General features: G+C 56.8%; 53 protein-coding genes, 4 tRNA genes and 1 pseudogene (2 of these 58 running past the window's edge). 32 read left to right on the forward strand and 26 right to left on the reverse strand.

The window, feature by feature from the left end:
- Positions 1 to 1703 carry the 3' portion of a type II secretion system secretin GspD gene (gspD, locus tag F6Y09_RS08310; RefSeq protein WP_152206434.1) on the forward strand. The gene continues 259 nt to the left of window position 1, outside the view, so the window shows 1703 of its 1962 coding nt (coding positions 260–1962); the start codon falls outside the window, past its left edge; its stop codon occupies positions 1701 to 1703.
- Positions 1704 to 1710: 7 nt separating this feature from the next.
- Here the strand turns inward: gspD and F6Y09_RS08315 are convergent, their stop codons facing one another.
- The 6 genes from F6Y09_RS08315 to purE form a co-directional block, all read right to left on the reverse strand.
- Positions 1711 to 3621: a M48 family metallopeptidase gene (locus tag F6Y09_RS08315; protein ID WP_152206435.1), complete on the reverse strand. Its 1911-nt coding sequence runs from the start codon at positions 3619 to 3621 to the stop codon at positions 1711 to 1713.
- 2 nt (positions 3622 to 3623) lie between these two features.
- Positions 3624 to 4211, reverse strand: a complete 588-nt coding sequence (locus tag F6Y09_RS08320; RefSeq protein ID WP_152206436.1) for a LemA family protein — start codon at positions 4209 to 4211, stop codon at positions 3624 to 3626.
- 41 nt (positions 4212 to 4252) lie between these two features.
- Positions 4253 to 6313, reverse strand: coding sequence for a putative bifunctional diguanylate cyclase/phosphodiesterase (locus F6Y09_RS08325; protein WP_152206437.1), 2061 nt, complete (start codon positions 6311 to 6313; stop codon positions 4253 to 4255).
- A 286-nt stretch (positions 6314 to 6599) separates the two neighbouring features.
- Positions 6600 to 7178 (reverse strand): superoxide dismutase [Fe], encoded by a 579-nt coding sequence (sodB, locus tag F6Y09_RS08330; protein WP_152206438.1) that lies wholly within the window; start codon positions 7176 to 7178, stop codon positions 6600 to 6602.
- A 158-nt stretch (positions 7179 to 7336) separates the two neighbouring features.
- Positions 7337 to 8488 (reverse strand): 5-(carboxyamino)imidazole ribonucleotide synthase, encoded by a 1152-nt coding sequence (locus F6Y09_RS08335; protein WP_152206439.1) that lies wholly within the window; start codon positions 8486 to 8488, stop codon positions 7337 to 7339.
- Positions 8489 to 8511: 23 nt separating this feature from the next.
- Entirely contained in the window at positions 8512 to 9003 is a 492-nt protein-coding gene (gene purE, locus F6Y09_RS08340; RefSeq protein WP_152206440.1) for a 5-(carboxyamino)imidazole ribonucleotide mutase, read from the reverse strand.
- Positions 9004 to 9200: 197 nt separating this feature from the next.
- Between purE and F6Y09_RS08345 the strand changes: the two genes are divergently transcribed.
- The 5 genes from F6Y09_RS08345 (at position 9201) to F6Y09_RS08365 (ending at position 10915) form a co-directional block, all read left to right on the forward strand.
- Positions 9201 to 10169 (forward strand): hypothetical protein, encoded by a 969-nt coding sequence (locus F6Y09_RS08345; RefSeq protein ID WP_152206441.1) that lies wholly within the window; start codon positions 9201 to 9203, stop codon positions 10167 to 10169.
- Positions 10170 to 10243: 74 nt separating this feature from the next.
- Entirely contained in the window at positions 10244 to 10450 is a 207-nt protein-coding gene (locus F6Y09_RS08350; RefSeq protein WP_152206442.1) for a hypothetical protein, read from the forward strand.
- Positions 10451 to 10602: 152 nt separating this feature from the next.
- Positions 10603 to 10678: transfer RNA gene (locus tag F6Y09_RS08355), tRNA-Val, on the forward strand.
- 69 nt (positions 10679 to 10747) lie between these two features.
- Positions 10748 to 10824, forward strand: a tRNA-Asp gene (locus tag F6Y09_RS08360).
- Positions 10825 to 10839: 15 nt separating this feature from the next.
- Positions 10840 to 10915, forward strand: a tRNA-Val gene (locus tag F6Y09_RS08365).
- Between the two features lie 130 nt (positions 10916 to 11045).
- On the opposite strand, the gene F6Y09_RS08370 is transcribed toward F6Y09_RS08365, so the two are convergent.
- Positions 11046 to 12455 carry a 3-oxoacyl-ACP reductase gene (locus tag F6Y09_RS08370; RefSeq protein WP_152206443.1) on the reverse strand — a complete coding sequence of 470 codons (1410 nt, stop codon included), beginning with the start codon at positions 12453 to 12455 and terminating at the stop codon, positions 11046 to 11048.
- Between the two features lie 433 nt (positions 12456 to 12888).
- On the opposite strand from F6Y09_RS08370, the gene F6Y09_RS08375 reads away from it, so the two are divergent.
- A tRNA-Met gene (locus F6Y09_RS08375) sits at positions 12889 to 12965 on the forward strand.
- Positions 12966 to 13143: 178 nt separating this feature from the next.
- Here F6Y09_RS08375 and F6Y09_RS20700 read toward each other — a convergent pair.
- Positions 13144 to 13251: pseudogene (locus tag F6Y09_RS20700) on the reverse strand (hypothetical protein); the annotation flags it as partial.
- Positions 13252 to 13411: 160 nt separating this feature from the next.
- On the opposite strand from F6Y09_RS20700, the gene F6Y09_RS08385 reads away from it, so the two are divergent.
- From F6Y09_RS08385 to F6Y09_RS08450, 14 genes are all read left to right on the forward strand, one after another.
- On the forward strand, positions 13412 to 13954 hold the full coding sequence (locus tag F6Y09_RS08385) for a porin family protein (RefSeq protein WP_152206444.1): 543 nt from the start codon (positions 13412 to 13414) through the stop codon (positions 13952 to 13954).
- A gap of 503 nt (positions 13955 to 14457) precedes the next feature.
- Positions 14458 to 14664 carry a Flp family type IVb pilin gene (locus tag F6Y09_RS08390; RefSeq protein ID WP_152206445.1) on the forward strand — a complete coding sequence of 69 codons (207 nt, stop codon included), beginning with the start codon at positions 14458 to 14460 and terminating at the stop codon, positions 14662 to 14664.
- A gap of 87 nt (positions 14665 to 14751) precedes the next feature.
- The gene (locus tag F6Y09_RS08395) at positions 14752 to 15309 is read left to right on the forward strand and encodes an A24 family peptidase (protein WP_152206446.1); all 558 of its coding nucleotides are present in this window, start codon (positions 14752 to 14754) and stop codon (positions 15307 to 15309) included.
- Positions 15310 to 15335: 26 nt separating this feature from the next.
- Positions 15336 to 16718, forward strand: a complete 1383-nt coding sequence (locus tag F6Y09_RS08400; RefSeq protein WP_152206447.1) for an ATP-binding protein — start codon at positions 15336 to 15338, stop codon at positions 16716 to 16718.
- The gene (gene cpaB / locus F6Y09_RS08405; RefSeq protein ID WP_152206448.1) at positions 16715 to 17545 is read left to right on the forward strand and encodes a Flp pilus assembly protein CpaB; all 831 of its coding nucleotides are present in this window, start codon (positions 16715 to 16717) and stop codon (positions 17543 to 17545) included. The genes F6Y09_RS08400 and cpaB overlap by 4 nt, the downstream gene beginning before the upstream one ends.
- A gap of 41 nt (positions 17546 to 17586) precedes the next feature.
- Complete coding sequence (locus F6Y09_RS08410) at positions 17587 to 19152, forward strand: type II and III secretion system protein family protein (protein WP_152206449.1); 1566 nt, start codon at positions 17587 to 17589, stop codon at positions 19150 to 19152.
- A gap of 66 nt (positions 19153 to 19218) precedes the next feature.
- Entirely contained in the window at positions 19219 to 19464 is a 246-nt protein-coding gene (locus F6Y09_RS08415) for a hypothetical protein (RefSeq protein ID WP_152206450.1), read from the forward strand.
- Positions 19465 to 19475: 11 nt separating this feature from the next.
- A complete protein-coding gene (locus F6Y09_RS08420; RefSeq protein WP_218944125.1) occupies positions 19476 to 20660 on the forward strand; it encodes a CpaE/TadZ family protein in 1185 nt (394 codons plus the stop codon).
- Between the two features lie 58 nt (positions 20661 to 20718).
- Positions 20719 to 22059 carry a TadA family conjugal transfer-associated ATPase gene (locus F6Y09_RS08425; protein ID WP_218944135.1) on the forward strand — a complete coding sequence of 447 codons (1341 nt, stop codon included), beginning with the start codon at positions 20719 to 20721 and terminating at the stop codon, positions 22057 to 22059.
- Positions 22056 to 23039: a type II secretion system F family protein gene (locus F6Y09_RS08430; RefSeq protein ID WP_152206452.1), complete on the forward strand. Its 984-nt coding sequence runs from the start codon at positions 22056 to 22058 to the stop codon at positions 23037 to 23039. The genes F6Y09_RS08425 and F6Y09_RS08430 overlap by 4 nt, the downstream gene beginning before the upstream one ends.
- A 12-nt stretch (positions 23040 to 23051) precedes the next feature.
- Entirely contained in the window at positions 23052 to 24047 is a 996-nt protein-coding gene (locus F6Y09_RS08435; RefSeq protein ID WP_152206453.1) for a type II secretion system F family protein, read from the forward strand.
- Positions 24048 to 24076: 29 nt separating this feature from the next.
- Positions 24077 to 25027 (forward strand): tetratricopeptide repeat protein, encoded by a 951-nt coding sequence (locus tag F6Y09_RS08440; protein ID WP_152206454.1) that lies wholly within the window; start codon positions 24077 to 24079, stop codon positions 25025 to 25027.
- Positions 25028 to 25036: 9 nt separating this feature from the next.
- Positions 25037 to 25486, forward strand: coding sequence for a TadE/TadG family type IV pilus assembly protein (locus F6Y09_RS08445; protein WP_152206455.1), 450 nt, complete (start codon positions 25037 to 25039; stop codon positions 25484 to 25486).
- Positions 25487 to 25566: 80 nt separating this feature from the next.
- Positions 25567 to 26766 carry a TadG family pilus assembly protein gene (locus F6Y09_RS08450; protein ID WP_218944126.1) on the forward strand — a complete coding sequence of 400 codons (1200 nt, stop codon included), beginning with the start codon at positions 25567 to 25569 and terminating at the stop codon, positions 26764 to 26766.
- Positions 26767 to 26870: 104 nt separating this feature from the next.
- Here F6Y09_RS08450 and F6Y09_RS08455 read toward each other — a convergent pair whose 3' ends face one another.
- Complete coding sequence (locus F6Y09_RS08455; protein WP_152206457.1) at positions 26871 to 27749, reverse strand: helix-turn-helix transcriptional regulator; 879 nt, start codon at positions 27747 to 27749, stop codon at positions 26871 to 26873.
- 905 nt (positions 27750 to 28654) lie between these two features.
- Here F6Y09_RS08455 and F6Y09_RS08460 point away from each other — a divergent pair.
- A complete protein-coding gene (locus F6Y09_RS08460) occupies positions 28655 to 29287 on the forward strand; it encodes a metallophosphatase domain-containing protein (protein WP_152206458.1) in 633 nt (210 codons plus the stop codon).
- 107 nt (positions 29288 to 29394) lie between these two features.
- On the opposite strand, the gene F6Y09_RS08465 is transcribed toward F6Y09_RS08460, so the two are convergent.
- The 4 genes from F6Y09_RS08465 to F6Y09_RS08480 all read right to left on the reverse strand — a co-directional run bounded on the left by F6Y09_RS08465 (position 29395) and on the right by F6Y09_RS08480 (position 36733).
- Positions 29395 to 31977, reverse strand: a complete 2583-nt coding sequence (locus F6Y09_RS08465) for a CHASE2 domain-containing protein (protein WP_152206459.1) — start codon at positions 31975 to 31977, stop codon at positions 29395 to 29397.
- Between the two features lie 31 nt (positions 31978 to 32008).
- A complete protein-coding gene (locus tag F6Y09_RS08470) occupies positions 32009 to 33673 on the reverse strand; it encodes a FecR family protein (RefSeq protein WP_152206460.1) in 1665 nt (554 codons plus the stop codon).
- Between the two features lie 4 nt (positions 33674 to 33677).
- Complete coding sequence (locus tag F6Y09_RS08475; protein WP_152206461.1) at positions 33678 to 34400, reverse strand: response regulator transcription factor; 723 nt, start codon at positions 34398 to 34400, stop codon at positions 33678 to 33680.
- A gap of 188 nt (positions 34401 to 34588) precedes the next feature.
- On the reverse strand, positions 34589 to 36733 hold the full coding sequence (locus tag F6Y09_RS08480; RefSeq protein ID WP_152206462.1) for a DNA topoisomerase III: 2145 nt from the start codon (positions 36731 to 36733) through the stop codon (positions 34589 to 34591).
- A gap of 187 nt (positions 36734 to 36920) precedes the next feature.
- Between F6Y09_RS08480 and F6Y09_RS08485 the strand changes: the two genes are divergently transcribed.
- Together F6Y09_RS08485 and F6Y09_RS08490 are read left to right on the forward strand one after the other, a co-directional pair.
- Positions 36921 to 37253 (forward strand): BolA family protein, encoded by a 333-nt coding sequence (locus F6Y09_RS08485; protein ID WP_152206463.1) that lies wholly within the window; start codon positions 36921 to 36923, stop codon positions 37251 to 37253.
- 21 nt (positions 37254 to 37274) lie between these two features.
- A complete protein-coding gene (locus F6Y09_RS08490) occupies positions 37275 to 37901 on the forward strand; it encodes an L-threonylcarbamoyladenylate synthase (protein ID WP_152206464.1) in 627 nt (208 codons plus the stop codon).
- 8 nt (positions 37902 to 37909) lie between these two features.
- Here F6Y09_RS08490 and F6Y09_RS08495 read toward each other — a convergent pair whose 3' ends face one another.
- From F6Y09_RS08495 to F6Y09_RS08540, 10 genes are all read right to left on the reverse strand, one after another.
- Positions 37910 to 38551 (reverse strand): hypothetical protein, encoded by a 642-nt coding sequence (locus tag F6Y09_RS08495; RefSeq protein WP_152206465.1) that lies wholly within the window; start codon positions 38549 to 38551, stop codon positions 37910 to 37912.
- A gap of 118 nt (positions 38552 to 38669) precedes the next feature.
- Complete coding sequence (locus tag F6Y09_RS08500) at positions 38670 to 39785, reverse strand: lipocalin-like domain-containing protein (protein ID WP_152206466.1); 1116 nt, start codon at positions 39783 to 39785, stop codon at positions 38670 to 38672.
- Positions 39782 to 41992, reverse strand: a complete 2211-nt coding sequence (locus tag F6Y09_RS08505) for an ABC transporter permease (RefSeq protein ID WP_152206467.1) — start codon at positions 41990 to 41992, stop codon at positions 39782 to 39784. Before F6Y09_RS08505 ends, F6Y09_RS08500 begins: the two co-directional genes overlap by 4 nt.
- Complete coding sequence (locus tag F6Y09_RS08510; RefSeq protein ID WP_152206468.1) at positions 41989 to 42651, reverse strand: ABC transporter ATP-binding protein; 663 nt, start codon at positions 42649 to 42651, stop codon at positions 41989 to 41991. Before F6Y09_RS08510 ends, F6Y09_RS08505 begins: the two co-directional genes overlap by 4 nt.
- A gap of 42 nt (positions 42652 to 42693) precedes the next feature.
- Positions 42694 to 43182, reverse strand: coding sequence for a DUF6231 family protein (locus F6Y09_RS08515; protein ID WP_152206469.1), 489 nt, complete (start codon positions 43180 to 43182; stop codon positions 42694 to 42696).
- Complete coding sequence (locus F6Y09_RS08520; protein ID WP_152206470.1) at positions 43179 to 43598, reverse strand: YkvA family protein; 420 nt, start codon at positions 43596 to 43598, stop codon at positions 43179 to 43181. Before F6Y09_RS08520 ends, F6Y09_RS08515 begins: the two co-directional genes overlap by 4 nt.
- Before the next feature lie 106 nt (positions 43599 to 43704).
- Entirely contained in the window at positions 43705 to 43983 is a 279-nt protein-coding gene (locus tag F6Y09_RS08525) for a YebG family protein (RefSeq protein WP_152206471.1), read from the reverse strand.
- A gap of 159 nt (positions 43984 to 44142) precedes the next feature.
- The gene (locus F6Y09_RS08530; RefSeq protein WP_152206472.1) at positions 44143 to 44760 is read right to left on the reverse strand and encodes a TPM domain-containing protein; all 618 of its coding nucleotides are present in this window, start codon (positions 44758 to 44760) and stop codon (positions 44143 to 44145) included.
- A 108-nt stretch (positions 44761 to 44868) separates the two neighbouring features.
- Positions 44869 to 45591 carry a TPM domain-containing protein gene (locus F6Y09_RS08535; RefSeq protein ID WP_246180434.1) on the reverse strand — a complete coding sequence of 241 codons (723 nt, stop codon included), beginning with the start codon at positions 45589 to 45591 and terminating at the stop codon, positions 44869 to 44871.
- Positions 45592 to 45638: 47 nt separating this feature from the next.
- Positions 45639 to 46244, reverse strand: coding sequence for a LemA family protein (locus tag F6Y09_RS08540; RefSeq protein WP_152206559.1), 606 nt, complete (start codon positions 46242 to 46244; stop codon positions 45639 to 45641).
- Positions 46245 to 46419: 175 nt separating this feature from the next.
- Here F6Y09_RS08540 and F6Y09_RS08545 point away from each other — a divergent pair, with 175 nt between their 5' ends.
- Both F6Y09_RS08545 and F6Y09_RS08550 read left to right on the forward strand, forming a co-directional pair.
- A complete protein-coding gene (locus tag F6Y09_RS08545; protein WP_246180412.1) occupies positions 46420 to 47223 on the forward strand; it encodes a flagellar motor protein MotA in 804 nt (267 codons plus the stop codon).
- 30 nt (positions 47224 to 47253) lie between these two features.
- Entirely contained in the window at positions 47254 to 48321 is a 1068-nt protein-coding gene (locus F6Y09_RS08550; RefSeq protein WP_152206474.1) for a peptidoglycan -binding protein, read from the forward strand.
- A gap of 36 nt (positions 48322 to 48357) precedes the next feature.
- Here the strand turns inward: F6Y09_RS08550 and F6Y09_RS08555 are convergent, their stop codons facing one another.
- On the reverse strand, positions 48358 to 48978 hold the full coding sequence (locus tag F6Y09_RS08555; protein WP_152206475.1) for a flavin reductase family protein: 621 nt from the start codon (positions 48976 to 48978) through the stop codon (positions 48358 to 48360).
- A gap of 158 nt (positions 48979 to 49136) precedes the next feature.
- On the opposite strand from F6Y09_RS08555, the gene F6Y09_RS08560 reads away from it, so the two are divergent.
- Together F6Y09_RS08560 and F6Y09_RS08565 are read left to right on the forward strand one after the other, a co-directional pair.
- Entirely contained in the window at positions 49137 to 49541 is a 405-nt protein-coding gene (locus tag F6Y09_RS08560) for an antitoxin Xre-like helix-turn-helix domain-containing protein (RefSeq protein ID WP_152206476.1), read from the forward strand.
- Positions 49541 to 50230: an RES family NAD+ phosphorylase gene (locus F6Y09_RS08565; protein ID WP_152206477.1), complete on the forward strand. Its 690-nt coding sequence runs from the start codon at positions 49541 to 49543 to the stop codon at positions 50228 to 50230. The genes F6Y09_RS08560 and F6Y09_RS08565 overlap by 1 nt, the downstream gene beginning before the upstream one ends.
- 33 nt (positions 50231 to 50263) lie before the next feature.
- Here F6Y09_RS08565 and F6Y09_RS08570 read toward each other — a convergent pair whose 3' ends face one another.
- Positions 50264 to 51598, reverse strand: a complete 1335-nt coding sequence (locus F6Y09_RS08570; RefSeq protein WP_152206478.1) for an ATP-binding protein — start codon at positions 51596 to 51598, stop codon at positions 50264 to 50266.
- Positions 51585 to 52250, reverse strand: coding sequence for a response regulator (locus F6Y09_RS08575; RefSeq protein ID WP_152206479.1), 666 nt, complete (start codon positions 52248 to 52250; stop codon positions 51585 to 51587). Before F6Y09_RS08575 ends, F6Y09_RS08570 begins: the two co-directional genes overlap by 14 nt.
- A 198-nt stretch (positions 52251 to 52448) precedes the next feature.
- Between F6Y09_RS08575 and F6Y09_RS08580 the strand changes: the two genes are divergently transcribed.
- The 4 genes from F6Y09_RS08580 to F6Y09_RS08595 form a co-directional block, all read left to right on the forward strand.
- Positions 52449 to 52976 carry a cupredoxin domain-containing protein gene (locus F6Y09_RS08580; protein WP_152206480.1) on the forward strand — a complete coding sequence of 176 codons (528 nt, stop codon included), beginning with the start codon at positions 52449 to 52451 and terminating at the stop codon, positions 52974 to 52976.
- A gap of 37 nt (positions 52977 to 53013) precedes the next feature.
- A complete protein-coding gene (locus tag F6Y09_RS08585) occupies positions 53014 to 54714 on the forward strand; it encodes a copper resistance system multicopper oxidase (protein ID WP_152206481.1) in 1701 nt (566 codons plus the stop codon).
- A complete protein-coding gene (locus tag F6Y09_RS08590; RefSeq protein ID WP_152206482.1) occupies positions 54711 to 55460 on the forward strand; it encodes a copper resistance protein B in 750 nt (249 codons plus the stop codon). The genes F6Y09_RS08585 and F6Y09_RS08590 overlap by 4 nt, the downstream gene beginning before the upstream one ends.
- 171 nt (positions 55461 to 55631) lie before the next feature.
- Positions 55632 to 56435, forward strand: the 5' portion of a protein-coding gene (locus F6Y09_RS08595) for an APC family permease (RefSeq protein ID WP_152206483.1). It continues 552 nt past the right edge of the window; only the first 804 of its 1356 coding nucleotides appear in the window; it begins with the start codon at positions 55632 to 55634; its stop codon lies off the right edge, out of view.

The raw sequence follows: 56435 nt of genomic DNA on the forward strand, positions 1-56435 counted from the left end.
AGGTGCATGGTTTCACCGCCATACCGGGAAAAGAGGTCATCAAGATAGTGCAGCAGGTCGATGCCAAGCAGTCGGCGGAATCCCTCGACCGGTTTGCCGAGACGCCTTCAGAACAGCTCATAACCCGCGTTATCCAGGTCGACAATGCCAACGCATTGGAACTGGTACCGATTTTACGCCCTCTGGTGGCAAAATACGGCCATTTGGCCGGGGTTGCCGCAGCCAACGCACTGATCGTCAGTGATCATTCCGCCAATATAGACCGCATCGAAGGAATTGTTCGCGAGTTGGATAGCCCCTCCAAGTACGAAGTTGAAGTGATTCAGCTTGACGAAGCCTGGGTCGGTGATTTGGTGCCGTTGCTACAGGAGCTGGCGCCGGATGAGCTGGGCGAAGGCGGTGCAGGGGGCGCTGCGCGCAAGTACAGTGTCACCGCTGACGAGCGCAGCAATCGTTTAATCCTGCGGGGCGATGAAACCTTTCGCAATAAAATGCGTAGCCTGATCGCGCAACTGGACCAGCCATCCGCAACCGGAGGCACAACCAAGGTGATTCGCCTGGGTCACGCGGACGCAAAGAATCTGACGGAAATCCTGACAGGGGTGATGGGTGAGCTCGCCAAGGAGACTGCGGGCGGTGGCGGAACCTCGGCTGGGGGATCTCGGGACACCGGTTTTTCGGTATTTGCAGATGAAGGCCTGAATGCACTGGTGGTGCGTGGTGAGCCCTCGATGATGCAGGAAGTCGACATGATTGTGTCGCAGCTGGATATCCGGCGAGCTCAAGTGTTGATCGAGGCGGCTATTGTCGAGATCAGCGATGACCTGGGTCAGGACCTTGGTGTTCAGATAGCGCTCGGTGATGAGTCCGGGTCGTCGACTCCGGTGGTTGGCTCCAACTTTAATAATGTTGGCCGCAGCCTGGGGGATGTTATTGGAGCGATTCTTTCCGACAGTGTCATTACCCCGGCGACCGGTGGTTTGACACTGGGTGCTGGCGAGCGTGACCGAGACGGCATTACCTGGGGTGTGCTGCTGCAGGCGCTTTCCACGTCCACCGCTGCCAACCTGCTGTCCACTCCCAGTATCATTACCCTCGACAATCAGGAATCTGAAATCATTGTCGGCCAGAACGTGCCTTTCCGTACCGGCGAGACCACCAACACCAGCGCGGGTCTGACTAATCCGTTCACCACCATCGAGCGTCGGGATATCGGCCTGACGCTCAAGGTTACGCCCACGATCAGTGATGATGGCCTGGTACGGCTGATCGTTGAACAAACCACTGAAGATGTCGCAGACAGTATCGAAGACGCCTCGGACATCGTCACGAACAAACGGGAGATCAAGACCACAGTGCTGGCCGATGATGGTGAAACGATAGTGCTGGGTGGTCTGATCCGTGAGGATTACCGGGTCAACAAGAGCAAGGTCCCGTTACTGGGGGATATTCCCTATCTCGGGCGTTTGTTCTCCTCCGAATCCCGAACCATGATCAAGCGTAATCTGCTGGTCTTTTTACGACCCACCATTCTGTTCAACAAAGGCGACAGCGTAGCGGCAACCGACGAGAAATACCGGGGGCTGTGGGAAGTGAACCTGGGCATTCGTGAAAAACTGGGTCTGCCGACGGATATCGGTGAACAGCCGGGCATTGATACGCTGTTCCGGCCTGACTCAGGCGCTGCCCGCGGTATCGAGTAATCCCTGTTCAGGTTTGGGTTAGCGGCGGCATGGGGCAATCCAGCTGATCCGCTACCAACCGGAGAATATCGTATTCCCGGGGCGTAATCTGCCGGTCGCTGAGAACGCACTGCCCACAGGCGTCTATGATGGCAGGCTTCAACAGCGGTGACAGCTGGTTGAGCTGAGCAAACGCATGCCGAAGGTCCCGCACACTCACCTTACCCGGTTCAGGTAACTCCTCCGTTTTACTGTCGATAAATCCAGCCATCGCTTCGCGGTAAAGCTGTCGTGCATGCTCCGGGGTGGTTGAGGATGCCCGAGCTGTGAGACTGAACAGCAGGTGCAAGCTGTCGCTCACCCCCCTGTAGGAGCGATAGCGAACCGGCGTTACCCTAGCTGCGCCAGTGCTCAAATGCCGTTGCAGAAAGCTGGCCAGGCCGAACTCGAACAGGCTGAGACGGCCGTCCTCCCGAATCAACTGATAAACCTGCTGTATCAGCTTCTGAGCCTCTTCCGGGTCGAGTTTCTTGAGGGCGGGTGTGGCCAGTTCAAGCGCGGGAAAATTCATTGCACCTTCAAAGGCCGAGAGTGTGGGCAATAGCTTGTGGAGCAGATCCGCTTCCGGACTGAAAGGTGACACCGCCTCGATCTTGTTCAACCGGGCCGAGCGCTCCTCCGGGCTGAGATGGTACGTCAGCAAAGCGTAGCAGAGCTGGATTGCGCCCGAGCGAGTGTATAACAGGTTCCGGAAGGTTGCCGGTAACTGCTCCAGTAGCCCCTGGGCGTATTGCTCCCCGTCATCGGAGACCGTGCCAGCCAGTTGTGAATATGGCTTCGATCCGGCGCGAGCAAACCCGGTGACCGTAACCGGTGGCGCATGGTCGTCGAGGTGGACACTTTTCGCGGTGGTTGTATCCCTGAGTCGACTTCTGAGCCGTGCCAGCAAACCCGGCTGGATGGCATCGATACGCTCCGCAACCGGCGGATGAGACGCCAGAAGACGGCTGAACTGCATGCGTGCGCTTTCGCCAAAACACATGTGGTTGACATCACTGGCGTGGCTGGTGGTGTCCAGATAGCTGTTCTTCAGCCCTATCTTGTATAGCGCGCCTCCGATCCCTTCTGGATTACGGGTGAACTGGACGGACGATGCATCCGCCAGCATTTCCCGTTGCCTCGACACTGCGGCCTGGATCAAGCGCCCGAAGAAAACTCCGATGTAACCGATCACAGCCAGTGCCAGGCCCAGCGCTACCGCTAGACCCCGTTCCTTGCCGCGACGTGAGGCGCCGAAGGAACGCCTGTGGGAGCCCCTGAGCAGGAAGAGGCCTATCTGGCCAATCATCAGGATACCGGCCAGCAATGCGATCAGGCGGACATTCAGACGCATATCGCCGTTCAGGATGTGGCTGAACTCATGACCGATTACCCCCTGGAGTTCGTCGCGATTGAGATGGGTGAGGGCGCCATGGGTCACCACCATCACGGCTTCGGTCGGGCTGTAACCTGCCACAAAGGCGTTAATACCGGTTTCGTGATCCATAACGTAGAGTTGGGGAACCGGAACGCCACTGGCGATGGCCATTTCTTCGACAATGTTCCTGAGTTGACGTTCATCACTGTCGCTGGTGGAAGGGTCAATCAGTCGGGCGTTCACCATGTTAGCGACGCTTTCGCCACCACCGGCCAGGTCGCGCCAGCGGACCAGCGAGCCAGCGCCGATCAGCACGACCACTGCGAATGCTGTAATCAGGCCATGTCGGCTGAGCAGCCATTGCGGGAACGACAGCGCAGTGCTTTCGCTTTTGGTGGTGGTATACCCCACCACGCAAACCGCCAGGGTAATCAGCGTCACCGCCAAGATGAATAACACTACCAGCCAACCGGTGTTGCGGCGGGCGCGGGCCTGCCGGTCAAAGAATCCGGAGCCTGTCATGTTCAGAAAGCGACTTCAGGTGCCTGACGGGCGGCGGGTGTTTCCAGCTCCAGCTGGGATGTCGGTTTGAAGGCGAACAGTCCGGAGATGACGTTGTTGGGGAACTGCTCCCGATAGGTATTGTAGGTCATGACACCATCGTTATAGGCCTGACGGGCAAACGCCACACGGTTCTCCGTACTGGATAGTTCTTCCATCATTTGCTGGATGGTCTCATTGGCTTTTAACTCCGGATAGTTTTCGGCGACGGCATAAAAGTTCGCCAGCGCTTTGGTCAGCAGGTTTTCTGCGGCGCCCAGTTTCTGGATTTTTGCGCCATCGGCAGGGTCTTTCGCGGCATCCTGCTGGGCACTGACCGCCCCGTTCCGTGCCTCCACCACCTGGGTGAGGGTGTTGCGCTCGTGGTTGAGATAGGCCTTGGCCGCTTCAACCAGGTTCGGGATCAGGTCGTGTCTGCGCTGGAGTTGCACATCGATCTGGGCAAAACCGTTCTTGAACTGGTTGCGTAAGGCAACCAGCCGGTTGTAGATCATCACGATGTAGATCACAGCAGCACCAATGACCGCAAGGCCTATGAGTGTTGTTTGCATGCAGCCTCCTTTTTTGCAGGGCAGACGTTAAATGGAATAGCTTAGGTGTTATGGGCAATAATTTTACGATGGAAACTCACAACAAATTTCTCGAAATCTTCAGGCAGTAATGGTTTGCTGAAATAATACCCCTGGGCCAGCTCACAGCCCCGCTGTCGAAGATAGAACTCCTGCTCTGCTGTCTCCACCCCTTCGGCGATGACCGACAGGTTAAGGCTCTTGCCCAGATCAATGATCGTGTTGGCTATGCGGGTGTCGTCCTCGTTGACAAGCAGGTCACGTATGAACTGCTTGTCGATCTTGAGATGCTGTACCGGCATTCGTTTCAGGTAGGTTAATGAAGAATAGCCGGTACCAAAATCATCGACCGCAATGGTAATGCCTGCACTTCTGAGACGTTTGAGCTTGGCAACGGCATCGTCGAGGTTTTCCATGAAGCTGGTCTCGGTTACTTCCAGCTCCAGGCGCCCGGGTGGGATGGCGTGGCGCTTCAGGGTTTCCAGCACTTTTTCGACAATGGTGTCCTGCCTTAACTGTATGGCAGACAGGTTCACCGCAATGCGAATGGGGTTGCCATTGGCGGCCCACAAAGCCGCTCTCCAGCAGGCCTGTTCCAATACCCATTGACCGATTTCGACAATAGTGCCGTTAAGTTCTGCCAGCGGAATGAACTCGTCAGGCGGCACCAGGCCCCGCTCGGGATGATTCCACCTTAGCAATGCTTCGGCGCCAATGATCCGCTGACTTTCAAGATGGATCTGGGGCTGGTAAACGAGGTGAAACTGGCCGCCCGGTAGTGCCAGAGCCAGGTCCTGTTCAAGCTTTTTACGCTCCCGAATCTGCAGATCGACACTGGCCACGTAAAACTGGAACTGATTGCCGCCGGTCCTTTTGGCCAGCGTCATGGTTTGTTCTGCCCGCTGCAGGAGTTTGTCGGCTCCACTGCCATCGGGCGGGAACAAGGCAATGCCGATGGTTCCTGTAATAAACACCTGGCGGTCATCAATACGAATGGGTCGGCTGAAGACTTGCAATAACCATTCAGCAGTCGCGGCTGCTTGATAGTCATCCCTGAGATGCTTCTCAATCACGACAAATTGATCGCCGCCGAGCCGTCCCGCAATCAAATGACTGCCGTCACGTTGTTCCGACAATCGATCCGCCACCGTCCGGAGAATCTTATCACCAGTCTGGTACCCATACTGATCGTTAGCGCTCCTGAAATCATCGATGCCACAACAGAACACAGACAGGATCTGTTTATTTCGGCGATCGTCCTCTATGGCGCTATTGAGAAAGCCCAGTAGCGTTTCCCGGCTTGGCAGTCCGGTGAGGTTGTCGTAGCGGGATAGTCGCGTGACTTTTTCTTCTGCTTCACGGTGTTTTTGCTGGTTTTCTGCAATCGCGACCAGCAGATTATTGGTGGCGTTTACCCACAAGCCAAGTTCATCTCGCTCATGGGTTCGCGGCAATGCCAATAGCTTGTCATCGGGATGATCGGGATTTACCTTGGTAAGCGAATGAATGATTCTTAGCAGTGGCCGGGTAAGAAGCAGGTGATAGACGAGGCAGAGCGCAAGGCCCAGAATAACGGCCTGGGCTATTCCTGAGATAAAGGTTAAGCATGCCCGTTCAAGCCAACTTGCAGCCACGTTTGCCGTGTCATAGGTAAGCTCAAGGTCGCCGAAGACGATTTCAGGGTCAGCGCTGCGTATCAATGGCGAATGGTAACTGCGCTCAGCGTCAAAAATAAGATCGGTGGCCGGTCGATAGTAGGGCTCTTTCAATGCCCGCGTTTTGGTGGCGAGTGCTTCGCCGTTCGGGTGAGTTATACTCGCAAAACGCATCCCATTCTGCTCGAACAGCCCCTCAACCACCTGTCGGGCCAGTTCATTATCAATACTGAATACAGCTTGGGTCGCAGCGTCTTTAACCAGAGCCATTGTCTGGGCTGCATGGTCGTCGAGTTCATCGGAGACCCGGCGCGCATCCAGTATGATCTGCATTGTGCCTAGAAGGATGCCGCTGATCAGGGTGACTGAGAGAACCCATCGTAATATGCGATGACCAAGACGATGCTCCAGCTGAAAGGGTGTCTTCATGGGAATAGGTTCATTTTTTGATTCTGCTCCCATCGACTTTCGAGCGAGTTGTTGATTTTATTTGAAAGCCGCTGGTCGGGTACACGTTGGTTACACTTGATGAGTAGGTTTCAATCGAGTCTGTCCTGGCGAACGAGTGGCTGCATTTTTTCAAATTATTGAGGGCGTAGGTGTTTTATTTTGTAAGGGCGGTGTTTTACCGGCAAATAAACGCAAAAACGCCCGCATATGCGGGCGTTTTCAAGATCAAAGACCTGAACATAAGGCCTTTTTTTACCGGACTGGATTATGCCAGGTTCTTGTTCACAAAATCCCAGTTCACAAGATTCCAGAACGCTTCCAGATAATTCGGGCGCGAATTCCGATAATCGATGTAGTAGGCGTGCTCCCATACATCCACGGTCAGAACCGGTTTGTCTGCACCTGTCAGTGGTGTTTCAGCATTGCTGGTGTTTGCGATGGCGACGCTGCCGTCAGCTTTCTTGACCAGCCATGTCCAGCCTGAACCGAAGTTATTGGCCGCTTTGTCGTTAAACTCTTTCTTGAACTCATCAAACGAGCCAAACGCTTTGTTGATAGCTTCGGCAGCTGCACCGGTAGGCTCGCCGCCGCCACTTGGGCTCAGGCAGTGCCAGTAGAAAGTGTGGTTCCAGACTTGCGCCGCGTTGTTGAACAGCGGGCCACTGGCGCTCTTGATGATATCTTCCAGCGGCTTGTTGGCGTTGTCGGTACCCTCTACCAGACCATTCAGTTTGGTCACGTAGGTGTTGTGGTGCTTGCCATAGTGATACTCAAGCGTTTCCGCAGAAATATGGGGTTCAAGCGCGTTTTTTTCGTACGGTAGTGCGGGAAGTTCAAATGCCATGAGGTCGTTCTCCCTGGTTTCTCTCGTTTGATCTGATCTGATCAGATCAGTGAATTTTCTTTTCTTCAGGTTAAAGCACTTTGACGGGCTTGCCATAATGAAAAATAGGTAAAGAAATGACCTATTCCTACCTCTGGTCAAGACTGCTCAAAACCTGGTTATAGTCTATAAGTCGGGTCAGCCATCCCGCTTTTCAACCCCTGGGTCAAAGAACTGCTGAACTCGGGCGAGCCAGGTAAAAATTCTGCACAGTTTCGAACCCGCCACACCAACTCTTCGTAATTGTCGGCCAGAATGTTTACATGCCCAAGCTTCCGGCCTGGTCGTTCAGCTTTACCGTAGAGGTGCAAGTGAGCGTAGGGCAGCTCCAGAATACGGCGGGTCTGGCCGTGCTCGCCGATGATATTGACCATGCAGCTCACACCTCGTGGGCTGGTATCTCCGAGAGGCTGGCCTGACACCGCACGAATGTGGTTTTCAAACTGGCTGGTCACCGCACCTTCAATGGTCCAGTGCCCGGAGTTATGGACCCGGGGGGCCATCTCGTTGGCGACCAGGCCTTCTGCGGTATCGAACAACTCGAGCGTGAGCACTCCGACGTAGTTCAGTTCATTCAGCAGTGTGTGGATGTAACGTTTGGCTTCGGCCGTTATGTCGGGCGAAAGCCCGGGCGCGGGCGCTATCGAGTACCGCAGGATACCTTCATGGTGAACATTTTCAGCCATCGGATACACCGCAACCTGACCGTCTTCGCCCCTCACCGCGATAACAGACAGCTCCCGGCTGAACTCGACAAACTTCTCCACCATCAGGCGCTTGTGGCCAATATTGGCCCAGGCCTGAATGGCCTCTTCCGGGCTGCGCAATACGGCCTGGCCCTTGCCGTCATAGCCTTCGGTGTTCGACTTTGCCACCACCGGGCACCCAAGACTCTCGGCAGCAGCCCGGAGAGAGTCGGCACTCTCTGCCATGCGCCACTCCGGCGTCGGAATGCCCAGCTCGCCGAACAGGGTCTTCTCGGCTTCGCGGTTCTGACAGATCTGCAGCGAGCGTGGCGTCGGATGCACCGGTTTTACGGCGGCTATGCGCTCGGCTACTGCCACGGGCAGATGCTCGAACTCGTAGGTGACCCGGTCGACCCGGCTCAGAAAGTCATCAAGATAGATCTGCTCACGGTCAATAATGATCTCGCCCAGCCCGACACTGGGACTGCCTGATAAATCGTAGAATACAAAGGTATTGGCCAGCGGATAACCGGCCAGGGCCAGCATGCGTCCAAGTTGTCCAGCGCCTAAAACTCCGATTCTCATGGGCTAATTCCTGTTACCGTCAATTACCCGTTTCTCGGGTCTGGATTGTCCAGAATGGTCTGGGTTTGGGCGGCGCGAAAGGCATCGACCGCCGCACGCACATGAGTGTCACAGGTGCCGATAATTTGCGCAGCCAGCAATCCTGCGTTGGTGGCGCCCGCCTTACCGATTGCCAGGGTGCCAACGGCGATCCCCCCGGGCATCTGGGCGATAGAGAGCAGTGAATCCAGTCCGTTCAGGGCTTTTGACTGAACCGGAACGCCCAGCACAGGCAAAGACGTTTGTGAGGCGACCATGCCGGGCAGGTGAGCTGCTCCGCCTGCACCGGCTATGATGACTTTCAGGCCCCGGTCGGCCGCGGTTTTGGCATAATCAAATAACAGATCAGGCGTCCGGTGCGCGGAGACCACGCGGGTTTCGTAAGGAACCCCCAGTTTATCGAGCATCTCGGCGGCGTGTTCCATGGTCGGCCAATCCGATTTGGAACCCATAATCAGGCCTACAAGCGGCTGCATAAGCGACAGTCCCGAAGAGTTTGGAGAAAGCCGGACATTGTATGGACTGCCCGGGATCCATGCAAATGGCTGGCGCTGCCTTGCATCTCCGCCCCTGTTCACATTGCCTGATTTGGTGGCTTGGAGCGGAACCGGTATTATCGAGGCACTTGTTTATTTCCGTCCATACCTATCCATACCTATCCGAGGCTGTTGAAATGGAACCCATTCGTCCTGATGACGATGAACTGAGGGCAGGTACTGCCCAGGCCGGTAAGCCGGAACAGAAAAAGCCAACCCCTGAGCGCCAGGCCAAGTCTGCAGATTACCGCAAGGGGCCGGGCAGAGCGCAGCCCAGAACTCCGCCTCCGCCACCCTCGGGTGGCGGTTCAGGAAAAGGTGGTTCTGGCAAGCTGGTGGGTTTGCTGGTTACGCTGTTAGTGGTGTCTGTTGCGGCGGGTGCTGGCCTGGTGTGGCAGCAAGCCCAGCGGCTGGCGGTGCTGGAAGAACAGGTGGAAGAGGCTGATTACTGGGTCCGCCAGAGCAAGCTCACGCTAGCCCGTTTCGAGGGGGATCTGACCGAAACCGGAGAAAGCCTTGAACAGCGGGGCTCAACAATCGAGCAGCGGCTGACCGAACAGAAAGACCTGATCGAGAACGCCAACAGTGAGATCCGGAAGCTGTGGGTAATCGCCAATGAGCGCAACAAGAAACAGCTGGAAGAGCACGCCGGTCAAATTGCAGCTTTGAAGGCAACAATGGATGGGCAGGCAGGTTCGTTGACCGGGCTGGCAGAGGCTCAGGAGGGCATCAAGTCCGACATTGGAAGCCTTGATGAAGCATTGCGCTTGCTTGACGGTGAGACGGATACGCTGGCCGCAAATGATGCGCGCTTGCAAAAGCAGCTTGCAACGCTGGTGTCAGAGGTCGATGGGCTCGACGTCGGGATCGAGCGAAGCCTGCAGCGATTCAGACAAGAGCAGAACCTGACTATTGATGGTATGGAAAGCCGCCTGAGTGCTTTGGAAAACACCCAGGAAAACCTTTCAGAAGCCGCCCCAAGGATCAACCGGGCTGAGGCGAGGATTGCCAGTCTGGAGGAAACTATCAAATCAATTGATGCTTCCCGGGCTCAGCTGACTTCACGCCTGGTTCGCCTTTCCGAACAGGTGGATGCGTTGCGGTAGTCACCGTTTCACATTGTCGGGATCGCAGAGCATGGCTAGACTGATTATAGACAATGACCGGGAGGCATGGGTTTATGTCATGGAAAGATATAGCTGCGGCACAACTTGCGCGCATCAGAGCGAAGCTGGATACTTTTAATCAGTCTCTGGCCGACAAAGCCTTGCCGGAAGATCGGAAAAGCCGCGTTGGCAAACTTTCGCTGGAGCAGAAAGCTTCCGCGGCGGGTCAGGGCGAGCCCAAGCTGAAAGCAGTGAAAGGTGGTGGGCGAGCCAAACACTAGGAAATTTGAGCGAAAGTTCGCCAATCCAAACGTCTTCAGGGTCGTCGTGTCGAAAAAATCCGGAAAAGATTTGACAGTGAGGGCCAAATGCTTAAAATGCGCCTCTCACTTGATCAAGTCAGCAACAAAGCGTTGATCAGGTGGCTGGAAGTGGGTGGTTAGCTCAGCTGGGAGAGCATCGCCCTTACAAGGCGAGGGTCACTGGTTCGATCCCAGTACCACCCACCATTTTCAGCCTTCCGGACTTCCCCAGTCCGGTTGAGTGTTCGACAGGCCAGCATGCCTTGAGAACGATGCGGAGCGGTAGTTCAGCTGGTTAGAATACCGGCCTGTCACGCCGGGGGTCGCGGGTTCGAGTCCCGTCCGCTCCGCCATTTTTTATTTCCCCAGGGTGGTTAGCTCAGCTGGGAGAGCATCGCCCTTACAAGGCGAGGGTCACTGGTTCGATCCCAGTACCACCCACCATTTCCGTATTGCATCTTCCGTTTATGCTCACTGAACACCCTTATTGGGTGGCGTTTGCGTGCCTGCGAAAAACTCCGGCCTGGGCCGGGGCTGGACGCTGGCAGAACTGGCCGATAGTAAAAAAATGGTATCAGCGACCGATCAATGACTGGCCACAAACTCTTACGGTGTTGCCATTGACGCCCGCCGACGTCGGATTGCAATACCATGCAATGGTTTCCGCCACATCCATTGGCAACCCGCCCTGTGAAAGGCTGTTCATCCGCCGTCCCGCCTCGCGCATAGTCAAGGGCATGGCAGCGGTCATTCGGGTTTCAATGAATCCGGGGGCGACGGCGTTGATCGTCCTGCCGTCCCTTAGCTGCTTTGCCAATGCCTCGACATAGCCGATAACGCCCGACTTGGATGTAGCGTAATTGGTCTGACCAAAATTGCCCGCAATGCCGCTGATGGATGACACGCAGACGATCCGACCATTGTCCCGCAGTAGCTCCCGGCTCAGAAGTTCTTCGTTGATCAGCTCCTCGGCGGTCAGATTAACGGCAATGGCCAAATCCCAGAAGTGCGCCGGCATGTTGCCCAGGGTTTTATCGCGAGTAATGCCAGCATTGTGGACAATGATATCAAGCCCGCCGAAGTGCTGTTCCGCAAAATCTGCAATGGTCTGGGGGGCATCCGCTGTCGTGATGTCGCAGGGCAGGGCCTCGCCTTTGATACGGCTGGCAACCACCTCCAGCTGTTCCATGGCGGCCGGAATGTCCAGCGCAATGACCGTGGCACCATCCCGGGCAAGAGTGTCGGCTATCGCTTCTCCGATCCCCCGTGACGCGCCTGTAACCAGGGCCACCTTATCTCTCAGGGGGGCTGCCGGGCTGACCGCCTTTGCACCCTTGGCGGCCCTGGTGATACGGACACACTGGCCGGATACATAAGCGGAGCGTGGAGACAGGAAAAACCTGACCGTTGAGTCCAGTTGCTGGCTGGCGGTTGGTGCCATCCAGATCAGGTTGGCGGTGGCTCCCTTTTTGCCAATTTCCTTGCCAACACTACGCACAAAACCTTCCAGTGACCGCTGAGCGGCGGCCTGGGCCGGAGCCTTACAGCCGGCAGGGTCAAGGCCTACCACCAATACCCGGCCGTTACTGGCGAGTTGTCGGACAGTCGGGTGAAAGAAGTCATACAGGGCTCGCAGCTGAAGGCTATCTTTGATACCCGTGGCATCGAAGACGAGGGCCGAGAACTTCAGGACTGGTTCAGCGGTAAGATCCAGCGGAACGGCCTTGGTGCCGGCGCGGGCCGAGTCAGTGAGGGACGGTATTTTACTGGCATGGTGAAGCATGGCTGCGCTTGCCGAGATCGTATTTCCGAGCTCAGTGATGCTCTTGCCCCCCGATGCGCAACCAATCAGCACATTGCCCTCAGTAAAAGGCTGGTTGGTTCGCGTCCAGCGCTTGAGTTGGGTTGGTGAAGGTAAGCCGAGGGACTGGGCGGCAGTCTTGCCCAAGGACGTGTTAACAAGCTTGAAGTACAGATCAGACATAGGGGAATCCTCTTCTCCTCGCGCCACAGGGCGCGTCGCAATAGGGCCCCAGTATGGCACAGACAGAAGGTGCCACTTCAAGGCAAGGTGCCGTGCATTCCCACTCGATTCGTCGGGCAACTGTTATGGGCATCAATTGCGTACCCTTTGCAGTCGCCTGACAGGGTGTTTACCGCGACCCTGGAACACTGGCCTCACGGGAAACGGTTTTTTTCGTTGACTTACCCAAGGCCGCTCCGTAGTATGCGCGCCACGTTGATCGAACAAGCCAGAAGAGTTTCAGTTCGGTGAACACAAAGTTTGGTGCGGGGTGGAGCAGTCTGGTAGCTCGTCGGGCTCCCCACTCACGAAAGCCGAAGGGAGTCACCGACCTTCGGATTATGAGGCCGACCCTTCGGGGCACTCAGAGTTTGATAGGTGATCAAAAGTTTGTTGCGGGGTGGAGCAGTCTGGTAGCTCGTCGGGCTCATAACCCGAAGGTCGTAGGTTCGAATCCTGCCCCCGCTACCATATTTAAGAAAGGCAGATCAGTAACTTACTGATCTGCCTTTTTTCGTTTGGGCCGGCAGAAAGTTCCTATTGCGACTATGTGACACATATGCGCCAAGGTGTGTGATGGTTCGATTTGCTTGTTCCACCAGTTCAGGCGATACATTCTTCTCCTCGATTCCTCCCTCGAATACCGCCCTCAATGCCGTCGTCTTCTGGCTAATTGATCTTTCTGAAACTTGATTAGATCACCTACCTCACACTCAAATAATCTGCAGAGAATCTCGATAGCGTTCAGGTCTGTTCGTTGCGCTGTGTCATCTACGGGGTGCTGCTAGTGGATGGGTTGAAGGGAAGGGTCCATCACAAGTTGATCAGATTCTCTGCTATGCTCGATTATGACTGTTCGGTCTGATCAGTTTGAGATTCGTAACCAAAAAACATAATAAAGCATTAGGAAGCACATCATGAAGACAACTATCAGCGCTGTTGTTCTAACGGGTCTTATCATCACTCCAGCATTCGCCGGTACCCCTGACACCAGCTACGCCGGTCTCCAGTACGCTCACTCCATGTATGAGGATGACTCCGGTTTCGAGACTGAACCCGGTGCTGTCGTCGGCCGGATAGGGCACTTTCTTAATGAGTTTGTTGCTATCGAACTGCGGGCCGGCTTTGGGATCTCTGACGGAGATATTGAGTTGGACGGCTCAGACACCGGAGCTGACAGTGAGATAGATGCCCTGTACGGGATTTACTTTGCAGGCCACGTTCCAATCACCGGTCGATTCTCTGTCTATGGTCTGCTCGGGTACTCGGGAGGTGAAGCCACTGTCGACTATGGGCCTTCTGGTTCTGAAAGTGAGAACGACTCTGACTTTTCTTTTGGTGCTGGCGTTGAGCTCGGGATCACACCGGCCGTATCAGGTACCTTGGAATATGTCTCTTACTTCAGTGAGTCAGACTATGATATTGAGGCCCTGAGTGTGGGGCTGAACTACCACTACTGAATGGAAGATGACACTGATAGCTGTTAACGGATTTAGATCGGGCCGGCAATCGGGCCGATAGAAATACAATAGTGCGTAGCAAGCACATCCTGAAAACAGCTATCAGATCTGAGATCCTGGCGGTCCTTATCGCCACTCCGGCCCTCGCCAGCATTCCCGATACCTCTAACCCGTCCACGTAAGCATGGCAGCGCCTGTAAGTCTGTACTCCAAAGTCATTACATCTACCACCTGCCCACCCATATTGCCGAGAAAGATACGGTGAAAAAGCTGGAAGCACTGTTGCCCTGAAATGTGGAATTGCCCCCTTTAAAAAATGTGGCTCGGCCTCGCTGAGGCAATAAGGCCGATCTAATCGCACTTACGACATGTCTGCAAAATAGTTATACATCTCTGCAACAAAGTCCAAGTACTCATTTTGCTAAAAGCGGAGTCTGGTCGTGGGAGCTGATTCCCACGGGCTAAGAGAGGCCCTGGCTAATCAAAATCGATGGAGAAAAGACATGAACAAATTTATGGCAAGTGTTAAGCGTTTTGTGCGTGAAGAAGAAGGTACTGAGGTTGTTGAGTGGGCATTGGTTGCAGGCTTGGTGGTTGCGGTAGGTGCACTTATTTTCACCGAAATCGGAACACAAGCGGCGCGGCTTCTACAATCAGTGGCTGATTTGCTCTCAGATGCAGGGACAACAACAACAACAACAACACCGTAGTGAGTTCCTGCTAATTCGTGATTTAGTGCAATTGCTCGACGCGGAGTATGTTTGGCGTCGGGCATCTTTTTCAGAGGATAGCAATCTATGCATGTCGACCTTTGGCCAGCAGCAGTTTCGGTTCTGCTTCTACTCTGGATATCTGCAGCATGGGATTTGCGCCATCAACGTATCCCCAATCTCATCGTCTTTACTGGAGCAGGTATAGGTACTGCGTTGCAGTTCGTATTTTTTGGGTTCGATGGATTACTGGAGGCATTTTCGGGACTGGGGCTAGGCCTGGCTATTTTTATGCCAGGCTACCTAGTCGGCACCACCGGGGCGGGCGACGTCAAACTGATGGCGGCTGTTGGAACGTTTCTTGGACCCTACAGCGTTCTGATTGCTGGCTTGGCAAGTATCGCCGTGGGAGGTGTAATCGCCCTCGGCTTCCTATTTCTGGCGCTTTTTTCAGCCGATGCGCCATCGCCCTGGCAGCGTTATGGCTTGATGTTCCGAACACTGTTCGCCACTGGCCGGCCGGTTTATCTGCGCCCGGCTGAGGGCGAGGTCATGGGCCGCAAGTTTCCTTTCGCCGTGTCCATAGCTCTGGGCACCAGCATGTTTCTGATCTGGCAATCGCCGCTGAACGGAATTGTTAACTGACAGGACGTTCACCTTGGGACAGCACTATGAACAATGATCAGGTAGTACACCAGACGCTGTCCGATCCGGCCGGGATTACCGAGCCGCCGATCCTGGATATCCCGGGTTTCAGAACCGACGCTGACGCGATGCCAGCCATGCGTCCCCGTAGCCTGAAAGAAACCGGCCTCAGTGAACTCTACGTCGCAGACCTGATATCCAAACACCTTTTTGAACGCGGCGTGCTGGATCTCGGAGAGGTGACCCGTTGCACGGCGCTGCCGGGCGGAATCATTGAACAGGTGTTGGCCTTTTTGCGGGAGCAGAGCCGGGCGGAAGTGCGCGGCGCCACCCAGGGCGGCCTGCTGCGTTTTGCCCTCACCGAACGGGGCCGGGCCGCGGCCATGGAAGCTCTGGGGCGGGATGGTTATGTCGGGCCAGCGCCCGTGCCCCTGAGCCAGTACACGTCACTGGTTGCCTATCAGACAATGAGTGCCCGGGGCCTGGACCGTGAGCAGGTGCGCCTTGCCTTCGAGGATGTGGCCATCCGGCCGCAAGTGCTGGACCAGCTTGGCCCGGCCATGCATTCGGGCCGGTCCATATTTATCTACGGCGATGCCGGTACTGGCAAAACCTTCATCGCCCGCAAACTGGCGCGGCTCATGTCCGGGGATGTCCTGGTTCCCCACGCGGTGCTGGTGGCCGACAAGGCGGTTCGACTTTTTGACGCCGGCGCCCACGAGCCCGTCTCCGGCACGCCGCCGGAAACCTCCCTGTTTCTCGACCAGGGCCATGACCCCCGCTACGTGCTGTGCAAGCGCCCGGTGGTGATCGTCGGTGGCGAACTGACCATGGATATGCTGGAAGTCCAGTACGACACCGCGACCCGCATCCATCACGCACCGGCTCAATGGCAAGCCAACAACGGCATGTTGATCATTGACGACCTGGGCCGCCAGCGCATGCGCCCGGACGAACTGTTTAACCGCTGGATCGTACCGATGGAAGAAAGCCAGGATTTTCTCAGCCTGCGCAGCGGCCAGCATTTCCAGGTGCCTTTTGATGTGGCCCTGGTGTTCTCCAGCAACAGGCATCCCCTGGAACTGGCCGACCCGGCATTTCTGCGCCGAATCGGTTACAAGATTCGGTTCGAGGCCCTCACGGCGGATGAATACCGCGGCATCTGGCGGCAGGAATATGCCCGTCAGGGTTTTGAGCCCGACCCCGGCCTGGTCGAGTTCATGCTGGACGAACTGCACGGCGCCTCCAACGTGCCGCTGTTGCCATGCCACCCCCGGGACCTCATTGGGCTGGCGATGGATTACCTGAGCTACATGGGGCAGCAGACATTAACGAGGGAGGCGCTGACGATGGCCTGGCAAAACTATTTCGTGGATGCCGGTGTCGCCGGCAAGGAGCGTGAGTCATGAAAAAGAAAGGCATTGTGTTAATGGTCGGTCTGTCGGCTGTGCTGGCTATGGGCGCGGCGGGCATGGCGAACAGTTGGGTGCAGGAGCGCATGAGCGGCGGCGATGCGGTCTCGGAAGATGCGTCCGTGGTGGTGGCGGCCCAATCCATCCCCTTCGGGCGCCAGGTTCTGGCAACCGATCTCAGGATGATGAAATTGCCGCCGCACGCGGTGCCGGAGGGTAGTTTTACCTCAATGGATGACGTCATCGGGCGCGTCAGTTCGCAGGCTATTTATTCCGGTGAAGTGGTACTGGAGCGCCGGGTGGCCGAGCACTCCGGCGGTAGCGCGCTGGCTGCCGTGCTGGAGCCGGGTATGCGTGCCATCAGTGTGCGTGTTGACGACGTTGCGGGTGTTGCGGGCTTCCTGTTGCCGGGGGACGAAGTGGACGTGGTGTCCAGTAAACGCGATGGCGGCGGTAGCCGGTCCATTGCCTCCGATACCATCCTGCGCCGCATTACCGTGCTGGCGGTGGACCAGAACGCCTCCCAGGAGCGGGACGGTCCGGTGATCGTCAGAGCCGTCACCCTGGCGGTCACGCCAAGGCAGGCGGAGCGCTTATTCGAGGCAACCCAGGAGGGCAAGGTCGCACTGACCCTGCGCAACCCGCTCGAGAAAACGGAAGAGCAACCGGAAACAATTGCAGTGGCTGAGGCGCCTGCTCAGACGCCTCAGCCTGTGGTGAAGCCGGCGCAACAAGCTAAACCAAAAGCCGTTAACCGGAGTCGACACATGCAGGTGAACGTGATCCGGGGCACTGAAACCAGTTCGACTGTAGTCCACGAGTAATGCCGGATTGCAACAATAACGAAACAGAGCGGGGAAGTACCATGCAAAAGCCAGGAATTAATACGCTGACAGGGGTTGTGGCTTTACTGTTTTGCCTATGTTGGCCGGCGATGGTGACTGCGCAGTCCAGTGATCGTGTCTTGCTTCCGGACCGGGACCCTACCCGTCCGGTCCCGGTGGAAGTGCCGCTCAACAAGTCGCGACTCATGGGCTTTCCGAATAAAGTAAAAATCGTTTCCGTCGGCAACCCGGACATTGCCGACGTGGTGGTTGTGAGGTCGCGGCAGATATACGTGCTGGGTAAAGCCCTGGGTAGCACCAACGTGCTTTTATGGGATGACGACGAAAACCTGCAGGGTACACTCAACGTCAAGGTGATCCACGATCTGGAAAATCTGAAAGCCGATTTGCACGCGCTTTTGCCCACCGAACGGATTGGCGTTCGTTCCGCTAATGAAACCCTGGTGCTGAACGGTGAGGTCACCAGTGCCGCGCGGGTGGATGCGGCCATGCGGGTGGCCAGCAGTTTCGCTGGCGCGCGCAAGGAGGGCGGTCAATCACCCATCCTTAACCTCATGCAGGTCGGCGGGGCCCAGCAGGTCATGCTGGACGTCAAAGTTGCCGAGGTTTCCCGCTCCCTGGTCAAGCGCCTGGATTTCCAGTTCGATGTACTGAACATTGCTGGCAGTTCGCTCAAGCTCGGCGCGGTCAATGGTGGTGCCAGCTTTCCTGACGCCGTGTTCGAGGACAGTGTCCTGGGGGGAGGCCGTTTGCCGGTATTCGGTGGCCAGACTCCGATAGGACCCGTGGTCGGTGAGTTCGCTCCCAACATGCGGGCCATAGAAGACACCGGTATCTTTGCCAGTTATGCGGGTAGCGATTACCTGATCAATGCCGTACTCGATGCCGCCAAGCGTGAGGGTGTCGCCAAGATTCTGGCCGAGCCCAACCTGACCACCCTGACCGGAGAAGAGGCCCGTTTCCTGGCCGGTGGCGAGTTTCCGATTCCGGTGCCCCAGGGCGACGGCCAGGTGACCATCGAGCAACAGGAGTTTGGCGTCAGCCTGGGTTTCCTGCCGGTGGTGCTGGATTCCGGGGTTATCAACCTGCGGGTTGATGTGGCGGTCTCGGAGTTGACCAACAATAACGCCCTGAGAGTCGGGGTGGGGCAAGCGGGGCAGGTGGCGAACCAGTTCTTCATTCCCGCCCTGGTCAAGCGCAGTGCCAGCTCCACCCTGGAATTGGGCAATGGCCAGACCATCGCCATCGCCGGCATGCTGAATGAGAGTCTGCGGGAGAACGTCAGCAAATTCCCCGGCCTGGGCGATATACCCATCCTTGGGGCTTTGTTCCGCAGCCAGGAGTTCATCAAGGAGCAGACCGAGCTGGTGATATTCGTCACCGCGCGGTTGGCCAAGCCGGTGACTCCCGAGGATATCCGCCTTCCCACCGGCAGCTTTGTTGCCCCGAGTGACGTGGAGTTCTATCTGCTTGGCCGGCTTCAGGGCCAGCCAGAAAGTGCTGAGCGTACTGATAATGGCGCTATCGACCCCCTCCGCAACCGGCTTCAGGGTGGCACCGAAGGGCTGTTCGGTCATGACCTTTAAGGGCTTTGCTTGCAACAATTATTTATTCAGCCACCACACTTCGAATTTTCTTGTCGGGAGACGCCCATGTTTCGTTCACAGATTCTGCTAGCGGTTGCCACAACCGTTCTGATCACCGGTTGCGCATCGTCTCCCGGGGATGATCTCCCTCCCCACGGTGCGAGCCTCCGGCACACCATGGCAGCACAGGTTTATCGGCCCGGCGACGAGGCACCGCCCATGACTGGCGATAAGGCCGTCAGCGTCATGGAATATTACCGGAACCGGGGCGCGGCGGCGCCGGTGATGACCAGTGAGATACCCGGAATTTAGCGAGGACAGATATGCGCTATCAAATGGAAATACTGCTTGCGGGCTGTTCCAGAGAGGGCTTGAGTACTCTGGAAAATCTGCTGGCTGCGCGCCGTGAAGTTCGCGTGACCACAAAAGTATTGGCCGATAGTCGTGTCGATCCTTTACGTGACGTATCGCCCATGCCAGATGCCATGGTGCTGATGGTGAGTGAGAACTGGCGAGCCGAGCTGGCAGCGTTGACTGAACGCCCCGCCAGTTCCCGGCCACCGTTGCTGGTGATCGGTGAAAAGGACAACGCCGACCTGATCCGCGTGGCCATGCGCGCCGGCGCGAGGGACTTTCTTTCGATGCCGGTCGACGAGGCCGAGATCGGTCAGTTCATCGGCCAGTTGCAGCGGGATCAACGCTCACAGTCCAGCCACAAAACCGCCCGGCTCACTGCCGTTATCAATGCCAAAGGTGGCTCAGGCGCGAGCATGGTGGCTGCCAACCTTGCTCATATTCTCGCGAAATCGATCCAGAAGCGCACCGTATTGCTGGATATGGATATGCAGTTCGGAGCTTTGCCCCTCTATTTTAATCTGACTCCGCGCAATGGCCTTGTGCGGGCATTGGAATTGGTGGACAGCCTCGATCTGATGGCACTTGAGGGCTATGTGCTTACCCACCAGAGCGGCCTGGACCTGATGGCCGCCACCTCCGAGGACAAGGTCACCATCGCCGATGTTCCGGAAGATCGCGTCGAGATGTTGTTGAAGCTTCTCGGCGAAGCCTACGAAGACATAGTCGTGGACCTGCCCCGGTGGATCAGCGGTGCCACGGCCATGACCCTGGAGCACGCCGACCATGTGCTGGTGGTAATGGAGCAGGGCATTGCCCATCTGCGGGATGCCCAGCGTCTGGTGTCGATTCTCCGGACCGAACTGAATGTCCTGAATTCCCAGATAATCGTGGTGGTGAACCGTTTCAGTAAAAGTAGTCCGGTTTCGCTGAAAGACATCAACGGTGCTCTGCCCGAACTGCGCATCGTCACCCTGCCCAATGATTACAAACGTGTCAGTCAAAGCATCAATATCGGCAGTCCGCTCCTGGAATCCGTCTCGGGCGCGTCGATTACCCGCGAACTGGTCAAGATGGCCCGCTCATTGAGTGAGGGAGAGGGGCAACTACGACCCGTAGGTTCCCGATGGAACCCGCTCACCTGGGCACGCTAAACCTGAGGATAACTACATGAATCTGCGTCAGAAACCGAACGGTACCGACACCAACGACATGGTTCGCAGTGCAGGCTGGACCGCGCCGGCCCGGCGAAATGGCGAGGAGCAGGGCAACTTCTCAGAGCAAGAACAGGCGTTCAAGGAAACGCTTTTCGATCGGCTGGTCAAGACCCTTGACCTGTCATTGCTGGGCAGTTTGTCCGACCGGGATGCGCGCAATCAGATCCAGCAGGTCTGCGAGACGCTGATGCGGGAAGAGACCCTGCCGTTCAACGCCAGCGTGCGCCAACGTATTATTGCCGACCTTCAGAATGAAGTGCTGGGCCTGGGTCCGTTGGAGGCACTGCTGGCTGACAACAGCGTCTCGGATATCCTGGTCAACGGCACCGCGCCGATTTTTGTGGAGCGCCATGGCAAACTTGAGCAAACCCACCTGCGCTTCAGCAGCGACCGGCATCTTTTAACCATCATCGATCGCATCGTTTCCGGCGTGGGCCGGAGGATTGACGAGTCCTCGCCGATGGTTGACGCGCGCCTCAAGGATGGCTCGCGGGTCAACGCCGTGATCCCTCCCCTGGCCATCGACGGCCCCATGCTTTCAATTCGGCGCTTTTCGGTAGACAAGCTGACTGCGGAAAACCTGGTTGAGCTGGGTGCCATGCCGGTGGAAGTGTCTCGACTGCTGGAAGCTGCGGTCAAGTCCCGGCTTAATGTGCTGGTCTCTGGCGGCACCGGCTCCGGCAAGACCACCATGCTCAACGTGTTGTCCAGCTTCATTCCTCATAATGAGCGCATTGTCACCATTGAGGACTCCGCGGAACTGCAACTGCAGCAGCCTCATGTGGTGCGATTGGAAACACGGCCTCCCAACATCGAGGGCCGGGGCGAGGTGAGCCAGCGGGATCTGGTCAGGAACAGTCTGCGGATGCGTCCGGACCGGATCATCATTGGCGAGGTTCGCGGCGGCGAAGCCCTGGATATGCTTCAAGCCATGAATACCGGCCATGACGGTTCCCTGACCACTATCCACGCCAATACGCCCCGGGACGCCCTGACCCGTATCGAAAGCATGGTAGCCATGAGCGGCATAAACCTGCCCGCCAAGCCCCTGCGGGCCCAAATCGCATCGGCCATTGATGTGGTGCTGCAGCTTGAGCGTCAGGAAGACGGCAAGCGCCGCCTAGTCAGCGTGCAGGAGATAAATGGTCAGGAAGGCGACATTATCACCATGTCGGAGATTTTCCAGTTCCGCCGTGAAGGTGTGGATGAAGAGGGCAACGTCACCGGCAAATTCTTGCCAACCGGGGTGGTGCCACACTTCTATGAACACTTGCGGCGGCGCAACATGGCGCCCGGCCTGGAGATTTTCCAACAAGGCCAGGAGCAATGGCGATGAACTGGAACATTTCCGATGAGATGATCTTTATCGGCATGGTCTTTATTGCCGCTTTTCTGCTGCTGCAAAGTTTTATCGTGCCGGCCTTTGGCGAAAACCGCCAGGCCCGCAAACGTCTGAAAAAGCGCTTGCAGTCGGTCACTGACGGGGCGGACGTTAGTGACCCGGTATCGCTGATGCGGCGCAAGCAGCTGAGTGAACTCTCGGGCCTGGAACGGGCCATGGAGTCGCTGCCCGGCATGGAGGCCCTGGAGCGTCTGATAGAGCAGGCCGGTCGCAATACTCTCGCCTACCGCGTGGTTCTTAAAAGCGCTGCACTGGCGGGTATAGCCGGCCTGTTAGTGGGTTCCTGGCTGTCCTCGCCGGTAGTCGGGATCCTGGCCGGAGCTGGTTTGGGTGTGCTGCCGGTCATGGGGCTGATGCGTGCCCGGGCCCAGCGCCTGATAAAGTTCGAGGAACAACTGCCCGAGGCGTTGATTGTCATGGCGCGGGCACTGCGTGCGGGACACCCGTTCGTTGACGCGATGAATCTGGTCGCCGAAGAAATGCCCGAGCCCATCGGGCCGGAATTTCGCATGATCTTCATGGAAATTAATTATGGGGGCGATGCGCGCGCGGCCCTCAAAGGATTGCTGGCACGTATTGGCAGTGTCACGGTCATGGTTTTCGTCACCTCGGTGCTCATCCAGAAAGAGACCGGGGGCAACCTGGCCGAACTGCTGGAAAATCTCGCCGCGGTTATTCGTGACCGATTCCGTTTTCATCGCAAATTGCGGACTCTGTCCGCCGAGGGCAAGCTTGCTGCCTGGATTCTGTCATTACTGCCTTTCGCCCTGGCTGGCTTGCTTTCGATCATCACCCCGACTTTTCTCCCGATGCTGATCGAAAACCCCACAGGACGTCAGTTGGTCGTAGTGGCATTTGTGCTGACAGTCACCGGTATTTTATGGATGCGCCGAATCGTGCGCATTGATGTTTAGGAGGATAGGGCGATGGATTTTCTGAGCCAGTTGCAGGTATTGCTGCATGATTTGATTGCCGATCCACAGCTGGCGCAACTCAGTTTTATTGTCATGCTGGGGGTGGCGGTTTTCGCGTTGATGCTGGCCGGTCTTCTGATTTATCTGGGGTTGAGCAGTCCGGTGCGCCGCCGCATTCAGGAGCTGGAGCCGCAGATGGTGGCAGCAGGCGCATCCGGCGGCGCCGACTCCCTCCCTGAAAAGAGCGGCAGCAGCCTGCTGCGCCTTGCCGAGCCGATGGGTGCTCGCCTGATGCCCACCGACAAGGAAGTCAAGAGCAGAGCTTTAAAACAGCTTCGCCACGCCGGCATCTACGCGCCGGGCGCACTCAACACCTTTTATGGCGCCAAGCTCGGGCTGACCCTGCTGCTCCCGACCCTGGCACTGTTGGCGGGCTCACTGTCTGGCGTCACTTTCAGTACCACGCTGTTACTGGGACTGTCCGGGGCCATGGCCGGCTATTTGCTGCCCACTTACTGGCTAAATCGGGCAATCAAGCGCCGGGCCACGAGTCTGCGCCGTGGCCTGCCCGACACACTTGATCTGCTGGTGGTCTGTACCGAGGCAGGTCTTGGGCTGTCAGCAGCCATCCAGCGCGTGGCACGGGATCTGGAGATCAGCCAACCTGATCTTTCAGAGGAACTGAAGATGTTCGGTATGCAGACGCGGGCCGGAATGGACACGCGCACAGCCTTGCGGGATCTCGAAGATCGATCCGGCGTGGAAGATATTCGCGGCCTGGTCACAAGCCTGATCCAGAGCATGCGTTTTGGCACCAGTATAGCCGGCACCCTGCGCATTTATGCAGCCGAATTGCGGGACAAGCGGACCCAGGAAGCGGAAGAGAAAGCCGCCAAGGTGAGCACGAAAATGCTCTTTCCCCTGGTGTTCTGTGTACTGCCGAGTTTTTTTGTGGTTGCCCTTGGGCCACCGTTGCTGGGAGCCATGGAAGCCATGGCTGGAAAATAATAATGATCAGCCTTCAAAGAGATGAGCGCATGGATACGACATACAAGGGCAAAAGAATTCTGCTGGCGCTGTTAGCCAGTGCCGCTCTGGCCGGCTGTGCCGCAACGCCTTCCAACGGACAGATGGACGACGCCTATGGCGCCTTCTATGAAGGAGAATCCTCCGCGACCTATGCCACCGCGTTTCCGGTAGGTTCGGCAGAGGAAGCTTACAGCTATGGTAATAAAGCGGCTCAGAGTGGCGACTATGATCGCGCCCTTTTCGAATATATCCGGGGTCTGAGGCTTGCCGAAGAGCCGACAGCCGACATTCTTTACAAGATCGGCAGCATTCATCATTCCCGGGAGAACAATCGGCTAGCCGAATTGGCCTACCAGTGGGTGTTGCGGCTTGAGCCGGAGCACCTTCAGGCCGGTACAGGCCTGGGGCTCCTGTATCTGGAACGGCGCCAATACGATGCCGCAAAGATCCAGCTGGATTCAGTGGTCAAGATCACCACCCGGGCGCCCTGGCAGGCCTACAACGCCTTGGGGGTTCTGGCTGACATGGATTCCAAGCCCAGGAATGCCGGACCTTATTACCAGCACGCGCTGGACATCAATCCGGATTCGCCCCTGATTCTTAACAATCTCGGATACTCGCGCTACCTGGCTGGGGATTGGCCCGGAGCGCGTACGGCCCTGGAAGCGGCGCTGCGAGTAAATGGCAACTACGAGCTGGCTTGGCGCAACCTGGGGCTGGTCCACGCCCGGGAGAAAAATTATCAGTTCGCGCTTGAGGCACTGGGTAGAGCCGGCAATGAATCCGAGGCTTATAACGATGTGGGTTTCGTCTCCATGATGGAGGGCGATTACAACCAGGCCTTGTCGTTCTTCCAGGAGGCAATGCGTCTGTCATCGGTTTATTACGTCAAGGCCAGCGAGAATGCCGACAATACCAGACGCATGATGAACCGCAATGTCGCGCAAAATGGTCAATAGGGGATCAGCATGAAGATGCAATCACTGCGCCGGCAAAAAGGTGCTGAAGTGGTCGAGTTCGCGATTACCTCCGCACTGCTGTTTCTGATTCTGTTCGCAATCATCGAATTCAGCGTGGCGCTGTTTGATAAGGCAACACTGACCAATGCCGGCCGGGAAGGGGCCAGGACCGGAATCCTTTTCCGGCCTTCTCCCCGTGACATGGCCAGTGAAGACACCGCTATCAGGCAGGCGATCGATGATTATGCAGCGGACTACCTGATCTCTCTGGGTGGCGCTGCCGCAATGACCACCGATATCCAGCGCACCGATTTGTCAACCAATGGAGTCTTTGATGCCGGCGACGAGCTCACGGTGACGATTACCTACCCATACCAGTTTCTGATACTTCCGGGGTTCATTGGCACGCTTGGCGGCGCCCTGGACCTGTCCTCCACCATCGTGATGCGGGCTGAGTGATCATGACGAACCGGAACGTGAAGTCTTTGCAGGGAATGCGGTCAGGTCCGGCTCGACAGCGGGGTCTGTCGATGGTCCTTATGGCCATAGCCCTTCTCATGCTGTTGGCGTTCGCTGCGCTGGCAATAGACGGCGGTAATCTCTATGTGGCCAGAAACGAGCTTCACAATGCCTCGGATGCGGGCGCGCTGGCCGGCGCCCGGGTGCTTTATACCCAGGACGGCAGTGCGATCAATACGGGCGCCAACGACATTGCGAGAGCAGCGGCGCTGGCAAACAATAGCCAGGGGGATCCGGTGGAGGTGACCAGCGTCCTGCGCGGACACTGGAGTTTCGCCACCAGGACCTTTATACCCAATCCCTCTCTTGATCCCGTCGATCTGTTTTCATTTACCACTGCAGAACTGGATGCCGATCCCAATTTTATCAATGCGGTCGAGGTTGTTACCGAACGTGAAGCGACTCCCGTGCAGGCATTCTTCGGCACAGTTCTCGGATTTAGTGACTATAAGGTGTCGGCGCGGGCCGTGGCCTATATCGGCTTCGCCGGCTCCTTGCGTCCGAATGACCTCGACCAGCCCATCGGAATATGCCAGGAAGCTCTCCTGAATCCTTCGGGTGAATATGAATGCAGTGCCGGTCGTTTCATACCCGACAACGATGATACGGGCGGTTGGACTACGTTTGAGCAAAACACTGCTGGCGCCGCGAGCGCCAACGACATCAAGTCGGTAACCTGCGAAGAGGGCAACCCGGAGCAACTCGACTATGGTGAAGATCTGCAGACGGTTAACGGTCAGGTGGATTCGGCCTTCCAGAAACTCTACGACTGCTGGCTCGCGGAAACCGAGCAAAAGCGACTGTGGAACATGACGCTTCCGGTGCTTTCATGCCCTTCCGGCGTCGGGCCCAGTAATAAGCTGATCGGAGCGGTGAATCTGAATATCGTATGGATAGAGAGGCAAGCCCAGGAATCCCAGATTGACACCAAGGCTCCCTTTGAGATGGAATTGCCGCCAACTGACAGCGATGGTGTATCGCCGGGTACCTGGAGCAACAGCAGCACCAGTGGCGTTGAGCGCTGGGATGACTTTGTTGACACATTTTTGCTCGAAAAACCTGACTTTACTCCGGCCTATTGGGATGCTGATCCCCAGGAGACAGGCTGGCGGAAAAAGACCATCTATTTCCTGCCGGACTGCTCCTACCATGAGCCGAAAGGCAACACTGGAGGGGAGAACTTTGGGGTGCTGGCCCGGATTCCGGTGCTGGTGGACTGACGTTCACGCCAGAGCCTGCTGCAGGGCCGCACCAGACTCTGTTGACTGCAGGCGGGAATAACGCCTGGGGAAGGCCGGTAACCAGTCAGTGCGTAAATTTCTGCTCAGGGCTTCACGGACTGAGGTTTTTCGGAGGTAAAAAGCACTTCATAGGCAAGAGCCTGTTCCAGGGACTCCACTATGGGCACAGTTGCTGGTTTCTCCCGGACCGCCCGGCGGAAGTGGGAAGGCGTGCTGCCCACATGACGCTGAAAAACCCGAGTGAAATAGGAAAGATCCTGAAATCCGACGGTAAAGCAGACATCGGTGACGGACACTTTTGGATTGGCCAGTAGACGTTTCGCTTCTTCGACTCTTCGTGTCAACAGATAGGCCTGAAACGTGACGGTGGTAATACGCTTGAACAGCCGGCTGAACTGGAAGGGGCTAAGGCCGAAGCGTTTAGCTACCTCTAACTGCACGATTTTTTGGTGAAGATTGCCGTCTACATAGGTCAGGATCTGATCCAGCATTGCCTGCTCTTTCCGGTTTCCGCTACAGCGCAACCTGGCTTCGGGAGGTATGGCGTTGCTCCGGTCCAGTTCGGTACGTTTTGTTGGTCCGCCCTGTTGTATTTTCGCCAGGGTGTCCGCTACATCGATTAACCGCTTTATATCGATGGGGTGGACAAAGTAATCCCAGACCCGTGCCCGGAATGCCCAGACCGCAAGCTGCTCAGAATGAGCCTGGGTGATCATGATCACAGGCACTGACGGAATCTGTTGTTTCGTTTCCCGTAAGCTTGCGAGGCCGGGCAGATCCGGATAATCGAACTGGAATAAAACGGCGAGGGGCGCCTGTTTCCTGATAGCGGCCAAGGGGCATTGACCCGGGGGGACGTATTCAACCCGGTATCCCCGTTGTTCCAACAGGGCTGCGTAATTCTCTGGTGAATCGGTTTCAACATTTCTGACAACAACAAGAATACTGCCAGCGTAATCCATATGAACGCATCTCCCTTGCAAGCCTCGGTCCTGTATGGTTCAGACGGGACAAATGACCGGCAATCTCAGCTTCGTTTTGAGGGGCTGTCGGATCAAGATTGATCTACTGCGGCAGTGAAGCTCCGAAGATCGGAAAATGTGTCGCTTTCCCAGATATCTTGTCTTCAATTGATCATGTAGATTAAATTTTGGTAAATCAATTCCAGAATGTTAACTCTCGTTAAAACATGCAATATTTATTACAACATATTGATTTTATTATATATTTATAAAGCCTTACGTCTGGCTCAACAGGATGTATACCTATAACCCGGAGGTTTCATAAACGCTCCAAATAGCCACCCAATCCTTCTATCGAAACCTGCCCCGAGTCCGAACATGAGATCTGTTCCTGTTAAGGGTTCGGATTCACCTCCGGGCCCACAAGTTATCCGTCCGAATCGCTTAATATTTGAGTAATTCCAGTGCCCAGGCGTGCGGCGAGGTGGCCGTTGTGGCAGCGGGTGCCTTACCGGCCGCTCGCTGTTATTGAGGTTGCGGAAGCCGCGCTCAGCGTATGTGAGTTATTTGAGGTTGACCTCGCTTAACTTATCCAGCAGTTCCTGGCCGATGGGGCCATCAAGTACTGCATAGGCGTCTTCTGGTGAAGAAAACAGGAAGGGCAGCGTCTTCTTCCTTTTTATTTTACGTAACTGGTGGAGTCTGAAACCAAGCCCCTGGCCGTCGCCGAAACTCCCTTTCTGAAACCAATTTCAGCATAGCCGCAATCAACTATACTCAGATGCATTGCCAGAATTCGGGTTAACGCGCAGATCGCGCGGGTGGGGATTGGGCGGCGGATCTTTTAGTTAGCCTTTGGCAAATCCACAAAGCCAGGACGATGATGCGGCTTAACAGGAGTTCTCATGAGACTGGTATGCATTTCCGACACCCATAGCATGCACCTCCGCATACCTCCGTTGCCCGATGGCGATGTGCTGATTCATGCTGGGGATTGTCTTGGAGCCGGCACTCTGGACAACGTGGAAGATCTGAACGATTGGCTCGGGACGCTACCTCACCGGCACAAAATTGTGATTGCGGGCAACCATGATTGGGTGTTTCAGGAGGCTCCTGAGCGGGCCAGAGCTGCTTTGACGAATGCCATTTATCTGGAAGACAGCCGCGCGGAGATCGAAGGTGTGAAGTTCTGGGGTTCGCCCTGGACGCCAACGTTTATGGATTGGGCATTCATGCTGGAGCGGGGACAACCGTTGCAGGAACGCTGGGCTGAAATTCCGGAGGACACCGACGTATTGATTACTCATGGTCCGCCCCATGGCGTCGGAGATGAGGTCCCAATGGAATCCTGGTGTGAAAATGTCGGGTGCATGGATCTGCTGCACCGCATCAGTCAGTTGTCACTAAGAGCCCACATTTTTGGTCATATCCACGAGGGTTATGGTGAATACAAAATAGGAAAAACCCGCCTTATTAACGCCAGCACCTGCACGGCCCGGTTTGAACCTACAAACCCGCCTGTTGTTCTGGATATTTGAGTTGATACAGGGGACTTTCTGACCAGGGTCCGGGATGGCCCGATCAGTTGAACAGCTTGCCATCAATCTTAGCGAGCTCTACTCCAGGAGCCAGGGGAGAGGGCACCTCAGACCGGGTTTATGGTAGGCAGTTTGATCGTAAATTCTGACCCTACGCCTTCCTCCGAGACGACGTTGATTTCCCCCCGGTGCTTCTCCACGACGACACTGACAAACGACAGGCCCAGTCCGGCGCCGTAGTTTCGTGAAACCTCGCTGCTTTTCTGGCGCCGGAAGCGATCAAACAGGTGAGGGATTTCGCTCTGGGCGATACCGTTGCCTTCGTCGCTGATGGTCAGGCAGGCCTGGTGGCCGGCCTGGAATGCCTGAATGATGATGAGTGAGCCGCCAGGGCTGTACTGAACTGCATTGGTCAGCAGGTTGATCACGGCACGCTCCAGCAACTCGGCGTTGCCATTGAGCCAAAGGTCTTCATTGCCGAGCAGTTGCAGGCGGATGCCCTTCTCGGCAGCCTGCTCACTGACGCTGTCGCGGGCGTTTTCAACGATAGCCAGGAACTCGCATTCGTAGAACCGTGTTTCTGTAAGCTGTTCAGCCCGGGCCAGCTGAACAAACTCTTCCGCAAGCTGGTAGCTTCGGCGAGCCAGGCGGCCCAACTGATCGAGTTGTTCCGGTTGTATCTCTCCGGGCCTTCTTTTTAGCTGCTCAATCAGAGCGAGTTGCGACACCAGCGGCGAGCGCACGTCATGAGAGATGAAGTCGATGGCTTCGCGGTGTTGACGTTGTTGTTCCCGCAGCTCCGATATGTTCGATATGTTTGCAATGATGCCGCTCTGATTGCTCTCTGGCATTGCAAAGGGCGCCAGATGGATCAGAAAGTCCATGCCTCTCACTCGCAGGTCGACGGTCTGGCTTTGGGACAGTGTCAGGGTGTCGGCCACTGTCTCAGGCCAGGCCGGGGATTCGCGGGGATCGTGGCCCTGAAGCAGCCGAACCAGAGACATGCCGATCAGGCTGGGCCTTGGTTCGCCAAACCATTCCTCGATGTGACCATTGACGAACTGTATGATGCCCAGCGAGTCGGTTACCACAATGCCATCCGGCATTTTCTCGAAACTGCGCCCGATAAAGGCCTGCATGCTGTGCAGGTGCTCCGTTGCGAGCCTGACGCGTTCAATACGGACTGAAATGTTTTCCCGGCTTTTATGAGCATTGGTTTTGTCGGGAGCAACGTCCAACGAGAGCCGTTGCAGATAGCGCCGGTTAGCCTCTCTTGTGAGACTGGCTGGTAGCATCAGCCCCAGGTGGTAAATGCGTTGGCCACGAGAAAATTTCAGCCAGCTTTGACTATCAACGTGTGTCCAATGTCCTGCCACCATCGCTGCCGGTTGATCGGCCCTAGTCAGTTGTCGCGCAACCAGCACCTCGTCGTCAACGGACAGCCAACAACCTTCGGCTTCAAGCAGCATGCTCAAGTGCTCCAGTAATTGCATCGGGTTGACTTGAGAGGGCTCGGGCAGATGTAACTGATGACCTCGGCCAAGTTCATCCAGCTGGCGATTGAGAAAACGATTGGTCATCGCAAGCCGCCGGGCGCTCCAGAGCGGGAACGCAGTCAGGGGAACCAGCAAGGCGTTCGCAACTGGCAACCAGAGCTGCATCCCGATCAGCAGTATTCCAAAAACGAGGGCTATCGCAACCAGCGTTCCGCCGCATAGCATCAAGGTTCTGGCGGGCCGCAGACGAGGCATCAGATAGGTTAAAAACAGGATGACTGTTAAGGGTAACAGCCAGGTGATAAAGCCCTTCAGGGGCCGTATCAGTGAGCTTTCAACCAATGCCGAGTAAACGTTGGCATGAAATTCTACGCCCGACATCGGATCTGTGAGGCCTGAATACGGCGTCGGCAGTGCGTCGCTTAATCCCGTAGCGGTAGCTCCGACGAAGACCGTCTTGCCCTGAAATATGCCAGGGCTTGCAAAGGCTGTTAAAACGTCAACAAAAGAGTAGGCGGGCATTGCGGGTGCGCTGGCTGGTGGTGGCACCACCACATAGTCCTGACGAACATTGATGTAGGGAGCCGCTGTCACCGCAGCAGGCAACTGCCGGAGGCGCGAACCGGATCCCGATGCTGCAGCCGCCGCCGCGGCAAGGCTGGGCCAGGGCTTTTGTCCCGGACCATTGAGCAGGTAAAGACCACGGGCCAGGCCGTCAGCATCCAGTTCGACGTGAGCGTGGCCGATGGCGGCTACGGCTTCAAGGAGCGGTGGCGCGGGCAGTTGTTCGACCATCAGACCGCCATCAGCGGAAGAATAAAGATGCATGGGCAATACGACATTGCCGTGAGCGGTCAGGGCGGATGCAAGTTCTGCATCATCAACGGAGGGTTCGGGGAAAAGCACATCGTAAACGATAGTGCGGGCGCCAGCCTGATCGAGTTTCCGGATCAGATCCCCATGGGTGGTGCGCGACCAGGGCCAGCGCCCCAGGTGCTCCAGGCTCCGTTCGTCAATGGCCACGAGTACGACATCGTCCGCGAGGGTGACCGGGTAAGCGTTGATCGCGCTATCGTAAAACCAGAAGTCCAGACGCTGGGGGAGAGCGGTGGCCTGCAGGAGCAGAAGCGCTCCGGCCAGCGGCAGGGCAAGAGTCCAGGCTGTGTGTTTAAACGATAGCCAATCCCGCGTCATGAGCTTTGCTTTATTATTGTTGGTGGCTGCATTATTCGATAAACAACTCTCTGCCTGGTCCCCAGCGGGAGGCGAGGGGCCCGTCAGACAGAGCTCTGAGCCGCACAAAGTAACGCCTACCGGGAATCAGACGCAAAGCTGCGGTGGTATCGTCAATATTGGCCTCTTTAACGATTCTCTCGAAACTCGGGTCTTCGGACAGTTGCAGCAAATAGTCGTTGGCGGTATTCACCTGTTGCCAGAAGATTCGCACCTGATTATCGATATAGTTGATATTGATAATGTTCACCGGTGGCAGGGTGCCGTTGACAATGAGGGTCCGGGGCTCACTGGTGGCTACGGAATTGCCGCCCGCTTCGGTGACAACTCGCCAGTAATACTGTCCGGGCTCCAGTGGCCGGGAGGGCAGCGCGCTTTCATCGGGAGCCCATTCGCTGGTGGCTATCAGCTCGGCGAAGTCATCGGTTTCAGCGATCTCTATACGCCCAACTTCATTGTCGCCACGATAGTTCCAGGAAAACACGGGCATATCCTCATCCACCCTGGCGCCGGACGTCGGCGTGAGATTGGTGGCGGCGACTGCCTGTAACTCTATGTCGACTGTCTGAGAACTGGGTATGCCAGCCACACCGCGAGCGGTCACCGCGGATACCTGTATTTCATAACGGCCATTGTCCAGGTAGTCCAGCGCAAAATCCGGTGCGGACGTTTGTGATCGAGCCACCCGGTGGCCGGTATCCACATCAAAAATGTCGAGCCGGTGTCGGGGTGCTCCGTTAGGCGTCCAGCCGAGCTGGATGGGGAGGCGTTGAATGCTGTCAGGCAACCGCGTGGTTTCCGGCACCGGGGGCAGTCGGCGGAGATCAACCGTGCTGCGGGTCATGGTGTCGACGGTTGCGCTATAGCCTGCCGGAATACTTCGTGTCTTGCCTCGCGGGCCAAACGCGACAATGCCCTCGGTCACTTGCAGGCGGGTAATGCCGGGGGCACTCTGAAGCGCAAACGCTGTGCCCCGAACGGCCGCAACCGCAGAGGGGGTTTCAATCTCAAAGCGCGAGCCACCTTCAACCAGGGGTTTTACTTCGATACTGACTTCCCCGCGCTCCAGACGAAGGCGCGTATCCACCATGCCAGTGCGTCCAAACTGGGTTAGCCGGTTAAATACCAGTTGGGAGTTCTCTTCAATCCGCAATAGCGAACCGTCAGCCAGGCGGATGGTGGCTGAGCCGCTCTGGGTGGTGATTTCGTCACCGGCCCGTAACAGCATCTGGGCCTGCAGTGGCACACGATAACCAGAGCTCATTACTCGCACTTGCCCCTGGCCGGTGACAGCCATCACCGTGGCGGGCTCGGGCTGACGTTTCAGCCAGTGCAGGGGGATACGAATCGAATCGCCAGCTCTGACGGTACGGATATCGGCGATGTTGTTGTAGGTCGCCAGTTGCAGGGCATTTTTTCCGTTTTCCAGAAGCTCTTCGGCGACCTGTTCAAAACCTTCATCCGGTCGCAGACTGTAGTGCCAGTCTGGTGCTGACGAAGAGTTCGTCTGAACCAAAGCTCCTTGTGAGCCAAGCGCAACGGGGAGCTCCGCCGAAACGGTGTTTGCGGCCAGGCAAGCCCAACTGAACAGGCAGGCATGGATAAAGGCCCGGCCATGGCGGGCACATTTGGGAAAGCTGGCGGCAAACTGAATCATTGGATTAATGGGCTTCGACTCGGTCCGGGTCTGCTGGTGTACTGACCAGCATGGCTTCGAGCCGGTAACCTCGCTGATATATGGTTTTGATACGGAAACCGTTTTCCGGGTTCAGGCCAAGCCGTCTCCGGAGACGGCTCATATGGGTATCCACGGTGCGGGTATTGATATCGCGAGTCACCCCCCAAACGCGCTCGAGCAACATTTCACGGGTCAGCAATCGGCCCTGGTTCTGGAACAGGAAAAGTGACAGGTCGAAATCTTTGTCGGTAAGCGTCAGTACCTCACCATTCAGACTGATGGTTCGCTCTTGAGTATCAATCCGGAACGGCCCGAAATTCAGCAATTCTTTGTCATTCTCAGGGTGGATGCGGCGAGCCAGAGCCTTGATCCGTGCCAGCAATTCCGCGGGCCGGGCGGGCTTTGAAAGATAGTCATCGGCGCCAGCATCGAGCGCCTGCACGATATCCTGCTCACTGTCCCGCTGGGTCAGGAATACGACGGGAATCGGCCAGTGAAGTTGAGCGCGTACCGAACGGAGCACGTCAATGCCTGTCATATCGGGTATCTGCCAGTCCAGGATCAGCAGGTCGTAGCTGCGATGCTGCACAGCACTCATGAACGACTGGCCAGTCTGGAAGCTGTCAACCTGATTTCCGGGTTCTGCCAGTATCATTTGAATATGCCGGGCCTGTTCAAGCTCATCTTCCAGCAATGCGATACGCATCTCATTTCTCCTGCAACCTTGACTGGACCCCGGCAGTGTTAACCACAGAGCAATTTGGCTTTTCTGACCCGTTGCGCATTGTGACAAATCGGCAAGCTTTGTTCAGTGTTGTTATGTAGATTTCCGTAACCAACCATGTTCCGGAGTCCATGGCTTTCAGTCGCTTACAGGGTTGTTTTGTCTGCAAGCTACAGAACCGGTTGGCCGTCCTTGTCATCGACTGTTTGTCGGCAGCCCGGGTAATTACTGCAGCCCCAGAACCAGCCCTTTTTACTCTTTCTCCGCACCAGGGGGGAATAGCAGTGCGGGCAGGGCACGGGCTTCTGGTTGGTGCCATCGGTTGGCGGGCCATCTTCGATGGGGCGGGTGCCCTTGCAATCCGGGAACCGCATGCAGGCGAGGAATTCGCCAAATTTGCCGCTCCGATGCCGCATCGGCGCCCTGCACTTGGGGCAATGGATGCCGGTATCGGTTTGGGCGGGCGCGAGAGGGCGTTCCCGGGACTCTTTGAGAAACCCGGAAATCTGGTCTTTGAGGCTGTCGATGAACTGTCGCGGGTCAGCCTCACCCTGGCGGATGCTTTCCAGCGTGGCTTCCCACAAGGCGGTCATGTCCGGTTGGTGTATTGCCTCCGGCAACGCCTCGATCAGCGCTTTGCCTTTGTCGGTGGCTTTGATAAAACGGCTGTCGCGATACAGATAGTCCCGCTTGAACAGGATTTCGATAATGCTGGCGCGGGTGGCTTCGGTGCCGAGCCCGTCGGTTTCTCGCAGGGTTTTCCGCAGTGCCGCATCGGTGACAAACCTGGCGATGTTGGTCATCGCGGAGAGCAGCGTCGCGTCAGTAAAGTGGCTTGGCGGCTTGGTAACTCGCTCCTGGATATCGGTGGCTTCGCAAACTACCGGGTCGCCTTTTGACAGCCGCGGTAGTGGCACTTTATCAGCCTCACGTCCGCTTTCCCGTTGACGCAGCTCCAGCGCTTTCCAGCCCGGCTCCAGCACTGCGGTTTCTGAAGCGCGAAAGCCATGAGGCCCGATAGTCAGAGCCAGCTTGCCTTCCCGGTGGACGGCCTCGGCGCTGAATTGCATAAGATAGTAGCGGCTGATCAGCTCATAAATCCGGGCTTCCTTCTGGCTGAGTGCGCTGGAGGGGCGGGAGCGTGCAGTGGGAATAATGGCGTGGTGGGCATCCACTTTTTTATCGTTCCAGGCGGCGGAGCGACGAGAGCGATCCAGCGAGTCGATATGCGGGGCCAGTTCAGGTGCCACGAGACCGATGGCATGGGTCACCGCCTTACTTTGGTCAAAATGCCCTTCCGGTAGATAGCGGCAGTCTGATCTGGGGTAGGTGATCAGCTGATGCCGCTCATACAGATTCTGGGCGACATCAAGCACGTCCTTGGCGCCCATCTGGAACAGGCGTCCGGCTTCTATCTGCAGTGTCGAGAGCGAAAAGGGCAGCGGCGGCGGCTCTTTGCGGTCGCGGAACCGGGCCTCGGTAATCCGTCCGGGCCGCCCATTCACCTCACTGGCAATCTGTTCGGCGGTTTCCCGGCTAAGCAGTCGGTCCTCTTCGTCGAGGTGCTCGCGGAATTGTTCATCGGGTAGCCAGCGCGCCTTGAAAGCAGGGGCTGTCTCCGACTCCATCTCACGACAACTGGCCGTCAATCGGAAAAAGGGTTTGGGTTCGAAGTTGCTGATGGTGTTGTCACGGCTGACCACCAGGCCCAGAACAGGTGTTTGCACCCGGCCAACTGAATAGACCCCTTGCTTGCCCTGCTGACGGTAGTTGAGCGTGTATAACCGGGTCAGGTTGATGCCGAATAGCCAGTCGGCTCGCTGTCGCGCCAGGGCCGAGTGGGACAGGCGCCGGAATTCACGGTTATCCCGTGGTGATTTTACCGCGCGGGTGACGGCCTCGGGCGTCAGGTCATTGATCAGCACTCGCTCGACCGGGCATTGGGCGCCGAAATAGCGGATAACCTCATCCACCAGCAATTGCCCTTCGCGGTCCGGGTCCCCGGCGTGTACGATCACTTCGGCCTTGCGAATCAGCGATGCCAGTACATCCAGTTGTTTGCGGGCACTCTCCCTGGGCATCAGCTTCCAGTGGTCGGGGAACACCGGCAGGTCACTCAGGGCCCAGCTTTTCCAGCGCGGGTCGTACTCCGCCGGTTCCGCCGGCTCCAGCAGGTGACCAATACACCAGCTCACCACGATGGCGCTGTTTTCAGGGCCGCAACGCAGCCAGCCAGGGCCTTTTTGTATCGGGCCGGGCAGGGCGGCGGCGATAGCACGCCCGAGGCTGGGTTTTTCGGCTATATAGAGGCGCATGTTTCGGAAATCACAGATTGGTCGGGGTGAGGGACGATGGCGAATCGGGACTGCGCTGTCAAGCAGCCAGCCCGGTGGTGGTGTACACTGTGATCAGCATGGCTGGTGCGCCAGAGGTTCGCGGACACGGTGCCGCTTGCTGGCTTTTGCATCAGTTTCTTATGGGTAACGGGAGTAATGTTTGGTTATGTCGATCAAGCAAACGATAGAGCAAAAACTGACGGAAAGTTTTCCGGTCACGCATCTGCAAGTGGAGAACGAAAGCCACATGCACAGCGTGCCGCCGAACTCGGAAACCCACTTCAAGGTGACGCTGGTTTCGGGCGAGTTTGAAGGCACGGGCAAGGTCAAGCGTCATCAGGCGATCTATAAAACCCTCGCTGCTGAAATGGCCGGCGGTGTTCACGCGTTGGCACTTCACCTGTATACCCCCGATGAGTGGGCGGCGAGACAGGCCACTGCTCCGGATTCACCCCAATGTCTGGGTGGCTCGAAGAGCGACCCGGCCAAACAAGCCTGAAATAACAAGCCAGGAGACGCTATGAGTCAGTTTTTCCAGATTCATCCTGAAACACCCCAAAAGCGTCTGATTCATCAGGCGGTTCAGATTCTTCGTCAGGGCGGCGTGATCGTCTATCCGACCGATTCCGGCTACGCCCTGGGCTGCCATCTTGGCGACAAGGCAGCGGCTGATCGCATCAAGCGGATCCGGCGGCTGGACGACAAGCATAACTTCACCCTGGTGTGCCGTGACCTTTCAGACGTGGGTATCTACGCCAAAGTAGACAATACCCAATACCGCCTTTTGAAAACCTTCACTCCGGGGCCTTACACGTTCATTCTGGATGCCACCGGTGAAGTCCCGCGCCGGCTGCTGCATCCCAAGCGCCGGTCTATCGGTTTGCGGGTGCCTGATAACCCGATTGTGCAGGCGCTTCTGGGCGAGCTGGGCGAACCCATCATGAGCAGTACCTTGATACTGCCGGATGAAACCGAGCCGATGACGGATCCCTATGACATCCGGGAAATCCTGGAGCACGAGCTGGACCTGATCATCGATGGCGGCTTCTGCGGCATGGAGGCGACTACGGTGGTCAACATGTGCGGCGAGGTGCCCGAGGTTACCCGGGTAGGCAAAGGTGATCCGACACCGTTCCAGCTTGGCTAAGGGATTGGTTACGCCTGGACATTAAGGTTGAACGCATAGGTGCGCCGCTGACCAGCCGCCTCGATGCGTTCGGCGCTTAAGGTTTGCCGAAGGCTGTCGTAGCGGTGCACCAGATCCCCGAGGCCGTTGAACTGCTGGTTGTCGCTGACCAGGGTGTCGAGCAACGAATTATTGACGCCGTATGCCTTGTTGAGCTTCAAGGCGGTGTCGACAAACGCCAGCGTTGGCTCATTGACGCTCAGGCGCCCGAATGCCTCTTTGAAGCCCCGGTTGTTGTTGAGGTCCTGCTCGATTTGCTGGCGGAGATTTTCCGGTATCCGGGCCTCCAGGCTCAGTTTGCCACCCTCGGATTTTTGCACGGCCAGCCTGGTGGCCGGATTTAGACTGTACTCGGCAAGCTTGTGCCGCAGGGTTTCCCGGACAAAGGCAGAATCCTGCCCCACATCGGATTTGTAGCTGTTCATGGCAAGCCTGGTCGACGCTTTCGGCCGCTCGCCGCCGTTCAGGGTTACGCTGTCATCATTTTTGCCACCGGCGTTCGCCTGGGTCTTGGTCTGAGCTGCTTTCTGTGCGGGCTGGGCTGCACCGCTGCTCTCGGCCGTTTGTTGAAAACCGGCACCTAAACGCGCTAATGAAGAAAGTAATGACACCGCTATGCTCCTTCTCGATTGACCCGGTTTGTCACCGGCGCCGACGTTTTTTCAACGCCTGGAAGAAGGGTAAGCATGATTGGTGCCATTACCGCCGGGTTGGCAACGGGTTTGATTATTACTCCTGATATCCGGTTAATTCCAGATAGCCGACTCCGGTGTGGCTACCTTCTGCGGACACCGGGCTTTCCCAGTAGGGGAACTGGCCATGGTTCCAGTATTCACCCGCCGGCACGTTTATCGTGATGTCGAGCCCCTCTGCTGGAATCCTCAACTGCCATTGCTCCGGCACACTCCCGGCGGAGGTATGGCGCCGGGCGCCGGGTTCAAGTGTCAGCTGATCGGGTGCCAACGACCTGGCCTCACCCTCCGGGCTGATCCAGGTGCCGGATTGATAGAAACCATCGCGTTCCCGGAGTCGGAACGCCATCACCTTGGCACCACTGTCGAGGTGAAGGGCCAGCCAGTCCCAGCCTTCCTGATCGGCCCTGAGAAACTGGCTGCTCCACTCCCGGTCAAACCAGCCCAGGCCGGAAACGGTATGGGTTTCGTCCTCAATGGTGACGTTGCCTTCAATCGCCAGATCAACGAAGCTGAAATACATCGAGCCCTGGCCGTTGTCAGACTTGGTGCTGAAGCCTTTATTGCCGTGACGCACGATATCGCGGCGGGAAGTAATCCGCAGATCATAGCTCCAGTCGTCGGCTGTGACCGTCAGTCGCCACTGCTCGGTGGGCCCGTCGATCCGGCGGAGCTGCCAGTCATCAAGCCAGACGTTGAACGGTTGCCCGGTGGCGCCGGCCTGGCCTGTCCCGCCTCGGGCCAGGCGTTCACTGAAATAGTGTTCGCCGTTAAAGGACAAGGCCGCGTGGCTCATCCAGGCAGCGTCCATGGCCCAGTCTGTTGGAGTCTTCTCGTTGCGAGTGGCAGGTTTGAAGCCCTGACGGAACTGCGTCCACTGCACCCCCAGGGGGCTGCCATCCGCCGTTTTCAGATTGGCGGTCAGATACCACCATTCGATGCGATGTTGAGGATGCACGCCTAGATCCCGGGGCAAGGTAATGGTGTCGCCGGCTGTGGGTTGGCGGAAGTCCTCCGGTGAAGCTTCGCCAAGGCCTGCAAAACCGGCTTCGGGGGTGGAGGGGGGCTCAGAGCAGGCTGCCGCCAGAGCAAGCAGGGCAGCCAGAATAAGCGACCAGGCCCTTGAGGTCGGTTTGATAACCTGACGGTTCATCCTTCGTGCCTCCCGGCCCTCAGAGCAATTTGTGGTGCCAGCAGTCGCGCCAATAGCAGGCCGATGGCAAGGCATAGCCCCAGTATGAAGAGCCAGAACATGGGGAAGACCGCCATTGGCAGGGACCACCCGAAGGCCAGTGGATTGATGCGGGCGACCAGTACCCAGGTCAGAAATACGCCCAGGGGCAGGGCTGTTGCACCCACGGTGACGGTGAGCAGCGTGCTGTGCCGCATCAGCCAGTGTTTGACCCGGTGCTCTGGCATGCCCCAGAGCTGAAGTTTCTGGTAATAATGCTTGCGAGCGCCAAACATGGTGAGCGCCATCAGCAACAGCGCGAAGCCTGCAAGCGCCAGTGTCAGCGCACTGAGAGCCCGGGTGAGGGCAAAGGTCTGATCAAAGATCGCGACCGCCAGAGCGCGTATTTCCGCATTATCCCTGATGGTCAGCCCGGGGCTGTTCCAGGCTTGTTCGATCTGACGCCGGAAAGTCTGGAGGCTGCCGGAGACCAGGGTGACGGAAAAGCTGAGGGAAGAATAGTTCGCTTCCGGCGGCCAGAGTTGATGGCTGATCAGAATCTCGCCGGCTGGCCGGCCGTAGTCCGCGTAGATACCGGCAATGGTTCGGCTCTGCGGACTGCCGTCGAAAGCGAAAGTGAGCGGGTCGCCAACGGTCAGTTGCTCGCGCCGGGCCAGTTGCTCATTGACCAGTACCGCTCCCGCCTCCACTGCGCGCCACACTTCCTCGGGCGCTTGTGTGTTACTGGCCAGAAAAGTCCAGGCTTGTAATAGAGACGACGCAGGGTTAACGGCCATAAGCTCCATTGTCCCATAAGGCGTTTGCGCCTCCCCCCTGATTACACCGTGGCTCGCCCTGACCGAATCGAGACGGGCCAGCGCCGCTGTAGCCGCGGCTCGGTCAAGGTTTGGTGGAGCCTGCAGGTATACGTCCCCCTGCAGGCGCTGATCGAGCCAGTCATAGAAAGTATTCTCAAAAGTCGCGACAAGAGCATGGATGGCAATGACTGTCGCTGCTGCAAACTGCAATGCTACCAGGGGCAAGGCAAGCTGCCGGACCATCACGGCCAGCTCGCGCCAGGACCATCCGGTTAACGGTTTGGCGCGGGTATCCGCCAGTTGGTTGAGCAATTCTGGAAGCATCAATGCGGTGAGCCATCCGAAGCCGGCCAACGTTAGCCCGATGGCGAGAAACTGCAAAGTCAGTGACTCCGACCACAGAATTGAACCCACACCGATCAACAACAACGTGGAAGCCACCGCCACCAGCAGGCGATGATTGGTTTTCAAGGTGGAAAACAGCACGCGATCCGCCACCGCCCAGATCATCACCAGTATCAACACCAGCAATGGCGCCAGCCAGGCCAGCCAGGACGTTTCCTGGGCATAAAGTCGGACGCCGTATAGTCCTGAAAGTGCCTGGTCAAAGCCCTGGCCAAAGCCGCTCGCAAGCACCTGACCGAGCACCAGCCCTATGGTTCCGCCAATTGCAGACAGAACCGCCAGCTCGACAACAAGATGAAACTGCAACCGCCCTGGTGTCACTCCAAAGCGATGTAACAGCGCCAGTGAGAGTTCCCGTTGCGCCAGGCCCAACAGGAAGACGCTGCGCACCAGCAGGGCTGAAATCAACAGCACCAGCGCGCAGAGGGCATCGAGATTCAGCAGAAAACTGTCGGCTAGCTGGCCGGCAGCCACTCCGCTGGAGACGCTGGCAATGCGGTAGGCAGGGGGCAAATCAGCGTATGCTCGAGATGCGAACAGTGTCAGCCTTGTTGGCCACTGATCCCCGGCCAGCTTTTCCGCTTCGCCGATATCGACAAAAACACCGGATTGGCCAGAGGGGCCCTGCCGGGAAATGTCGCCGAAACACCGGAGCGCCAGGGCGTCAATACCAATGATGCGTCCCTCCGGCGCAGGGCGTTCCACCGTTAATTGCGGGCTGATACAAAACCCGAGGCGACGTAGGGTGGCAAAGTCCGTCACGGTAACCGGGTTGCCGTCCGTCCGTAACACCGTGAAGCGCTCTTCAAGTGCCGCTTCGTTGCTGGTAAAGCTGTTCCTGGCCTGTTGTGACAGTTGCCAGACGCTGCTCCAGAGCGCCGTTGCCACGATCAGGATCAACAGCAAAGCCAGCAGCTGCCAGGGATGGCGTCGGTAATGGCTTAGCAGCGCGCCGGTCAGGTTCACTGGGCACCCAGACTGCTCAATACCAGGGTGAAGTCGCAGCGAGCGGCGAGGGCGGGGTCATGGGTGGACAGCAACATCGGACAACCGGTCTCGTGTTGATGGTGGAACAGTGCATCGGCGACCTGGCGGGCGGTTGCCCCGTCAAGGCTTGCGGTGGGCTCGTCTGCCAGTAACAGCCCCGGCAGCATTGCAAAGGCCATGGCCATAGCCGCTCGTTGTCGCTGACCACCGGAGACCTGATCGGGAAACCGATGCCCGAGCGTTGCCAGGCCGAGTGTTGTCAGCCAATGCTCAACGGCGACCTTTGTCCTGCCTGCGAGTTGTGCGCGTAAGCGGATGTTGTCGCCGAGGGACAGGGTGGGCATCAGGTTGTCGTTCTGGAACACCGTGGCGATCCGCGTGCCGCGCAGGCCTGACCACCAGTCGGTATCTTTTTTTGCCGCAGATTCGCCAAACAGGCGAATGTCGCCGTCATCTGCGGACTCGATACCGCTGAGAATATTGATCAGGGTGCTTTTGCCACTGCCGGAGGGGCCCATCAGCGCCATTGACTGGCCGTGGGCGATGGAGAAGCTCAGATCGCTGAGAACGCGAACCTGTTCAGTGCCATCGAGATAGCTTTTATACAGCCCGCGAACATCGACTATGGAGTCCTGCACGAACATTTGCCCCGATCTGGTGATTGGCCGGTGTCTGACCCATTACCAACGGGCCTTGTCCCACATTTCTGGATTGGCCCAGTAACGGGCGTTGTTCCAGTCCCGCTTATGATTGTAATTGGCGATGTTATAGACATAGAGGGTTTGGGGTTGGTTGCCATCGAAGCGCTGGAGACGCTTGAAACCGAGGCCGAGGAAATCACTGAATCGCCAGCTTTCCGGGTCTGCCACCAATACTGCAATCTGGTGGGTGCCGAAGTTCCTCAGTTGGCCCAGCAACAAGGATCCTTCGCCCTGGGGCAGACTTTCGAGTGAGTCGGTAATCAACGCCAGGTCGATGGAGTGAGATAACGGAAACCCGTCATTCGGATTTTCGGCATCCAGTTCCACCAGAACTGTTTCGGAGTGGGCTTTCTGCCAGCTCTGTCCGAGCATTCGGGCCCGGTCACCGCAAACCAGCAAGGTGGCCGGATTGCAGGCATTCATCAGCCCCGACAACACCTCTTCCGGTCTGGGGTTACTGGCTGTCATGCATCCACGCTCTCAGTGTCCTCAGTGCCCTGCTGCGCTTTCCAGATTTCATAATCGTAGAGATCGGATTCCACAATGGACAGACACGCCGCAAGAATGGCGGCATCATCCAGGAAGCCGAAGCCGATAATCAGGTCCGGAACCAGGTCAATGGGGTTCAGAACATAGAGCAGGGCCCCGGCGATGGCGGCAATGCTTTTCCAGGGCACCGCCCGGTAATTGCCTTTCCAGTAATCCCTGAGCATCGAAAACATTACGCGAATATCACCGACAAAACGCCGTAACGGGCCTTTGCGGTTTGCCTTGTCCTCAATAGCCTGCTGTTTCGACAGCACTCGCCCAAGGCCGTCTTTTTCTATGTCGCCGGAGCGAGCTTCTAACTCTGCTTCGGCCTGTTTTCTGGTAATTGTGGTCATATGAGTCTCTCAATGTTTATACGCCTCCAATCTACCATACCGATCACTTCCTGCTCACCGGGGCAGCGTGAATACACTGTAACCTGATGGCTTATAAGCTGAGGGCTCAGGCTTGGTCCTCTGGCGTATTCAGTAGGGAAGGTTTCTTGAAGGCTTTTTTGAACAGCTCGGCATGTTCGGCGATCGCCATGGCGCAGGCCTCTGCAGTTTCCTCATCAATTTTGGCAACTTTGGCTTGCAGGAAAACGCTGATCTCTTCCGACAGTTCAAGAATCCGGTCCCTGGCATCCGCGTCAGCTTTGCTTGAGAAAATCATGGTATCCGGATTCTTCAGCGCCACGTCCAGCCCGTCCTTTTCCGAGTAATACAAGGTTTGTACCGCCATGCAGCAGCTACTCCTGAATAGTAGTTAGTAAATTACTGTTTGGATATACAGTATGCCCTGGCAGGACTCCTGCATCAAGGGGCGAGCGTTTGCTGCCCCCTGATGCGAAAAAAAGCGGACTGGAGGGAAAGGAGCCGGGAATGATTGTTTGCCGCCAGCTCAGGACAGCACAATCAGGTGGTTGGGCAGTTCGTTGCGCTCGTGGGAGGCGGGCACCGCGGTTTTAAGGTGTTGGCCACAGGCTTCAATGCAATTCAGGAAGCCCTGGAGCGTCTCGCCCTGTTTCACCTTTTGGGTGAATGCGGTAACGATGCTCTCCCAGGTGGCGTTATCAATACGGCTGGAAATACCCTGATCCACCAGAATTTCCACATACCGCTCGGCTTCTGACACGAAGATCAGCATACCCGTGCCACCTTCGGTGTGATGAAGGTTCTGCTCGAGGAATTGGCGCCGCGCCAGGTTGGAGGCGCGCCAATAACGTACCTGCCGGGGTATCAGCCGAGTGTTGATGGCTGGTAACCGGAATATCAGGCTAAGCACCGCAAAGGTGGCCCACTGGACCAGCATCAGCAAGTCAGCACCGAACCAGCCAAAGAAATAGTTCAGGATCCCCGGTAACAGCAGCGCGAGAATTCCCGCCCAAAGCAGCGGGATATAGGTGTAGTTATCGGACTGTGAAGTCAGGACGGTAACCAGCTCCGCATCGGTGTCACGTTCGACAGCGCTTATGGCAGCCGCGACTTGATCCTGTTCTGGTTTACTCAGTAATGTCATGGGGTTCGCTTCTCTCTATTCTGTGGCGATCTATCTTGTTGCGCTTTGTCTGTCTGCGCCGGGTTGTATCTGGCTCTGCTCGAGGGCCGGGCTAGCGGGTTGGTCTGGTTACCAGCCGCCGGAAGCACCGCCTCCGCCGAAGCCACCGCCTCCGCCGCCGAAGCCACCGCCACCAAAACCACCGCCGCCACGGCCGCCCATGCTGGCACCCAGTAGCGCGCCGCCCAACAGGGCTGCTGCCCCGCCACGACCGCCTCGGCCTCTACCGCCGCCGACAAAGAAAATGACTGCCATCACGATGATGAAAAACAGAGAGGCCAGTCCGAGGCTGGGCTTTTCCCTGGCCTGGTCCCGGGAGGGCTGGGCGGGCACTGCAAGGGGCTCGCCTCCCAGCACCTTAACCATGGCGGCAGTGCCATTCATGATGCCACCGGTGAAATCGCCCTGCCGGAAGGCCGGAGTAATGATCTGATTGATGATGGTGGCGCTGTTCGCGTCCGTCAGTCGGCCCTCAAGACCGTAGCCAACTTCAATGCGCACCTGGCGCTCGCTCTCCGCCACAATCAGCAGCGCGCCGTTGTCCTCTCCTTCCTGACCAATTCCCCAGTGGCGTCCCAGCTGATAGCCGAAATCCTCGATGGCATTGCCTTGCAGGTCCGGAAGGGTGACCACAACCACCTGCTCGCTGGTTGCCTGTTCGTGGGCCTGAAGCATCTGGGTCAGTTGCGACTCGGCGGCCGCATCCAGCATGTTCGCCTGGTCTACCACCCGACCGGTCAGCTCGGGAAATTCAGGGCCGGACTGGGCCAGGGTAACGTGACCCTGCAGCATCAGCAGGCAGAAGACGGCTAACAGGCCAGATTTGGTAAAATAGCTCATTAAAACTCCACGCTCGGTGCGTCTTCGGCATTTTCTGCGGTGGCTTCGAAGTTTTCGCGCAAGGGCATATCGCTGTACATCAGGCTGTGCCAGATCCGTCCCGGGAAAGTACGAATTTCCGTGTTGTATTGCTCAACGGCCTGAATGAAATCGCGACGGGCAACGGCAATGCGGTTTTCAGTGCCTTCAAGCTGAGACTGTAACGCCAGAAAGTTCTGGTTCGACTTGAGATCCGGGTAGCGCTCGGACACCGCCATCAAGCGACTCAGGGCACTGCTGAGCTCACCCTGGGCCTGCTGGAACTGCTTCAGCTTCTGAGGATTGTTCAGGATGCTCTCATCCACCTGAATGGAGGTTGCTTTGGAGCGCGCCTCAATCACGGCGGTGAGGGTTTCCTGCTCCTGTGCTGCAAAACCCTTCACGGTTTCCACCAGGTTGGGGATCAGGTCAGAGCGCCGCTGATACTGGTTCTCGACCTGAGACCAGGCGGACTTGACCTGTTCGTCATAGGTCGGGATGTTGTTGATACCACAACCGGACAAAAAGGCGGCCAGCACCACCAGTAGTGACAGCTGCCAGTAAATCCTTTTCGGTGACTGAGTCATTGTGGTTGCCATGATGTCGGGTTTCCTGATGGTAAGTGACTGAAAAATAAATGGTGGACAGCAAAAATCGGTGTTCTGTATTAGTGGTGCCGAATTCCTTGGTTTCAACCGTGTTCGCATGTCACAACCATGTGCTACTGTCTCAGGCTGTTTCCGGGCAAAACGGTGATAATTAATGAGTAACCCCAAACACACGCTGTTCTGGATGACCCTGTTTCTGTCAGTGGTTCTGGTGGTCTGTGCCTTGATTTACGCACCGCTCCAGACAGCTTTTATGGCGAACTGGGTGTTTAACCTGCTGATTGTCTGTGTGCTTATCGTAGGTATTGGTCTGACCTACCGCCAGGTGCTTGTTCTGTTTCCTGAAATGCGCTGGATTGCCCAGTTCCGCACCGGGCACTCGGGCCTCTCCGTACTGCAGGAGCCGAGGCTGCTCAAACCCCTCGCCCGGCAACTGGGGGACGATTATAAAAAGGATCAGTTTTCACTCTCGACGATGTCCTTGCGGACGGTGCTCGACGGCATTCATAGCCGTATGGACGAACAACGGGAGATAACTCGCTACTTTATCAGCCTGCTGGTTTTCCTGGGGTTGCTCGGTACCTTTTGGGGCCTGTTGGGAACCATTAATTCGGTGGGGGCGGTTATTGTGAATCTGGATATGAGCCAGGAAGACTTCGGTAAAGTATTCGCCGACCTGCAGTCCGGACTCCTGACGCCCCTGGAAGGCATGGGGACTGCCTTCAGCTCGTCCCTGCTGGGGCTCGGTGGCTCGCTGATTCTGGGCTTTCTGGACATCCAGGCCGGCCATGCCCAGAACCGGTTCTATGACGGCCTGGAAGAGTGGCTGACCGGCGTCACCAACCTGATCGATAACGTCGGTAACAGCCCGGCGCAGGACCAGCAGACCCGCCAGGAGCTGGCACGCCTGTTGGGCGAGAACCAGGAGTTGAAAGACCAGCTTGCGGACAGGGAATGACATGATGCAGAAGCCCCGGAGTAGCTGCTCATGATCGGTTCCAAGCGCCGTAGCCGCAGCAATATCAACGTCTGGCCCGGCTATGTCGATGCACTGTCGGCCCTGTTGATGCTGGTGATCTTCATGTTGCTGGTCTATGTGGTCAGCCAGCTGTATCTCTCGCAGACGCTTTCGGACCGGGAATCGGAACTGGCACGCCTGAACCGGAGCCTGGCTGAGATTTCGCGGCTGCTGGGGCTGGAAGAACAGAAAACCGATGCTCTGGAACAGCAAATGGTGGCGGTGCAGAACGATTACAGTGACAGTCTGGCACTCACGGCCACGCTGCAGGCGGAGCTTGATGAGGCCGATGCGCGGGCGATGCAACACCAGTACGACGTCGAAGCCCAGAATATGCGTATCCAGGAGCTGACATCGGCCATTGGTGAAACCGGAGCAGCGCTGGAAGAGCAGGAGCTGTTGACAGTCTCTCAAAGAGCCATTATCAAGCGGCTCTCTGATCAGATAGCGGCTCTTCAGAATCAGCTTAACCGGATCAGTTCAGCGTTGAAGCTACAGGAGAACATCTCGGCTGAGAAAGACGCCAAACTGGCGGAAATGGGGCAGCGGATCAACATGCTGCTGGCGGAGCGAATTAACGAACTGGAGCGTTATCAGTCCGAGTTCTTTGCCCGTCTGAGAGACATTCTGCAGGCTAACGAGAATATCCGGATTGTTGGCGACCGCTTCCTGCTGCCTTCGGAGCTTCTATTTGCATCGGGTTCTGCCAGTCTGGGCGACGCCGGTAAGGCCGAACTGGACAAGCTGGCTAACGTGCTGCTGGATGTGGTGGAAAAGATTCCCGAGGATATCGACTGGATACTCAGAATAGACGGCCATACAGACAAGTTGCCCATTAATACCGCTGCTTTCCCGTCGAACTGGGAGCTTTCCACTGCCCGTGCCGTGGCGGTCGTGCGTTACCTGTCAGAAAAAGGCGTGCCACCAGACCGCATGGTCGCGGCCGGTTTTGGTGAGTTCTTCCCCGTCGCCACCGGCAACTCGGAAGCAGCGCTGCAGAGAAACCGCCGCATCGAAGTCAAGCTGACAGACCGCTGACCCGCTCCAGTCAAACAAGGCCGCGGTTCCATTGTGCTACTTGGGACGGAACATCCGGAACCGCTGCTCTTCCCCAAAACTGAAGTAATCCGCGGGCCCGCCACTGCGCATTACGGGCTGGGCAGCGGCGGTGTCGTAAATGCCATCCTTGAGAAATTTCTGGTCAATGTGAATACCCACCACCTCACCGAGGGTCAGCCAGGTGTCTGCCTTACGGCCGTCGACGCCCTGAAGCTGGATAATCTGCGTGACCCGGCATTCAAACGCCACCGGGCTTTCCTGCACATAAGGCACTGAAATAACCCGGGGCTTGGCCGGTGTCAGCCCTGCCAGCTCAAACTCATCAACATTGGGGGCGACCATGGCGCAGGTTTCGTTCATCGCCTCCGCAAGCGGCCGCGTTACCAGATTCCAGCAAAACTCACCGGTGGCTTCCACATTGCGAACCGTGTCTTTGTAGCCGATGCTGGAAAAACCGATAATCGGCGGCACGTAATTGAAAGCATTAAAAAAGCTGTAGGGTGCCAGATTGAGATTGCCGTCCGTATCCCGGGATGAAATCCAGCCGATGGGCCGGGGGGCCACCAGGGCATTGAAAGGATCGTGCGCCAGGCCATGGCCCTTGGAGGGTTCGTAAAAGTAGGTCTCGGTAGTCATATGCTTGCCCTTTTAAGGTAAATAATCGACTGCAAAAACTCATCGCCGTATGTTTCCATTTATAGACTCAAAGCTAATAACTGTCTATATTGAGAATAACGAGGAGCCAGTAAAAGCCAGTTCATTAGTAACCCCCGCTTAAAGTATGGGAGAACGGTATGCCATCAATCGTTGAGAGAAAATCACCGAGCGACATGCGGCAAGTGGGTATCAGTGGCCTGCGCGCCGCCTTCAATCTTCTGAACAAGTGGGATTGTACCGCCGAGCAGGCCCAGGCCATTCTGCGGCTGCCAAAAGCAACCTACTACAAGTATCGGAACGACCCGGACTGTGCGCGCCTGGACAAAGACCAGCTCACCCGCATCAGTTACCTGTTAAACATTCATCAGGCACTAAGAATCGTCTTCGAGAATCCCGATAACGTGTACGGTTTCATGAGCAAACGGAACCACAATCCGTACTTCCATGGTCGCACGCCATTGGAGGCGATCGAAACCGGAGATTTCGGAGCCCTGTACGAAACCTTCAAGCGAATCGACACCTTGCGTGGAGGCTTGTGGTAATGGGTGAGACTCTTCCATCGGTCACGCTCGGAAAAACCAAAGGCTGCCGCCTGATCAGTTCCAAACTCCCCACCATCGAGATTTTCAGTGACGTCGCGACGCCCGAGGAATTTCAGGATCTGTATGAACTCCAGGCCCTGACCAACCCGCGACTAGTCCAGGATGTGGGTGATCTGAACTACATTAATCTTGATGAAATACCCTGGGGTATTCCGGGCTGCCACTACGCCGCAGCAAGCTTTACCCATGTTCATCCCGACGGCAGCCGATTCAGCAACGGGGATTATGGCGTGCTGTATATCGCGGACACGATGGACACAGCCCTTGCCGAAGTGGAATACCATCAGGGCCAATACCTGGCCAACGTCGAGGACCTGAAATTTGATAGGCTGGTGTTTCGGGGTCTCTCCTGCGTATTTACTGGCGACGTTATTCACGATGCAAAAGTACTTCCAGCCACTCATGCCATATACCATCCAACCGATTACACCGCCTCCCGGATTCTCGGTGCCGAGCTTCGCGCTGGCGGATCTGAGGGGATCCGGTACTGGTCGCCTCGAAACCCTGGGGCGACGTGTTGGGGATTGTTCACGCCGAAGCACGTCCAGTCCATATTGCAAACCACCCATTACGAGTTCATTTTGCGTAATGGCAGGATTGTCGATAAAAGAAGGATCGTTGTGGCCTGAGTCTCTGGCTGTGAATCAACGTTGGTCAAAGTGTCAACTGGAGATCTCGACAATTACCTGTAATCCACCGTCAGAAGCCGCCGAAAAGCGGATGTGGCCACCGTAACGCCCAATTATTTCCCTGACCACGGCGAGTCCGAGGCCGTGTCCCGGCGTCTGTTCGTCCAGGCGCAATCCCCGCTGGCCCAGGCTGGTCAGTTCATTTTCTTTGACTCCCTGGCCATCATCGGTCACGACTATGCGAGCTAAACCGTTGTTTTGTGACAAGGAAAGTTCAACGCAACGGCTCGACCATTTCCCCGCGTTATCCAGCAGATTTCCCAAGATCTCATTCAAGTCATGCTCTTCAATCGGCCACCGGCTTTCCTCGGGGAGGGAGCTCGACATTTCAAAGGATTTTTCCGGGTACAGCCGGCCCAGCATCCAGAGCAGATCCCGCGCCTGTTTCAGCGGGTAGGCGCTTTTCCCGATCTGCGGCCCTGCAAACCGGCTCCGACGCATTTCTGCTTCAAGCTGTTTGTCCAGATCTCCGAGTCGCGCTGCCATCTGATGCCTCAAGTCATTGTCGAGGGGGCGGCTGGTGTCCTCCAGTATCTGCCGGAGAGCCGAGATGGGGGTTTTGACGCTGTGGGAAAGGTTTGCCAAGGCATCCCGTGAGCGTTCCAGGCGCATATCCAAAGAGTCGAGTAGCTGATTGAGCTGTTGGACGAGGGGGCGGAATTCTTCAGGAGCCTGAACATCAATACGTGAAATCTCACCAACCTGCAGTCTCTTTAATGCTGTCTTGAGCGACACTACCGGGCGCATGGAAAAATTAATGCCGAACCAGATTACTCCCGCCAACATAAGGATAAGCAAAATCGAGACGATGGCGGTCCAGGCATGCAATTCTGCCTGGCTGCGTTTTAAAGCGCCCAGGTCTTCGGAGACAATAACCACCATGGGTGTGTCGTTCACTCGGAACGCCTTTCGATAGGCAAGGATATCGGACGGTGCGTTGAGTTCCTTTGCACCACTCACTCGAAAGGTGCCATCCCGATCGGTGTTGATCAGGGGCTCCAGAAGGGGAGCCCAGGAATCAGGAGAAATAGTGGTCTGAGTGGGCGAGTGGATGGCGAACGCGTGATGGAACATCTCCTGGAAATAGTCGCCGGTTTGCAGGGCATCGACATTGCCGTCTGAACTACGAATCTGGTGCTCCAGAAAAGCCACCTCATCCTTGAGTCGACTTTCGACGAACTCCCGGGACATACGGTCCAGCAACAAACCATGCACCAGCCATGCGAGCGCCATCAGGCCGATTCCGGCCGGCAGCAACAAGGTGAGCAGAGCGCTTTTGACCGATGTCGTTTTTTTAAACATCGTCATTGAACAGGTAGCCCTGACCGCGGCGTGTTGAGATCGTATCCGTGCCAATCAGCTTTCTTAGCCTTCGGACATAGGCCTCAATGACATTTTCACTTGGGCTTTCATTCAGGTTATAGAGCTGGTCCATAAGCTGTTCCTTGGAGAAGACCTGGCCGGGGCGACTCATAAGGCAGCGCAGCAGGCGGAACTCCGTACCGGTCAGAGTGTGTTCGGTTCCGTCGTCGAGCTTCAGGCACTGACGACTCTCGTCCAGCTCGAAGCGACCAACCTTGACCCGGGAATGGACTCTGCCTTCGCTTCTCCGCACGATGGCGTTGAGGCGGGCGATCAATTCTTCCGTCTGGAAGGGCTTGGCCAGGTAGTCGTCTGCCCCGGCCTTCAGGCCATTGACCTTATCCTTCCAGTCACTTCTAGCGGTCAGAATCAATACCGGAAAGCTGACATGGTTCATACGCCATTTCTTTAAAACGTCCAAACCATTGCCATCAGGCAAGCCCAGATCCAGCACACCTACCCGGTAATCTTCCTGTTCACCCAGAATCATCGCCTCTTTGGCAGTGGATGTTGTATCCACACTGAAGCCGGCTCTCTCCAGCTGGTTGCTCAGGCCATCAGCCAGCAAGCGATCATCCTCGACGAGCAGTAAACGCATGGGTCTGTCCTTTTCGGGCTTTATACGGCGTGCCAGTGTCACTGATCCACCTGAGTTCAGCCTGAACAAAAAATAATTTGATATTTTCAGCAAGAATTCAGGTTAGTACGCGATGGTAACAAGCGTTTTCAGGCAATGCTCAAGTTTCGAAGCAAACCAACGAGCATTCTAACGTACTATTTCACAGGAGAATTCGGGATGAATGCATCAAAGCTTTTGGTGGTCGCTGCCGCGATGTCGATGTCCGCAACGGCTTTTGCAGCGGGTGCTCACGGCGGGGGGCACGGTGCCAGCAGCGGCGAACCGGGTAAAGCCTCAGAGGCAGGCCGAACCATTACCGTAGAGATGTACGACAACTACTACGAGCCGGAGACTATCGAAGTAAAACCCGGTGAAACGGTACGCTTTGTGGTGGAGAACAAGGGCAACCTCGTTCACGAATTCAACATTGGCACCCCCGCAATGCATGAGAATCATCAAAAAGAGATGAAGATGATGGTCGAGCATGGCGTGATTCAGGGCGGCAAGCTGAATAAACAAATGATGGACATGGACATGGGTAACGGTCATTCCATGAAGCATGACGATCCGAACAGCGTGTTGCTGGAGCCCGGCCAAAGCCAGGAGCTAGTCTGGAAGTTTACCGGGAAGGGCAGCATCGAATTTGCCTGCAACGTGCCTGGGCACTATCAAGCCGGGATGTATGGCGACGTCAATTTCAAGTAAGTCCGATTCTCTTATGGTGCCGTTTGGAGTAAAACACATGAAAACACGCCTACTGACGGGGTTTTTGAGCCTGTTGATGCCGGCGTTGGTTCTTGCCGGCGAATACGACCTGACGGTCGACCGGGTCAACATTGATACCGGCGATTTCGTCAAAGAGGGTATCGGATACAACGGAAAATCCCCGGGCCCGGTGATGCGCTTCAAGGAAGGCGAGAACGTCAAGATAAACGTGACCAACAACCTGGATGAGATGACCTCCATTCACTGGCACGGGCTGATTCTCCCGTTTGACCAGGATGGTGTGCCCGGCATCAGCTATCCCGGCATCAAGCCGGGTGAAACTTTCACCTACGAATTTCCCATTCAGCAGGCCGGAACCTACTGGTTTCACAGTCATTCCGGTTTTCAGGAACCCGACGGCGCCTTCGGTGCCATCGTCATCGAGCCGGAGGGGCGCGAACCGTTCCGATACGATCGCGACTACGTGGTGCAGCTGACCGACAAACACCCGCACTCCGGTGATCGCATCATGCGAAACCTGAAAATGATGCCCGACTATTACAATCGCGAGCAGCAAACGGTGGGCGAGTTCTTCTCGGACGCGGCGGAAAATGGTCTGATGAACACCCTTCAGGACCGTATGGCCTGGGGCGACATGCGCATGATGAAAGCGGATGTCGAGGATGTTCAGGGCTTCACCGGCATGATCAACGGCATGGGCCCGGACCAGAACTGGACGGGTCTGTTTGAACCCGGAGAGCGCATCCGGCTGCGATTCATCAACTCGTCAGCGATGACCTATTTCGACGTGCGGATTCCCGGTCTGGATATGACCGTGGTCCAGGCCGACGGTAATAACGTGCAGCCGGTTAACGTGGACGAGTTCCGGATCGGCGTCGCGGAAACTTACGACGTGATCGTGCGCCCGAAAGACGCGCAGGCTTACACCATCTTCGCCGAGTCTATGGGGCGTTCCGGCTATGCCAGGGCGACACTGGCTCCGGAAGAGGGAATGGAAGCCGCGGTTCCCCAGCTGCGTGAACCAGCGCGCCTGACCATGGCCGATATGGGCGCCATGCACGGCATGGATCACGGCAGTATGGATATGAGCGGCGCACAAGACATGTCCGAGATGGACCATTCGACTATGCAAGGAATGGATCATTCTGGCATGGACCAAGGTTCCATGACGATGTCGGAAAAAGGGCCAAGTGACCCCTTCTATGCCAAGGGCAGTGGCATTGTGCCCACTGCGGCTAATGGCGGCAAGTTCCTGTCCTATGCGGACTTGAAAGCTCAAGACCCACTGTACGAAGATCGGGAGCCGACCCGGGAAATTGAGCTGAGCCTGACCGGCAATATGGAGCGCTACACCTGGAGCATTAACGGCGTGAAATACGAGGATGCCGATCCCATCCGCCTGCAATACGGAGAGCGCGTTCGCTTCAAGTTCGTCAACACAACCATGATGACACACCCCATGCACCTCCACGGCATGTGGTCGATTCTGGACGCTGGCGCAGGTGAGTGGAACCCCGTCAAGCACACGATCAGCGTTGCACCGGGCACGACGGTGTACATGGAAACAGAAGTCGACGCGCCGGGGCAGTGGGCGTTCCATTGTCATCTGTCGTATCACGCGGCAGCCGGTATGTTCCGCAAGGTGATCGTTGAGGGCGGCCCAGATGCGACTCAGTCAAAGGCAGCCGTTGCGACCGAAGAAGGAGGTGATGCATGAGTCGTATCCGATCTTTTGTGGCCGGCAGCCTGTTGGGTTCGGCACTGCTGCCAACCGCTGTAGCGGCCCAGGAAATGATTGCGGATACCTCCTCCCGCAAGCAACCCCTGACCTCCTGGGGTGTGCAGTTCGAGGAGCTTGAATACCGGTACAGTGATGACGATGAGGAACTGGGGGTCTGGAGTGCGGACTTCTTCTACGGTACCGACGATCTGAAAGTCCGGTGGCTGACCAAAGGGGAGTACGCTATTGAGGAGCAGGCCTACGAGGGGCTGGAAAACCAGTTGGTCGGGCAGGTTCCCATTTCCGATTTCTTTGACGCCAAGGCCGGCGTGCGATTTGACACGCCTGAGGGGCCAGACCGCACCTACGCCGTTCTGGGTGTGGCCGGGCTGGCACCGCAATGGTTTGAGATTGATGCCAACTTGTATGTGAGCGAGGAGGGCGACACATCTGCCGGGTTGGATGCCGAGTACGAATTGCTGCTGACCAACTACTGGATCCTCTCAGCCACACTGGATGCCACCGTGGCGTTCAGTGAAGACCGGGAAATTGGCGTCGGCAAAGGGCTGGTTTCCACGGAAACCGGCCTCCGGCTCAGCTATGACCTGATCGATCGCGCCTTCTCACCTTATGTGGGTGTGGTGCATGAGCGTAAGTATGGGGATACCGCTGACCTTGCCGAAGCTGAGGGGGGTGGTACGGAAGACTGGTTTGCCGTGATCGGCGCTCGCATCGCTTTCTGATCCCGGTTTTAATGGGCCTCGGCCCATTTTATTCTGTGCTTTGATGTACGTCAGATCCACCGAAAGCCGCCCCCCATTTTCAGTCGCAATTCAAGTTGGGATGTTGTGATATAGAGAGGATGTAGTCAGGTTAGGGTCTCCAACCCCATGGGTAAAATATGAGGAGATTGAATGAGCAGGGAGCAAGACCGAGCCACTCGCTACCAGGAAGGCAGTCTCACCCTGCCCGGAACCGTTATGTTGGGCACCGGCGTCATGATTGGCGCCGGTATCTTTGCGCTGACCGGGCAGATGGCCCAGATGACGGGCGCGCTTTTTCCGCTGGCTTTTTTGGCCGCCGCCGTGATTGTCAGCTTCAGTGCCTATTCCTACATTAAAATCTCCAATGCATACCCCTCGGCTGGCGGCATCGGGATGTACCTCCATAAGGCCTATGGTAACCGGCTGCCAACCGCCTTTAACGCCTTGCTGATGTACTTTTCCATGGTGATCGCCCAGAGTTTTCTGGCCCGCACCTTCGGATCTTACACCATGCAGCTTTTCGGCGGCGATGAAAGCGGGCGAATGGTGCCCGTTCTCGGGGTAGCACTGATCCTGGCAGCTTTTCTGATCAATCTGCTGGGTAACCGGATGATTCAGGGTGTGGCGTCTTTCATCGGGATCCTGAAAATCGGGGGGATATTGATTTTCGGGGTGGTAGGTGTCTGGATTGCCGACTCCCTGTCGGTTGATTTCTCGACCCCGGGTGAGGCCGGAACTGTGGGCAACTTTCTCGGTGCAACCGCGCTCGGAATTCTCGCCTTCAAGGGCTTCACCACCATTACCAACAGCGGCTCCGAAGTTAAAGACCCTAAGCGGAACGTGGGGCGCGCCATCGTTATTTCCATTGCCGCCTGCGTGGTGATCTACACCCTGGTCGGATTTGCCGTCGCCAGCAACCTGTCCCTGGCTGAAATTATCGAAACGCAAGACTAC

The organism is Marinobacter changyiensis, assembly GCF_009193265.1.
GTDB lineage: Bacteria > Pseudomonadota > Gammaproteobacteria > Pseudomonadales > Oleiphilaceae > Marinobacter > Marinobacter changyiensis.

Excerpts from the sequence above, each read along its gene's own strand:
- F6Y09_RS08315 (WP_152206435.1), bottom strand. The coding sequence starts at position 3,621 with ATGACAGGCTCCGGATTCTTTGACCGGCAGGCCCGCGCCCGCCGCAAC.
- F6Y09_RS08320 (WP_152206436.1), bottom strand. The coding sequence starts at position 4,211 with ATGCAAACAACACTCATAGGCCTTGCGGTCATTGGTGCTGCTGTGATC.
- F6Y09_RS08325 (WP_152206437.1), bottom strand. The coding sequence starts at position 6,313 with ATGAAGACACCCTTTCAGCTGGAGCATCGTCTTGGTCATCGCATATTA.
- sodB (WP_152206438.1), bottom strand. The coding sequence starts at position 7,178 with ATGGCATTTGAACTTCCCGCACTACCGTACGAAAAAAACGCGCTTGAA.
- F6Y09_RS08335 (WP_152206439.1), bottom strand. The coding sequence starts at position 8,488 with ATGAGAATCGGAGTTTTAGGCGCTGGACAACTTGGACGCATGCTGGCC.
- purE (WP_152206440.1), bottom strand. The coding sequence starts at position 9,003 with ATGCAGCCGCTTGTAGGCCTGATTATGGGTTCCAAATCGGATTGGCCG.
- F6Y09_RS08345 (WP_152206441.1), top strand. The coding sequence starts at position 9,201 with ATGGAACCCATTCGTCCTGATGACGATGAACTGAGGGCAGGTACTGCC.
- F6Y09_RS08350 (WP_152206442.1), top strand. The coding sequence starts at position 10,244 with ATGTCATGGAAAGATATAGCTGCGGCACAACTTGCGCGCATCAGAGCG.
- F6Y09_RS08370 (WP_152206443.1), bottom strand. The coding sequence starts at position 12,455 with ATGTCTGATCTGTACTTCAAGCTTGTTAACACGTCCTTGGGCAAGACT.
- F6Y09_RS08385 (WP_152206444.1), top strand. The coding sequence starts at position 13,412 with ATGAAGACAACTATCAGCGCTGTTGTTCTAACGGGTCTTATCATCACT.
- F6Y09_RS08390 (WP_152206445.1), top strand. The coding sequence starts at position 14,458 with ATGAACAAATTTATGGCAAGTGTTAAGCGTTTTGTGCGTGAAGAAGAA.
- F6Y09_RS08395 (WP_152206446.1), top strand. The coding sequence starts at position 14,752 with ATGCATGTCGACCTTTGGCCAGCAGCAGTTTCGGTTCTGCTTCTACTC.
- F6Y09_RS08400 (WP_152206447.1), top strand. The coding sequence starts at position 15,336 with ATGAACAATGATCAGGTAGTACACCAGACGCTGTCCGATCCGGCCGGG.
- cpaB (WP_152206448.1), top strand. The coding sequence starts at position 16,715 with ATGAAAAAGAAAGGCATTGTGTTAATGGTCGGTCTGTCGGCTGTGCTG.
- F6Y09_RS08410 (WP_152206449.1), top strand. The coding sequence starts at position 17,587 with ATGCAAAAGCCAGGAATTAATACGCTGACAGGGGTTGTGGCTTTACTG.
- F6Y09_RS08415 (WP_152206450.1), top strand. The coding sequence starts at position 19,219 with ATGTTTCGTTCACAGATTCTGCTAGCGGTTGCCACAACCGTTCTGATC.
- F6Y09_RS08420 (WP_218944125.1), top strand. The coding sequence starts at position 19,476 with ATGCGCTATCAAATGGAAATACTGCTTGCGGGCTGTTCCAGAGAGGGC.
- F6Y09_RS08425 (WP_218944135.1), top strand. The coding sequence starts at position 20,719 with ATGGTTCGCAGTGCAGGCTGGACCGCGCCGGCCCGGCGAAATGGCGAG.
- F6Y09_RS08430 (WP_152206452.1), top strand. The coding sequence starts at position 22,056 with ATGAACTGGAACATTTCCGATGAGATGATCTTTATCGGCATGGTCTTT.
- F6Y09_RS08435 (WP_152206453.1), top strand. The coding sequence starts at position 23,052 with ATGGATTTTCTGAGCCAGTTGCAGGTATTGCTGCATGATTTGATTGCC.
- F6Y09_RS08440 (WP_152206454.1), top strand. The coding sequence starts at position 24,077 with ATGGATACGACATACAAGGGCAAAAGAATTCTGCTGGCGCTGTTAGCC.
- F6Y09_RS08445 (WP_152206455.1), top strand. The coding sequence starts at position 25,037 with ATGAAGATGCAATCACTGCGCCGGCAAAAAGGTGCTGAAGTGGTCGAG.
- F6Y09_RS08450 (WP_218944126.1), top strand. The coding sequence starts at position 25,567 with ATGGCCATAGCCCTTCTCATGCTGTTGGCGTTCGCTGCGCTGGCAATA.
- F6Y09_RS08455 (WP_152206457.1), bottom strand. The coding sequence starts at position 27,749 with ATGGATTACGCTGGCAGTATTCTTGTTGTTGTCAGAAATGTTGAAACC.
- F6Y09_RS08460 (WP_152206458.1), top strand. The coding sequence starts at position 28,655 with ATGAGACTGGTATGCATTTCCGACACCCATAGCATGCACCTCCGCATA.
- F6Y09_RS08465 (WP_152206459.1), bottom strand. The coding sequence starts at position 31,977 with ATGACGCGGGATTGGCTATCGTTTAAACACACAGCCTGGACTCTTGCC.
- F6Y09_RS08470 (WP_152206460.1), bottom strand. The coding sequence starts at position 33,673 with ATGATTCAGTTTGCCGCCAGCTTTCCCAAATGTGCCCGCCATGGCCGG.
- F6Y09_RS08475 (WP_152206461.1), bottom strand. The coding sequence starts at position 34,400 with ATGCGTATCGCATTGCTGGAAGATGAGCTTGAACAGGCCCGGCATATT.
- F6Y09_RS08480 (WP_152206462.1), bottom strand. The coding sequence starts at position 36,733 with ATGCGCCTCTATATAGCCGAAAAACCCAGCCTCGGGCGTGCTATCGCC.
- F6Y09_RS08485 (WP_152206463.1), top strand. The coding sequence starts at position 36,921 with ATGTCGATCAAGCAAACGATAGAGCAAAAACTGACGGAAAGTTTTCCG.
- F6Y09_RS08490 (WP_152206464.1), top strand. The coding sequence starts at position 37,275 with ATGAGTCAGTTTTTCCAGATTCATCCTGAAACACCCCAAAAGCGTCTG.
- F6Y09_RS08500 (WP_152206466.1), bottom strand. The coding sequence starts at position 39,785 with ATGAACCGTCAGGTTATCAAACCGACCTCAAGGGCCTGGTCGCTTATT.
- F6Y09_RS08515 (WP_152206469.1), bottom strand. The coding sequence starts at position 43,182 with ATGACAGCCAGTAACCCCAGACCGGAAGAGGTGTTGTCGGGGCTGATG.
- F6Y09_RS08520 (WP_152206470.1), bottom strand. The coding sequence starts at position 43,598 with ATGACCACAATTACCAGAAAACAGGCCGAAGCAGAGTTAGAAGCTCGC.
- F6Y09_RS08525 (WP_152206471.1), bottom strand. The coding sequence starts at position 43,983 with ATGGCGGTACAAACCTTGTATTACTCGGAAAAGGACGGGCTGGACGTG.
- F6Y09_RS08530 (WP_152206472.1), bottom strand. The coding sequence starts at position 44,760 with ATGACATTACTGAGTAAACCAGAACAGGATCAAGTCGCGGCTGCCATA.
- F6Y09_RS08535 (WP_246180434.1), bottom strand. The coding sequence starts at position 45,591 with ATGCTGCAGGGTCACGTTACCCTGGCCCAGTCCGGCCCTGAATTTCCC.
- F6Y09_RS08540 (WP_152206559.1), bottom strand. The coding sequence starts at position 46,244 with ATGACTCAGTCACCGAAAAGGATTTACTGGCAGCTGTCACTACTGGTG.
- F6Y09_RS08545 (WP_246180412.1), top strand. The coding sequence starts at position 46,420 with ATGAGTAACCCCAAACACACGCTGTTCTGGATGACCCTGTTTCTGTCA.
- F6Y09_RS08550 (WP_152206474.1), top strand. The coding sequence starts at position 47,254 with ATGATCGGTTCCAAGCGCCGTAGCCGCAGCAATATCAACGTCTGGCCC.
- F6Y09_RS08555 (WP_152206475.1), bottom strand. The coding sequence starts at position 48,978 with ATGACTACCGAGACCTACTTTTACGAACCCTCCAAGGGCCATGGCCTG.
- F6Y09_RS08560 (WP_152206476.1), top strand. The coding sequence starts at position 49,137 with ATGCCATCAATCGTTGAGAGAAAATCACCGAGCGACATGCGGCAAGTG.
- F6Y09_RS08565 (WP_152206477.1), top strand. The coding sequence starts at position 49,541 with ATGGGTGAGACTCTTCCATCGGTCACGCTCGGAAAAACCAAAGGCTGC.
- F6Y09_RS08570 (WP_152206478.1), bottom strand. The coding sequence starts at position 51,598 with ATGACGATGTTTAAAAAAACGACATCGGTCAAAAGCGCTCTGCTCACC.
- F6Y09_RS08575 (WP_152206479.1), bottom strand. The coding sequence starts at position 52,250 with ATGCGTTTACTGCTCGTCGAGGATGATCGCTTGCTGGCTGATGGCCTG.
- F6Y09_RS08580 (WP_152206480.1), top strand. The coding sequence starts at position 52,449 with ATGAATGCATCAAAGCTTTTGGTGGTCGCTGCCGCGATGTCGATGTCC.
- F6Y09_RS08585 (WP_152206481.1), top strand. The coding sequence starts at position 53,014 with ATGAAAACACGCCTACTGACGGGGTTTTTGAGCCTGTTGATGCCGGCG.
- F6Y09_RS08590 (WP_152206482.1), top strand. The coding sequence starts at position 54,711 with ATGAGTCGTATCCGATCTTTTGTGGCCGGCAGCCTGTTGGGTTCGGCA.